At 43.6% G+C, this 56,070-nt stretch carries 57 protein-coding genes, 1 tRNA gene and 6 pseudogenes (1 of these 64 only partly in view); 17 read left to right on the top strand and 47 right to left on the bottom strand.

Annotation, left to right across the window (positions count from 1 at the left end):
* The 12 genes from I1A59_RS01535 to dhaK all read right to left on the bottom strand — a co-directional run.
* Window positions 1-1,065 carry the 5' portion of a PTS sugar transporter subunit IIC gene (locus tag I1A59_RS01535; RefSeq protein ID WP_196091065.1) on the bottom strand. It extends 312 nt beyond the left edge of the window, so 1,065 of the gene's 1,377 nt are visible here — the first part of the coding sequence; it begins with the start codon at window positions 1,063-1,065; its stop codon lies off the left edge, out of view.
* Window positions 1,066-1,077: 12 nt separating this feature from the next.
* The gene (locus I1A59_RS01530; RefSeq protein ID WP_196091064.1) at window positions 1,078-1,515 is read right to left on the bottom strand and encodes a DUF3284 domain-containing protein; all 438 of its coding nucleotides are present in this window, start codon (window positions 1,513-1,515) and stop codon (window positions 1,078-1,080) included.
* A gap of 316 nt (window positions 1,516-1,831) precedes the next feature.
* Window positions 1,832-2,155 (bottom strand): PTS lactose/cellobiose transporter subunit IIA, encoded by a 324-nt coding sequence (locus tag I1A59_RS01525; protein WP_196091063.1) that lies wholly within the window; start codon window positions 2,153-2,155, stop codon window positions 1,832-1,834.
* A gap of 1 nt (window position 2,156) precedes the next feature.
* On the bottom strand, window positions 2,157-2,468 hold the full coding sequence (locus I1A59_RS01520; RefSeq protein ID WP_196091062.1) for a PTS sugar transporter subunit IIB: 312 nt from the start codon (window positions 2,466-2,468) through the stop codon (window positions 2,157-2,159).
* A gap of 12 nt (window positions 2,469-2,480) precedes the next feature.
* Window positions 2,481-4,472, bottom strand: a complete 1,992-nt coding sequence (locus I1A59_RS01515) for a PRD domain-containing protein (RefSeq protein WP_196091061.1) — start codon at window positions 4,470-4,472, stop codon at window positions 2,481-2,483.
* Between the two features lie 411 nt (window positions 4,473-4,883).
* Complete coding sequence (locus I1A59_RS01510) at window positions 4,884-5,993, bottom strand: MupG family TIM beta-alpha barrel fold protein (protein WP_196091060.1); 1,110 nt, start codon at window positions 5,991-5,993, stop codon at window positions 4,884-4,886.
* A gap of 1 nt (window position 5,994) precedes the next feature.
* Window positions 5,995-7,392, bottom strand: a complete 1,398-nt coding sequence (locus I1A59_RS01505) for a glycoside hydrolase family 1 protein (RefSeq protein ID WP_196091059.1) — start codon at window positions 7,390-7,392, stop codon at window positions 5,995-5,997.
* Window positions 7,385-8,746: a 6-phospho-beta-glucosidase gene (locus I1A59_RS01500; RefSeq protein ID WP_196091058.1), complete on the bottom strand. Its 1,362-nt coding sequence runs from the start codon at window positions 8,744-8,746 to the stop codon at window positions 7,385-7,387. Before I1A59_RS01500 ends, I1A59_RS01505 begins: the two co-directional genes overlap by 8 nt.
* 272 nt (window positions 8,747-9,018) lie before the next feature.
* The gene (locus I1A59_RS01495) at window positions 9,019-10,062 is read right to left on the bottom strand and encodes a glycerate kinase (RefSeq protein ID WP_196091057.1); all 1,044 of its coding nucleotides are present in this window, start codon (window positions 10,060-10,062) and stop codon (window positions 9,019-9,021) included.
* Between the two features lie 288 nt (window positions 10,063-10,350).
* On the bottom strand, window positions 10,351-10,725 hold the full coding sequence (dhaM, locus tag I1A59_RS01490; RefSeq protein WP_196091056.1) for a dihydroxyacetone kinase phosphoryl donor subunit DhaM: 375 nt from the start codon (window positions 10,723-10,725) through the stop codon (window positions 10,351-10,353).
* The gene (gene dhaL, locus I1A59_RS01485) at window positions 10,725-11,300 is read right to left on the bottom strand and encodes a dihydroxyacetone kinase subunit DhaL (RefSeq protein WP_196091055.1); all 576 of its coding nucleotides are present in this window, start codon (window positions 11,298-11,300) and stop codon (window positions 10,725-10,727) included. The genes dhaM and dhaL overlap by 1 nt, the downstream gene beginning before the upstream one ends.
* Window positions 11,301-11,310: 10 nt before the next feature.
* Window positions 11,311-12,300, bottom strand: a complete 990-nt coding sequence (gene dhaK, locus I1A59_RS01480; RefSeq protein WP_196091054.1) for a dihydroxyacetone kinase subunit DhaK — start codon at window positions 12,298-12,300, stop codon at window positions 11,311-11,313.
* Window positions 12,301-12,435: 135 nt separating this feature from the next.
* On the opposite strand from dhaK, the gene dhaS reads away from it, so the two are divergent.
* Together dhaS and dhaQ are read left to right on the top strand one after the other, a co-directional pair.
* Window positions 12,436-12,966, top strand: a complete 531-nt coding sequence (gene dhaS / locus I1A59_RS01475) for a dihydroxyacetone kinase transcriptional activator DhaS (protein WP_196091053.1) — start codon at window positions 12,436-12,438, stop codon at window positions 12,964-12,966.
* A gap of 9 nt (window positions 12,967-12,975) precedes the next feature.
* Window positions 12,976-13,959 (top strand): DhaKLM operon coactivator DhaQ, encoded by a 984-nt coding sequence (dhaQ, locus tag I1A59_RS01470; protein ID WP_196091052.1) that lies wholly within the window; start codon window positions 12,976-12,978, stop codon window positions 13,957-13,959.
* Window positions 13,960-14,016: 57 nt separating this feature from the next.
* Here the strand turns inward: dhaQ and I1A59_RS01465 are convergent, their stop codons facing one another.
* Window positions 14,017-14,232 carry a hypothetical protein gene (locus I1A59_RS01465; protein WP_196091051.1) on the bottom strand — a complete coding sequence of 72 codons (216 nt, stop codon included), beginning with the start codon at window positions 14,230-14,232 and terminating at the stop codon, window positions 14,017-14,019.
* 15 nt (window positions 14,233-14,247) lie between these two features.
* On the bottom strand, window positions 14,248-15,240 hold the full coding sequence (gene asnA / locus I1A59_RS01460; protein ID WP_196091050.1) for an aspartate--ammonia ligase: 993 nt from the start codon (window positions 15,238-15,240) through the stop codon (window positions 14,248-14,250).
* 87 nt (window positions 15,241-15,327) lie between these two features.
* On the opposite strand from asnA, the gene I1A59_RS01455 reads away from it, so the two are divergent.
* Both I1A59_RS01455 and I1A59_RS01450 read left to right on the top strand, forming a co-directional pair.
* Window positions 15,328-16,299 (top strand): aromatic acid exporter family protein, encoded by a 972-nt coding sequence (locus I1A59_RS01455; protein WP_196091049.1) that lies wholly within the window; start codon window positions 15,328-15,330, stop codon window positions 16,297-16,299.
* A gap of 614 nt (window positions 16,300-16,913) precedes the next feature.
* Window positions 16,914-17,942: an AAA family ATPase gene (locus I1A59_RS01450; protein WP_196091048.1), complete on the top strand. Its 1,029-nt coding sequence runs from the start codon at window positions 16,914-16,916 to the stop codon at window positions 17,940-17,942.
* An 87-nt stretch (window positions 17,943-18,029) separates the two neighbouring features.
* Here I1A59_RS01450 and I1A59_RS01445 read toward each other — a convergent pair whose 3' ends face one another.
* Together I1A59_RS01445 and I1A59_RS01440 are read right to left on the bottom strand one after the other, a co-directional pair.
* Complete coding sequence (locus I1A59_RS01445) at window positions 18,030-18,515, bottom strand: YkgJ family cysteine cluster protein (RefSeq protein WP_196091047.1); 486 nt, start codon at window positions 18,513-18,515, stop codon at window positions 18,030-18,032.
* Window positions 18,516-18,539: 24 nt separating this feature from the next.
* Window positions 18,540-19,748 carry an ATP-binding protein gene (locus I1A59_RS01440; protein ID WP_196091046.1) on the bottom strand — a complete coding sequence of 403 codons (1,209 nt, stop codon included), beginning with the start codon at window positions 19,746-19,748 and terminating at the stop codon, window positions 18,540-18,542.
* A gap of 246 nt (window positions 19,749-19,994) precedes the next feature.
* On the opposite strand from I1A59_RS01440, the gene I1A59_RS01435 reads away from it, so the two are divergent.
* Entirely contained in the window at window positions 19,995-20,261 is a 267-nt protein-coding gene (locus tag I1A59_RS01435) for a type II toxin-antitoxin system Phd/YefM family antitoxin (RefSeq protein WP_196091045.1), read from the top strand.
* Window positions 20,254-20,493: pseudogene (locus tag I1A59_RS09580) on the top strand (Txe/YoeB family addiction module toxin); the annotation flags it as partial. The gene I1A59_RS01435 and the pseudogene I1A59_RS09580, both read left to right, overlap by 8 nt.
* Before the next feature lie 141 nt (window positions 20,494-20,634).
* On the opposite strand, the gene I1A59_RS01425 reads toward I1A59_RS09580, so the two are convergent.
* The 5 genes from I1A59_RS01425 to I1A59_RS01405 all read right to left on the bottom strand — a co-directional run bounded on the left by I1A59_RS01425 (window position 20,635) and on the right by I1A59_RS01405 (window position 25,267).
* Window positions 20,635-22,155 (bottom strand): ABC transporter permease/substrate-binding protein, encoded by a 1,521-nt coding sequence (locus tag I1A59_RS01425; protein ID WP_196091044.1) that lies wholly within the window; start codon window positions 22,153-22,155, stop codon window positions 20,635-20,637.
* The gene (locus I1A59_RS01420; RefSeq protein ID WP_196091043.1) at window positions 22,148-22,876 is read right to left on the bottom strand and encodes an ABC transporter ATP-binding protein; all 729 of its coding nucleotides are present in this window, start codon (window positions 22,874-22,876) and stop codon (window positions 22,148-22,150) included. The genes I1A59_RS01425 and I1A59_RS01420 overlap by 8 nt, the downstream gene beginning before the upstream one ends.
* The gene (locus tag I1A59_RS01415) at window positions 22,869-23,708 is read right to left on the bottom strand and encodes an SDR family oxidoreductase (protein WP_196091077.1); all 840 of its coding nucleotides are present in this window, start codon (window positions 23,706-23,708) and stop codon (window positions 22,869-22,871) included. The genes I1A59_RS01420 and I1A59_RS01415 overlap by 8 nt, the downstream gene beginning before the upstream one ends.
* Window positions 23,709-23,710: 2 nt before the next feature.
* Window positions 23,711-24,178, bottom strand: coding sequence for a MarR family transcriptional regulator (locus tag I1A59_RS01410; protein ID WP_196091042.1), 468 nt, complete (start codon window positions 24,176-24,178; stop codon window positions 23,711-23,713).
* Between the two features lie 543 nt (window positions 24,179-24,721).
* Window positions 24,722-25,267 (bottom strand): GNAT family protein, encoded by a 546-nt coding sequence (locus tag I1A59_RS01405; RefSeq protein ID WP_196091041.1) that lies wholly within the window; start codon window positions 25,265-25,267, stop codon window positions 24,722-24,724.
* Window positions 25,268-25,466: 199 nt separating this feature from the next.
* Between I1A59_RS01405 and I1A59_RS01400 the strand changes: the two genes are divergently transcribed.
* From I1A59_RS01400 to I1A59_RS09575, 3 genes and pseudogenes are all read left to right on the top strand, one after another.
* Window positions 25,467-25,688 (top strand): AbrB/MazE/SpoVT family DNA-binding domain-containing protein, encoded by a 222-nt coding sequence (locus I1A59_RS01400; protein ID WP_196091040.1) that lies wholly within the window; start codon window positions 25,467-25,469, stop codon window positions 25,686-25,688.
* The gene (locus I1A59_RS01395; protein ID WP_196091039.1) at window positions 25,685-26,092 is read left to right on the top strand and encodes a type II toxin-antitoxin system death-on-curing family toxin; all 408 of its coding nucleotides are present in this window, start codon (window positions 25,685-25,687) and stop codon (window positions 26,090-26,092) included. The genes I1A59_RS01400 and I1A59_RS01395 overlap by 4 nt, the downstream gene beginning before the upstream one ends.
* Window positions 26,093-26,225: 133 nt before the next feature.
* Window positions 26,226-26,993 (top strand): annotated as a pseudogene (locus I1A59_RS09575) (nucleotidyltransferase domain-containing protein); the annotation flags it as partial.
* A 711-nt stretch (window positions 26,994-27,704) separates the two neighbouring features.
* On the opposite strand, the pseudogene I1A59_RS01385 reads toward I1A59_RS09575, so the two are convergent.
* A pseudogene (locus tag I1A59_RS01385) lies at window positions 27,705-28,055 on the bottom strand (ATP-dependent DNA helicase); the annotation flags it as partial.
* A 174-nt stretch (window positions 28,056-28,229) separates the two neighbouring features.
* Here I1A59_RS01385 and I1A59_RS01380 point away from each other — a divergent pair.
* Window positions 28,230-28,367: pseudogene (locus I1A59_RS01380) on the top strand (site-specific integrase); the annotation flags it as partial.
* A gap of 102 nt (window positions 28,368-28,469) precedes the next feature.
* On the opposite strand, the gene rpsI reads toward I1A59_RS01380, so the two are convergent.
* The 10 genes and pseudogenes from rpsI to lacA all read right to left on the bottom strand — a co-directional run bounded on the left by rpsI (window position 28,470) and on the right by lacA (window position 36,104).
* Window positions 28,470-28,862 carry a 30S ribosomal protein S9 gene (gene rpsI / locus I1A59_RS01375; protein ID WP_135038120.1) on the bottom strand — a complete coding sequence of 131 codons (393 nt, stop codon included), beginning with the start codon at window positions 28,860-28,862 and terminating at the stop codon, window positions 28,470-28,472.
* Between the two features lie 20 nt (window positions 28,863-28,882).
* Complete coding sequence (gene rplM / locus I1A59_RS01370; protein WP_196091036.1) at window positions 28,883-29,329, bottom strand: 50S ribosomal protein L13; 447 nt, start codon at window positions 29,327-29,329, stop codon at window positions 28,883-28,885.
* Window positions 29,330-29,504: 175 nt separating this feature from the next.
* Entirely contained in the window at window positions 29,505-30,398 is an 894-nt protein-coding gene (locus tag I1A59_RS01365) for a haloacid dehalogenase-like hydrolase (RefSeq protein WP_196091035.1), read from the bottom strand.
* Between the two features lie 1,316 nt (window positions 30,399-31,714).
* Window positions 31,715-33,127: a PTS transporter subunit IIC gene (locus I1A59_RS01360; protein WP_196091034.1), complete on the bottom strand. Its 1,413-nt coding sequence runs from the start codon at window positions 33,125-33,127 to the stop codon at window positions 31,715-31,717.
* A gap of 11 nt (window positions 33,128-33,138) precedes the next feature.
* Entirely contained in the window at window positions 33,139-33,441 is a 303-nt protein-coding gene (locus I1A59_RS01355; RefSeq protein WP_196091033.1) for a PTS fructose transporter subunit IIB, read from the bottom strand.
* 12 nt (window positions 33,442-33,453) lie between these two features.
* Entirely contained in the window at window positions 33,454-33,927 is a 474-nt protein-coding gene (locus I1A59_RS01350; protein WP_196091032.1) for a PTS sugar transporter subunit IIA, read from the bottom strand.
* Window positions 33,920-34,258: pseudogene (locus I1A59_RS01345) on the bottom strand (hypothetical protein); the annotation flags it as partial. The pseudogene I1A59_RS01345 and the gene I1A59_RS01350, both read right to left, overlap by 8 nt.
* A 308-nt stretch (window positions 34,259-34,566) precedes the next feature.
* A pseudogene (locus tag I1A59_RS09570) lies at window positions 34,567-34,831 on the bottom strand (hypothetical protein); the annotation flags it as partial.
* Between the two features lie 324 nt (window positions 34,832-35,155).
* Window positions 35,156-35,671 (bottom strand): galactose-6-phosphate isomerase subunit LacB, encoded by a 516-nt coding sequence (gene lacB / locus I1A59_RS01340; protein WP_196091031.1) that lies wholly within the window; start codon window positions 35,669-35,671, stop codon window positions 35,156-35,158.
* A gap of 10 nt (window positions 35,672-35,681) precedes the next feature.
* Window positions 35,682-36,104 (bottom strand): galactose-6-phosphate isomerase subunit LacA, encoded by a 423-nt coding sequence (gene lacA / locus I1A59_RS01335; RefSeq protein ID WP_196091030.1) that lies wholly within the window; start codon window positions 36,102-36,104, stop codon window positions 35,682-35,684.
* A 237-nt stretch (window positions 36,105-36,341) separates the two neighbouring features.
* Between lacA and I1A59_RS01330 the strand changes: the two genes are divergently transcribed.
* Complete coding sequence (locus I1A59_RS01330; protein WP_196091029.1) at window positions 36,342-37,115, top strand: DeoR/GlpR family DNA-binding transcription regulator; 774 nt, start codon at window positions 36,342-36,344, stop codon at window positions 37,113-37,115.
* 458 nt (window positions 37,116-37,573) lie between these two features.
* Here the strand turns inward: I1A59_RS01330 and I1A59_RS01325 are convergent, their stop codons facing one another.
* From I1A59_RS01325 to pnp, 6 genes are all read right to left on the bottom strand, one after another.
* Window positions 37,574-38,092 (bottom strand): NYN domain-containing protein, encoded by a 519-nt coding sequence (locus tag I1A59_RS01325; RefSeq protein WP_196091028.1) that lies wholly within the window; start codon window positions 38,090-38,092, stop codon window positions 37,574-37,576.
* 5 nt (window positions 38,093-38,097) lie between these two features.
* A complete protein-coding gene (gene rlmB / locus I1A59_RS01320) occupies window positions 38,098-38,826 on the bottom strand; it encodes a 23S rRNA (guanosine(2251)-2'-O)-methyltransferase RlmB (protein WP_196091027.1) in 729 nt (242 codons plus the stop codon).
* A 272-nt stretch (window positions 38,827-39,098) separates the two neighbouring features.
* Window positions 39,099-39,440: a DUF6287 domain-containing protein gene (locus I1A59_RS01315; protein WP_196091026.1), complete on the bottom strand. Its 342-nt coding sequence runs from the start codon at window positions 39,438-39,440 to the stop codon at window positions 39,099-39,101.
* A gap of 13 nt (window positions 39,441-39,453) precedes the next feature.
* Window positions 39,454-39,846: a Mini-ribonuclease 3 gene (locus tag I1A59_RS01310; protein WP_196091025.1), complete on the bottom strand. Its 393-nt coding sequence runs from the start codon at window positions 39,844-39,846 to the stop codon at window positions 39,454-39,456.
* Complete coding sequence (gene cysS / locus I1A59_RS01305) at window positions 39,839-41,182, bottom strand: cysteine--tRNA ligase (protein WP_196091024.1); 1,344 nt, start codon at window positions 41,180-41,182, stop codon at window positions 39,839-39,841. The genes I1A59_RS01310 and cysS overlap by 8 nt, the downstream gene beginning before the upstream one ends.
* 11 nt (window positions 41,183-41,193) lie before the next feature.
* Entirely contained in the window at window positions 41,194-43,308 is a 2,115-nt protein-coding gene (gene pnp / locus I1A59_RS01300; protein WP_196091023.1) for a polyribonucleotide nucleotidyltransferase, read from the bottom strand.
* Between the two features lie 153 nt (window positions 43,309-43,461).
* Here pnp and pepF point away from each other — a divergent pair, with 153 nt between their 5' ends.
* Window positions 43,462-45,258, top strand: a complete 1,797-nt coding sequence (gene pepF / locus I1A59_RS01295; protein ID WP_196091022.1) for an oligoendopeptidase F — start codon at window positions 43,462-43,464, stop codon at window positions 45,256-45,258.
* 71 nt (window positions 45,259-45,329) lie between these two features.
* On the opposite strand, the gene rpsO is transcribed toward pepF, so the two are convergent.
* Together rpsO and I1A59_RS01285 are read right to left on the bottom strand one after the other, a co-directional pair.
* Window positions 45,330-45,599: a 30S ribosomal protein S15 gene (rpsO, locus tag I1A59_RS01290; RefSeq protein WP_135038137.1), complete on the bottom strand. Its 270-nt coding sequence runs from the start codon at window positions 45,597-45,599 to the stop codon at window positions 45,330-45,332.
* Between the two features lie 134 nt (window positions 45,600-45,733).
* Window positions 45,734-46,456 (bottom strand): pseudouridine synthase, encoded by a 723-nt coding sequence (locus I1A59_RS01285; protein ID WP_196091021.1) that lies wholly within the window; start codon window positions 46,454-46,456, stop codon window positions 45,734-45,736.
* Window positions 46,457-46,698: 242 nt separating this feature from the next.
* On the opposite strand from I1A59_RS01285, the gene I1A59_RS01280 reads away from it, so the two are divergent.
* Window positions 46,699-46,842: a hypothetical protein gene (locus tag I1A59_RS01280; protein WP_196091020.1), complete on the top strand. Its 144-nt coding sequence runs from the start codon at window positions 46,699-46,701 to the stop codon at window positions 46,840-46,842.
* Here I1A59_RS01280 and I1A59_RS01275 read toward each other — a convergent pair.
* From I1A59_RS01275 to I1A59_RS01260, 4 genes are read right to left on the bottom strand one after another with little or no spacing between them, the layout of a single operon-like run.
* Window positions 46,834-47,739 carry a hypothetical protein gene (locus tag I1A59_RS01275; RefSeq protein ID WP_196091019.1) on the bottom strand — a complete coding sequence of 302 codons (906 nt, stop codon included), beginning with the start codon at window positions 47,737-47,739 and terminating at the stop codon, window positions 46,834-46,836. The genes I1A59_RS01280 and I1A59_RS01275 overlap by 9 nt on opposite strands.
* A gap of 2 nt (window positions 47,740-47,741) precedes the next feature.
* Entirely contained in the window at window positions 47,742-49,130 is a 1,389-nt protein-coding gene (gene pelF, locus I1A59_RS01270; RefSeq protein WP_196091018.1) for a GT4 family glycosyltransferase PelF, read from the bottom strand.
* Complete coding sequence (locus tag I1A59_RS01265; RefSeq protein WP_196091017.1) at window positions 49,118-50,917, bottom strand: DUF2194 domain-containing protein; 1,800 nt, start codon at window positions 50,915-50,917, stop codon at window positions 49,118-49,120. The genes pelF and I1A59_RS01265 overlap by 13 nt, the downstream gene beginning before the upstream one ends.
* Window positions 50,904-51,215 (bottom strand): hypothetical protein, encoded by a 312-nt coding sequence (locus tag I1A59_RS01260; RefSeq protein ID WP_196091016.1) that lies wholly within the window; start codon window positions 51,213-51,215, stop codon window positions 50,904-50,906. The genes I1A59_RS01265 and I1A59_RS01260 overlap by 14 nt, the downstream gene beginning before the upstream one ends.
* Before the next feature lie 113 nt (window positions 51,216-51,328).
* On the opposite strand from I1A59_RS01260, the gene I1A59_RS01255 reads away from it, so the two are divergent.
* From I1A59_RS01255 to def, 3 genes are all read left to right on the top strand, one after another.
* Window positions 51,329-51,985 carry a CPBP family intramembrane glutamic endopeptidase gene (locus tag I1A59_RS01255; RefSeq protein ID WP_196091015.1) on the top strand — a complete coding sequence of 219 codons (657 nt, stop codon included), beginning with the start codon at window positions 51,329-51,331 and terminating at the stop codon, window positions 51,983-51,985.
* Between the two features lie 68 nt (window positions 51,986-52,053).
* On the top strand, window positions 52,054-52,254 hold the full coding sequence (locus I1A59_RS01250) for a hypothetical protein (protein ID WP_196091014.1): 201 nt from the start codon (window positions 52,054-52,056) through the stop codon (window positions 52,252-52,254).
* A 61-nt stretch (window positions 52,255-52,315) separates the two neighbouring features.
* A complete protein-coding gene (def, locus tag I1A59_RS01245; protein ID WP_196091013.1) occupies window positions 52,316-52,930 on the top strand; it encodes a peptide deformylase in 615 nt (204 codons plus the stop codon).
* A gap of 195 nt (window positions 52,931-53,125) precedes the next feature.
* Here def and I1A59_RS01240 read toward each other — a convergent pair whose 3' ends face one another.
* The 3 genes from I1A59_RS01240 to I1A59_RS01230 all read right to left on the bottom strand — a co-directional run bounded on the left by I1A59_RS01240 (window position 53,126) and on the right by I1A59_RS01230 (window position 55,537).
* Window positions 53,126-53,770 carry a hypothetical protein gene (locus I1A59_RS01240; protein WP_196091012.1) on the bottom strand — a complete coding sequence of 215 codons (645 nt, stop codon included), beginning with the start codon at window positions 53,768-53,770 and terminating at the stop codon, window positions 53,126-53,128.
* A gap of 669 nt (window positions 53,771-54,439) precedes the next feature.
* Window positions 54,440-55,321 (bottom strand): class II fructose-bisphosphate aldolase, encoded by an 882-nt coding sequence (locus I1A59_RS01235; RefSeq protein ID WP_196091011.1) that lies wholly within the window; start codon window positions 55,319-55,321, stop codon window positions 54,440-54,442.
* A gap of 130 nt (window positions 55,322-55,451) precedes the next feature.
* Window positions 55,452-55,537: transfer RNA gene (locus I1A59_RS01230), tRNA-Leu, on the bottom strand.
* A gap of 159 nt (window positions 55,538-55,696) precedes the next feature.
* On the opposite strand from I1A59_RS01230, the gene I1A59_RS01225 reads away from it, so the two are divergent.
* Window positions 55,697-56,070: helix-turn-helix domain-containing protein (locus I1A59_RS01225; protein WP_196091010.1), on the top strand; the 374-nt coding region annotated here is incomplete at its 3' end.

Genomic DNA, 56,070 nt, shown 5'->3' with positions numbered 1-56,070 from the left:
TGGAGCAGAAAGTTTCGCCACAACCTTGTATTCTTCCCGTTTAGAGAATAGGAAGATGGCAATGATCAAGGCTAGGGTAACCCCAGATCCACCCATTTGAGCATAGGCATCAAAGGAGCCCCGTGTCCAAAGCCATGGGAGGTCGGCTGTACTTTGGGTCGCATTGTAAACAGCTGTGTTTTCATTCAGAGCAACGCTGTAGATACCTTCCATAACAGGAGCCAAGACATTGTGCCCGTGTAGCCCAAAGAACCAGAAGAGTTGCACCAAGAAGGTGACCAAAATAACGGATCCAAGTCCTTGAGAAAGGCCAAGTAATGGAATTTGAATATAGGTAGATACCACATCGCTCAAGGATTGACCAGTAAGGGCGAAGACTCCGTAAGCTAGGATAGAAGATACATAAATCGCAACTGTTCCAGGGATAATTGCCGCAAAAGCTTTATTAACAGCTGGTGGAACAGTGTCTGGCAATTTAATCACAACATTGTGTTTCACCAAGATCGCATAGACCCAAGTAGCCAAGAAGCCGATTACAAGTGCGGAGAAGAGACCTGTAGCACCACCGTATTTGAGGGCGATGGCTCCCCATTGGCTGGTTTCAAGGCTCGTTAGCCCATCCACTGTTGTCAGAGTAAGGCCGATTTTTTCCAGCCCAGCAAGAGCAGCCTTATCAATCCCTTCCAAGGGGGTGGAGATGATTAGGCTCTGTGGAATGGTTGCGACAAAGGACGCAAAGGAAATCAAACCACCGGCCAGAGGATTTACCTTATACATTTGGGAAAGATGATAACCAAAACTAAAGGCAAAAATCAAGGCCATGATCCCAATGGTTCCGAAGTAAACATAACCATTGATATCAATGATGGGCTGGACAGCCTCAACAAAACCGGTCCAGCCAAGGTTGGTTGGCAGGTCGCGTAGGAACACGTTTAAAAGAACGGCTACGGCTCCCGCCATCGTAATGGGCATGGTGGAGATAAAGGAATCCCGGATGGCAATCAGATGGCGCTGAGAACCAATTTTACCGGCTATTTCCATGAACTTTTCTGTAAAGTTGGACATGAAGTCAACCTCCTATTCTTGTTTTTCTTGTGCATGTCGAATGAGGGCCTGGAGTTGGGCGTCAAACTGTCGCTCCAGGCTTTTGGTCAGCAGTTTGGACATCAGGAAATGATTGGCCTTGCCAAACCAGTCTCTAGCTACGAAGTCATAAGCGTAGCTCAGCTGGGTTTCTTCCTCACTAAGGGCTTGAAATTCATAGGTAATGAATTCATCTCCCCGATTGGATTGGAAATGGACCTTATACAGATTGGGTTGCTCCAAGTTCAAGATCTTGACCCCGACGGTATGTTGGTTCTTATCTCCGAAACGTTTGACGTAACTTAAACCCGCAGTTCGTTCATGGGGTTCCAGCACTTTTCCTGTATTTTCTTGATAATCATCCTCTAAGGATTGGAGGACTACCTCAAATACCTGATCTATTGGTACTTTCCCAACTGTTGTGACCTTCATTTACGTCTCCTTCTATACTTATTAAATTTCAAGATCTGACGTTATACTCTTTTAGTTTATCTTTTATTACTGTGTTAGCTCGTCTTGCCGTACTTCAGTACTGTCTGCGACTCGCTGCCTTGTACTAAAAGCAAACTAAAAGACTATATCAAACTTCAGCGATCATATACAACAGGTCCCCCAGACCTGTTGTACTACCTACAGCGGTTTTCCTAGTCATCTTTTTGAAATTTTATACTCTTTGAAAATCAAATTTTACCGTTGTCAGTTTAATTTTTGATTTTCATTGAGTATTACAAGTATTTTGATTTGACATTTAACTAGGTAAAGCCATGTGTTTATAGACATCTACAAATTCTTTGGCCAGATCAATAAAGGTTAGAGCGGTCATCAAGTGATCCTGTCCATGGACCATGAGGAGAGTTAGCTCCATGTTTTGACCACCTGCTTCTTTGGCCAAGAGATCCGTTTGTGAATTATGGGCAACATTGAGGGATTTAGTTGCCTCTTCTAAGAGGCGGTCCGCTTCCTCAAATTCTTTCTTTTTGGCTGCCTGTATAGCTTGCACAGCGTAACCTTTGGCCTCGCCACCATACATGATTAGCCCCATGATTGCTTCTAAGTGTTGACCTGTATCCATCCTAGTCCTCCATTAGAGCCAGTGCAGCATCCAAGACTTTCTCACCGTTCATCACTCCGTAGTCCATCATATTGATGGCATCAACTTTAATGTTAGGTTCAAATTTATCCTTGAAGTCATTGAGGAGGAATTTAACTTGTGGTCCCAATAAGATGACATCGATGGCTTTATCTTGTACTTCATTATCCGCTTCTGAAACAGGAACTGCCCAGATGCTTGCTTCTATGCCCTTGTCTTCAGCAGCTTTCTGCATTTTGGTTACCAACATGCTGGTTGACATTCCTGCGTTGCAAGCTAACATAATGTTTTTCATAGTTGTCTCCTTCTACCCCTGTGCTTGTATCAAGGGAATCATAATTTCTAATAATTGTTCATATGTTGGATCCGCCAAGAGTTTTTCCTGGAGAGTCGGATCTTGGACAAAGCCCACCAAGGATGGGGATACATATTTAAAGTTAGGATTCGGACCGGTCGAAGGTGACAGCAAGAAGACAAAGGACACGCCTTTACCAGCTTCCCACTCCACCTTGTCCCGCACCACGGCAACTGCGACTTGCTCTGTATAGCTCAAAGGTTTGGCCGGATGAGGAAAAGCTAAAGCTTCCCCAAAAACCACCGAACTGTAACTCTCCCTCAAGTCCACCTGCTCTTTGAATTCCTTCAATTCTTTTTTCTTAAAGCCCTCGTCCAAGCTGGCAATTAATTCTTCTAGGATAAAATCACGATCAGCTGTGTCGAAAACCAGGAAGCGATCCGGTGAAAAAAGACTCGTAGCAATCAAGCGGGCTTGGGACAAGGTCAACCAGCGATGCTTCCCTGACTCTCGACTTGGCAGACTGACCCGCTGGAGCTGACTCCGAATTTTTTTAATGTCTTGATCGGATAAAAATACAGAGACCGTTACAACTGGTGTTAGAAAAACCAGGTTTGACAGGCTGACAGAAGAAACAATCAAGTCGATTCCTTCCAATCGATCCTCGGTTATTTCATAATAAGAGAGAACATCGACAATCTCTAAATCCCTCGCAAATTCCTTTTCCAGACGATTCTTGAGCATCAGAGCTGAACCGACACCGGTTGAACAGACCACCAGTACCCGGGTTTTATCTTCACTTTGGTACCGTTCAATAGCAGCCAGGACGTGAAGCGTTAAATAGGCCCATTCATCATCGGATACCTGAAACCCTTGTAACTCTGGTAAGTTGGAAAAGGCCTTCTTGGTCAATCCCAAAACCTCTTGGTAGTCTGCTTGAATGGTTTCAAGCAGCGGATTCCCCATGGTCATCCCATTTTCCAAACGTGTTAATAAGGGCTGCAAGTGGGCTAGAATGCCCTTGACCAGTTGAGAATCTTGGACCAGGTTCAAACCCGATTCTTGGGATAAAATCTCCAGAACCTGGGTCAGGTGAGCTAGTAATTTTTCTTGTCCAGAATGGAACTGATTGCGGTCATCTGGCAATTTTACCTTTAAATGAAGGGCGATATAGTTGGCTTCTTCAGGAGCAAGCACCACCCCAAACTGGTCTTCCACTCGACTTAGAATCCTTTGGGCTACTTCCAATTCACGCGAAGATGCCAACTGCGGGGCCAAGGGAAAATCCTTGAGACTAGCTCCCTGCTTGACCCGTTGCAAGAGTAAGGCGATATGGAGAACCAAATTCTTCATCACAAAATCTGAAATCCGAAGGCCTGCGGCCCGACACTGATCAATCACGATGGTCAGTAAACTCGAAAAAGAAATATCTTTTAAAAGCTCATTCTCCACCAGACCATAGGATAGGTGCTGGCTCTCCTGACCAAAGAAATAATCCATCATAAAATTCCGACTAGAAACCTCTGAGCCTTCAACCCGCACGCGCCCTTTTTGGACCACCAACTTGAGCTGGTAAGCCGCTAGCAGTTTCCGAATTTCCGCTACGATTGTCTGAAGGGTCGTCCGAGCAATAAACAGCTCCTGTTGCAGATCCTCCAAGGCTAGCTCCCCTTCCTCGAAGAATAGTTTATGAAGCAAGTAGCGCTCGCGATCCTCAGCCTCTTCCAGAGGGTTCAAATCCAAGCCCTGTTTCCTGCGACTCAACTCTTCCTGCCAAAAGACTTGAAACTCCAAGGGTCTTTCAATCAATAGTTGATAACCCTTCCCCTGTTTCGATTCCAGCTTGCCTCCTGAATTCTCCAAGGAAGTTGCCAAATTTTGTAAATACTTTCGGGCGGTTCGATCACTAACCCCGAGAAGCTCAGCAAGCTCCTTGCTGGAGTAATACTGACTCGGATTCTGGGTAAGATGGTCTAAGAGGCGTACTTCTTTTTTGGAAAGCATGATCCCTCCTTTTTGCATTCATAAATAACTATCTTATGAAAACATTATACCATTTGTCACCGCTTCCAAAATCCTTCCTTTTTCCGTTTCTTTAGTGAAATTCTTCGGCCTCTGATAAGGCTATAATCTTTGAAAATCAAATTTATACTCATTACATTTCAAAATCTGAATGTGTTAATCCTCTTCGCCGAACCCTCAGTTCTGTCTTCATCGGATTGCCTTTTCAGATTTCGAACTGTTTCGAGTATTAAACGTTGTCAGGTCAGACAGTCTGGGAGACTGTCTGAGATTCTAGTTGAAAAAACGAAGTTTTTGTCAACTTTGCCGTACTTATTTGAAACTTTCTTCGAAAGTATTATCAGCAAGCTCAAAACCTCTCCCAGAGATTTCGAGCTGTCTGCGGCTCACTTCCTAGTTTAATTTTTGATTTTCATTGAGTATTAGGCGAAATTCCTGCCAAGGTTTTATAAATTCTAGAATTGGCAAGTAAGCATCTGACACACGACCTACCCGGTTCACTTTGGGCGAAACTTCAAAGTCTCGAAGAGCAATCTGTAATTCCCCTTTATAGCGACCATAGAGGTCATTATCCATTAAAACGTCCCCTCGTTCTACCTTATAAGAAATTTGGCTTCGAGGAGGGAGACTCTCCTTGGCATAGACAATACGGGGCTGAGTCGATCGTAATAGGTAGTCTGAAATATCCCCACGATAGATATGATCAAAAGCGATAATTTCCTTTTCCAGTTCGGTCAAATCGGGTTTCCCGAGCACTTCCAGCGTGACAACTTTCGAATGAAGAACAGGGCGAATTTCTTCCAATTCTTCCTGCCTCACAAACTGATTGGAAATCAAGACATCATCTATGAGACCTGTTGCCTTAATCCATTCGATTTGAGCTGCCAAAGGACGGAAACGGTGCTCTTCCAGCGTTGGCAAGCCTTCCTGTAAAGGCCAAGGTCCTTCTGAAGCTGTTTGGGCAGAAACAAAGGCAGCTGTACGAATGCCATACTCTTTAAAGAAGGCTGACATTTCTAAGAAGTGTTTTTGGGACAAACCTGTATAGGCATGTGGGTAGAAATTATGACAGGCTATCACAGATTCCATGTTGGCTCCCTCTGTCAACAGCTGAGTTACCAATTTTTTATCCGTAGAGAGATTCAGTTCCACCTTGATTCCAAAGGGATTATGAGTCATCGCCACAATTTCTTCAATGGGCAGGGCTTCATCCAGACGAATCCCTGCCAAACCTAAATCTGCCGCTCTTTCCATTAGCTGGCCTTGCCAGCCATTGCTCTCAAGAAAGCCAGGACTGACATCCGCGATCACTTCTATGCCTAAATTTGATGCAACCGCAATCAACTGCCGGTAATGCTCCAGCGGTTCTGCACCCACTCCCTCTAATTGAAGGAGACTCATAAACAAACGCTTAGCTCCGTAAGCTTTTAAGAGCTCCATATAAGCTTGGCACTCTTCCAAGCTATAGTTTTCCGGATATAGGGAAAAACCAAATCCGATCATGTTACTCCTCCTCTAGAAATCCATTGGCCTGGCTAACTTCTTTAAACCACAGACCCGATTTCTTGATTGTTCGTTCTTGACTCTCATAATCCAACTCGACAAACCCATAGCGATTTTTGTAGGCATTCAACCATGACCAGCAATCAATAAAGGTCCACATCATGTAGCCCTTGCAATTGGACCCTTCCTCAATTCCACGATGCAATTCTTTTAAATGCCCTTTGACAAAGTCGATACGGTAGGCATCTTGGATACGACCATGATCCTTGAAGACCTCTTCCCCCTCGACCCCCATGCCGTTCTCCGTTACCAACCATTCCAGATTTCCATAGTTGTCCCGCAGGTTAAGGGCAATATCATATAGCCCCTGTTCGTAAATCTCCCAACCACGATGTGGATTGATTTTTTTACCTGGCATATCGTATGGGGCAAAGAAATGATCCGGCACAAGGAGATCCCCATCTTGATACTCTAGTAGAGGAGCCTGAACCCGCAAGGGTTGGTAGTAGTTGACACCTAAGAAATCAACTGTATGATTCGCGATTATTTGCAACTCCTCTTTGGTGACCTCTGGAGTCAAACCATACTCCTCCATCAAGTCCACCAACTCCTCTGGATAATGCCCCTTCACAGATGGATCTAAGAAAGACTTGGTTTGAAACAGCTCAGCAATACGAGCAGCTTTTAAATCTTCTGGGTCTTGACTCTTGGCATAGGCCGGAGTCAAATTCAAAACAATAGCAATCTTCTTTTCTGGATTGTTTTCATGGCAAGCCCGGACTGCCAGAGCTGAAGCCAATTGCGTATGGTAGGCTACGGCTACTGCAGCCTTGGCGTCCACTTTGGCGGGGTAATGATAGTCCCCTAGATAACCGCATTCTACCGGGACAATGGGCTCATTAAAGGTAATCCAACGATCGACCAAGTCATCAAACAACTGGAAACAAGCCTTTGCATAAGCCTCATAAGCCCAAACAATCTCTTTCGATTCCCATCCCCCTTCTTCCTGAAGAGCATAAGGTAAATCAAAATGATAAAGATTCACATAAAGCTGAATCCCCCTATCACGAACACCTTGAAAAACTTGGCGATAAAATTCAACCGCCTGTGGATTGACCTCCCCACGACCTTGGGGAATCAAGCGGGACCACTGGATCGAAGTACGAAAAACGGTATGCCCTGTTTCCACAAGCAAATCCAAATCCTGGGCAAAATTCTTGTAGAAAGTTGATGTTTTTTCTGGTCCAATTTGCCCGTGGAAGCGTTCAGGCTCCACAGAATACCAGTAGTCCCAGTTACTCATCCCCTTCCCATCACCAGGTTCAATCCCTTCACTTTGGGGACCGGATGTTGAAGACCCCCATAGAAAACGGTCTGGAAACATATATTCTTTAGTCATATTGTTGCCTCTTTTCTTTTATATCTGCAATTACTGGCGCAAACTGAGGTAAGTAAGCCTCATGTGCCACTAATAAATCTTGCAACAAGCGCTCAGCAGCTTGGCCATTTGGAATCAGGGGATTCAAGGCAAAGGCCTCCAAAGCTCGCTCGTAATCGCCCGACATAGCCGCCTCTACTGTTGCGAGCTCCATTTCTTTCATCAATTTTAAATAGCCCTTCACCAATCCCTTGGTCGGTGGGCAGGCTAAGGGAATAGCCCCTTGAGCAGTAATCAGGCAAGAAACTTCAACCACACAATGTTCCGGTAAATAAGGAATCACCCCTCGATTAACAGTCGACACCGTTAATTCTTCCCGACTATCCTGATAAATGGCTTGGATAATCTGGCAGGCCACATCACTATAGTAGGCCCCACCTCTCTGCTCCAACTGTTTGGGTTTAACGGCTAATTCCGGATCCTGGTAGAGTTCAAAGAGCTGCTCTTCCACCTCTTGCACCACCTGAGCCCGTACCTGCCCTTTTTGATACTGGTCTAAGGCATCTGCCAGCATTTCTTGTTCCAAGAAATAATAACGGTGGTAATCACAAGGCAGTTGTCCAATGGTTCGCAAGAGTTCAATTGGAAACTCTAGATTGGTAATATTTTTAACGGCTTCCGCCAGCTGAGGCTTAGCATCCCCGTAAAGCTTTTCTAGAACTTCGGCCGTTCGATTCTGCCCCTCTTGATCCCAAACTTCATGGAAATGAAAGTGGTTCAGACCAACATGCCGGGTCATCAGTTTCCTTTCCTCGAGCCCCAAGACCTCGGCAGCCTTTTTCTTCTGACCAACGGGAATATTACAGAGGCCAATCACCCTTTCCCACCCCAAATAATTCCGAATGGCTTCGGTTACCATCCCAGCTGGATTGGTGAAATTAATGAGCCAGGCATCGGGGCAGATTTCCTTCATATCTGCAACAATTCCCTTGTAGGCCTCAATGGTGCGGAAGGCCTTGAAGATCCCACCAGCACCATTGGTCTCCTGCCCAATCATGCCATAAGAAAGCGGCAAGGTCTCATCCAGGTAACGAGCTGCAAGCTGCCCCACCCGAAACTGGGAGGTCACGAAATCTGCCCCTTCGAGCGCCTGCCGCCGATCCAAGGTCGCATGAATTTTCCAATCCAAACCAGCCTTAACGACCATCCGACGTGCTAAATTGACCACAATCTCCTGCTTCCAAGCACCCTCTTCCACATCTACAAACCACCACTCACGAATGGGAATTTCCGCTGCTCGCAGAATCATCCCTTCCACCAATTCAGGGGTATAGGAAGACCCACCCCCAAGCGTCACCAATTTCAAAGACTTCATAACAGACTCCTGTCTCTATACTCTACCTCGATTATAGACCTTTCCAATAACTCTGTAAACGGATACACAAACCTGGTTTTTCCGTAATGAAGCGGAAAAGATTGAAAGTTTTGTACAACCCTTCTTTATTCCAGCTCTCAGCTTGTTCTCAAAAGAAACGTTACTTTTTCTAGACATAATAAAAATCCTACTTTCATAAACAGTACGTTACGTATTTGTACTGTCTATGAAAGTAGGACTACATCAGATTTGTTGGCTTTTTGTCTCTGTTTTTAAAAGAGATAGCGGGTGGCGATGATATTTTTAACGAGGGATTGAACATTTGCTAAGGTGCGTTCAGTTTCCATAGCCTGATTTAAAGAAAGGACTTCCCTCTGGATGGAAAAAGTTGCCAGGAAAATCTCCTCAAATTCTTTTACTTCTTCCACACTACCGCCTAATACGATAACGGGAACACCTGCCTCTCTTGCTGTTTGTGCGACACCGATTGGCAGTTTCCCATTCAAACTCTGCCCATCCAAGCGACCTTCTCCCGTGATGACCAAGTTTGCTCCTTGAACAGCTTTTGTTAAGCCTAATTTTTCAGCAATAAAAGGATAACCAGCTTCTAGTTCTCCACCTAGCAGCACCAAGGCACCACCAAGACCACCTGCTGCTCCAGTCCCCGGAATCTTTTGAAGGTCAATCCCTGTTTCCTGTTTCATCTGATTGACAAACTCTTGAGCAGCCAAATCCATAGCCATTACTTGCTTGGGACTGGCACCTTTTTGTGGTCCAAAAACCACGGCATATCCTTGAGAGCCAGCATAGGGATTGGTAACATCGGTTAAGCCACGCAAGCGGATCTGAGCAAGAGCTCTACGTTCTTCATCCGTCAAGGCATTTAGTAACCCACGCCCTCCATCCGAGCTACCACTGCCACCAAGAGTCAAGACCAACTCCTGACACCTCCGTGACAGAGCATCTCGAAACAGTGCCGCTAAGCCTCTACTTGTCGCACGCTCCACCGTTTCTGAAGACGGAATAATCTTATCGATTCCGACAACACGCGCCGACTCTAGATAGGCTGTTTGCCCACTCATAAAGTAAGAAGCCACAATTGGCCGCTCCAATAAATCAACTGTTTCAACCTCAACCCAAAAGCCTTCTAACCCTTGTGCCAAAGCGTCCAAGGTTCCCTCTCCTCCATCCGCTATGGGAACTGTTACCACTTCCGCATCTGGTAAAACCTCTAAAATCCCAGCCTTTGCGGCCTGATTCAATTGCATCGACGTTGCAGATCCTTTAAAAGAATCAATCGCTACTAGAAATTTCATAGGCAGACCTCCTCTCAAATATGATTATACGCTTTTAATTGGAGAAGCATCTAGCTAATACCCAAGAAACTCATTTTACCCTCACTTTCTCTTTACCCCCCTTTACTAAATACAGTTACAGATGAGGAGGAGGCTTATTGTCGATATAAACGTTATCTTGGATATAGAGTCCAAACAGGTAGCGAAACCCAAACCACACTGACTTTTGCGACTCGTTTTAATGAACACTTCAAAAAACAGAAGCTAGGCAGAACATCATCACGGATATTTTACCTAGCTTCTTTTAAGTTATTTTCGAATGTTCAAATCCGCTAATTGTGCTAGAATTTCTTCCTCACTAGCACCTGCTTGTAAAAGAGCGGCTGCGGTGTATGTGCCTTCAACAACTGGTACTGACTGAATCTGTACATCTTTGCTGGTCATTTCAGCTGCTAGTTCTAAATTCATTCGAGCTGATCCCAAGTCATAGAAGGCTAAGAGTCTTTGAGCTGAATTTTGCTCAACTGCTTCCAGAACAGTTTCAAAACTAGTTCCAATTTCTCCTTCAGAAGTCCCACCAACATAGGTAAAAGGGATATCCGAAGTGACTTGAGAAATCAGTTCAGCCAAACCGTTAACAAGTTTATTCGAATGCGACACTAATAGAATTCCTAGAGCTGTCATTAGCCTACCTCCGCCTCAAGCATAGCTTCAAATAAAAGGCCTGAAGAATAGGAGCCTGGATCAACATGACCTACGGAACGCTCACCAACATAAGAAGCCCGTCCTTTTTTAGCTTGTAAATCCTTAGTTGCTGCTACATAGTCTGCAATTTTTTGAACGGTCAAGGCATTCTCTTGTAGATCTGCCAAGACTGGAATCCAAACATCAACCATGGTTTTATCCCCCAGCTGAGCCTGACCTCTTTTTTGAATATTCGCCAAAGCAGCTTCTAGTGCTACTCTGAGATCTTCGCTATCAATTTTCTGACTTAATCCTAGAAAGGCAGAGCCATAGAGAGGACCTGAAGCTCCTCCAACTTTAGACAATAATTGCATGGCTACCATTTTAAAGAGAGAGCCTGCTGTCTCGAAATCTTGACTTTCCAATTCGGCAACCACTGCCTCCATTCCCCTGGACATATTACCTCCGTGATCTCCATCACCAATGGGTGTATCCAGTTCACTTAGAAAAGCTTGCTTATCCTGTATCTTTTCGTTGAATAAAAGCATCCATTTTTTTGCATCTGCTACTTGCATCCTATTCTCCTTACCAAGCAATGGTTTCAACCGGACTCACCAAAGCCTCTAAATCTTGTGCATTTTCAAGACGCATCAAGGTCAACGAAAGACCCGCCATGTCCAAGGAAGTCATATAATCTCCTAGTTTACGGAAGGGAACACGCACCCCTTTGGCTTCCAAAAGCTTCATCACATCATTGGCAAAAATATACTGCTCCATCAAGGGGGTTGACCCTAGACCATTGATCAATAAGGCAAATTCTTGCCCTGCTTCCGCTTGAAAATCTTCCAATAACTTTTCAACCAATTCTTGAGCCAAGTCCGCTGATGGTTTCAACTTCTCCTTACGATAACCGGGTTCTCCATGAATGCCGACTCCGTATTCAAACTCATCATCCTCTAAAACAAATCCTGGTTTCCCTACTTCTGGCAGCGTTGCTCCCGATAAAGCTAAACCAATGGTTTTGATCTGGGGCACAATTCGATCTGCTAGTTCTTTGATTTCTTCCAAACTCTGACCTTGACGAGCTGCATGGCCCAAAATTTTATGAACCAGAATTGTACCAGCTACTCCCCGACGCCCCTGCGTATATAGACTATTTTCGACAGCGATATCATCATCCACTACCACACTAGCAACCTGGATTCCCTCCATTTCTGCTAGCTCTTGAGCCATTTCGAAATTCATAATATCACCAGAGTAGTTTTTAATGACCATAAAGACGCCGGCACCTTCATCCGCAGCTTTGATAGCTTCTAAAATTTGATCTGGAGTTGGGGATGTGAAGACAGCCCCACAAACCGCAGCGGACAACATCCCTTGACCAACAAAACCAGCATGCGAAGGTTCATGACCAGAGCCTCCTCCTGAAATCAATCCAACACGCCCTGATTTTTCCGCACTCCTTACTAACACTTGAAAGTCTTCATGCCGGTGTAGAATCTCCGGATGAACTGCTACCAAGCCTTGAATCATCTCTTCTACTACTGCCCGTGGATCATTGATAATTTTTTTCATCAGCTAAGCCTCCTTTATTTTCTCCCCTTTATTATAATTTTAAAATGCAAAAAAGATAAGGGACAAAACAAGAAAACTGTCCCTGTACGAAAAGGATCTTTGCTAGAATAATAGTAGGAAGAAGCGAGGTATCCTATGGCATCATCTCTGATTACGAAAAAACGCATCGCAAAAGCCTTTAAGGAGCTATTAGCAGAAAATGATTTTGATAAACTATCCATTGTAACCATCATGGATCGAGCTGGTATTCGTCGGCAAACTTTTTATAACCATTTTCTGGATAAGTACCAACTCCTCGATTGGATTTTCCAAAATGACTTGAAAGAACAAATCGCAGACAATTTGGATTTCATTTCTGGGAGACATCTCATCCAAGAAGTGTTTCACTATCTTGAAGAGGAGGCAATCTTTTACCAAAAAGCCTTTGAAATTCAAGGTCAAAATAATTTTTATGCCTACTTCATAAACTATTGCCAACTAATGGTAGGAAAAATTCTCAATGAGTACCCTACTCATCCTAGTCTAGTTGGGGACCCATCCTTTCTTGATTTTCACAAAAACTATCAAGCCCGGGCCTTGGCCGAAACCATCAAACAAGTGGTCCAGCACCAAATCCCCAAGCCCCATCCAGACCACATCTTAGCAGAAATCACTGGACTGAAATAGGAGAAGATTATGACCTCTATCCAAAATCAAACAGACCAATCCATTCCAGCCTATGTCGAGGCAAACCTCGCCTTGCACCCTCACTTAACCAAGCACCCTCACTTACCCCTCGTCTATCTGAAGGAGAGGAACCCTCACGTCATCCCGATTCTATCCGGTGGTGGTTCCGGGCATGAACCTGCGCACATGGGATATGTCGGAGACGGGATGTTGACAGGAGCTCTTTATGGACAACTCTTCACACCTCCCAAAAAGGCAGAAATTCTCGAAGCCATCCGTTTCTTGGACCAGGGACAGGGTGTTTTTATCATTATCAAAAATTTCCCTGCTGACCTTCTTGAATTCCGAAATGCCATCCAAGAAGCTCGGCAAGATGGACACCAAGTTTCCTACATCCTCTCCCACGATGACATCTCCATTGAAAGCAAACAAAAATACCAAATTAGAGGTAGGGGACTTGCGGGAACCATCCTTCTTCATAAAATTCTGGGACATGCGGCACAAGCTGGGGCAAACTTACAAAAACTTGAAAACCTAGGCTTGACTCTATCCAGTCAAATTGCAACCATTGGTTTTGCCTCCAAAACAAGCACTCTTTTTGAAAAAACACGGAATACTTTCACAATACCAGAAAATCATATTTCCTATGGAATTGGTATCCATGGGGAAGAAGGCTACCGTCTGGAACCATTTGAGAGTTCAGAACAACTAGCCAACGAGATTCTCAACAAACTCCGACTTCACTTTCATTGGAGAACAGGAGATTCCTATGTTCTGCTCATCAATAATTTAGGAACTACCAGTGAATTAGAGATGGGGGTCTTTACGCATGATCTCCTCCAACTGCTAGACATCCAAGGACTCCGTCCAACTCTCGTTAAAAGTGGTCGATTCATGAGCAGCCTCGATATGGCCGGTATCTCCGTCACCCTTTGCCCAGCCAGCGATTACCTAGAAGCCTTGCTGGCACCAACCAATGCTTTCGCCTGGTAATTCTCTTTTTCCAAACCTGACCTCTTAAAAAAGGCCGAGTGTGAAAACTCGACCTTTTTACGCTTCTTTTTCCTCCACCCGAGTAAAGCGATGACTTTTACCAATCAGGCGGACTTTTTTATCACTATTTCCAGTACCCGCTCGAATGAATTGGTCCTCCGTGACATCATGGTACTGATGAATCAGACCGCTGACATATTCAACTTCCATGATGCCATTTTCCCAACCCATGGACTTAACCATGCGAGTGCCTTTAGCAGGATGTCGTTCCATAAATACACCATCCTTCTAGAGGATATTGTCAAAGCTATCATACACATCTTGCGGCCAGACACTGGATTGAACTTCTCCAATATGTTTTTTCCGCAAGAGGAACATGGCTAAACGAGATTGACCAATCCCTCCACCAATTGATAGTGGGAAGAAACCACGAAGCAGGGTTTTATGCCAATCGAATTCTAAGCGCTCTTCATCACCCGTAATGGCCACTTGGCGCTTGAGCGCATCTTCATCCACCCGGATTCCCATGGAAGAGAGTTCAAAGGCAGAACCCAATTGATCATTCCAGACCAGAATATCCCCATTCAAGCCCTTATAGCCATTCTCAGTCTCCGTTGTCCAGTCGTCATAGTCCGGTGCGCGGCCGTCATGCGGCTGTCCATCCGCTAGCACGCCTCCAATCCCAATCAGAAAGACCGCCCCATACTCCTTAGCAATCGCATTTTCTCTTTCTTTTGGACTTAAGTCGGGATAAAGGTTGACCAGCTCCTCTGTATGCACAAAGGTAATCTGTTTGGGCAAAATGGCTTCGATATCGTACCGGGCCTCTACGGCCAATTCTGTTAGACGGATTGCCTTGTAGATTTTTTCAACTGTATCCTTCAGATAAGCTAAATTCCGATGACCATCTGGAATCACCTTTTCCCAGTCCCACTGGTCGACATAGACAGAATGAGTTGGGTCCAAGGAATCCTCATCCGGACGCAGAGCCTTCATATGAACAAAGAGACCTTCTCCCTCATTAAAACCAAAACGAGCCAAGGTGTGTCGTTTCCACTTAGCCAAAGAATGAACCACTTCATAAGTTGCTTCTGGAATCAACTTCACATGCACTTCTACTGGATGCTCAATGCCAGACAAGTTGTCCTGCATTCCGTCCCCAACACGAGACAAGATCGGACCTTGCACCTCAACGATTTCTAATTTGTCTTGCAGGTATTGGGTAAAGGTGTTTTTGACAAAGGAAATTTCTTCTTGCTGATGGATAAAGTCTTTTTTCATAGTTTCTCCTTCATTCTCAAGCCCTCAGGACCTCTACTAAAGTTAGGTATATGATACACTAAAATTAGAAAAAATCAAGGAGGCCCCATGTCCATTTTTCAAAAAAGTGTTAAAGTTGTCTTGGTCATCTGGTTAGCCGTCCAACTGGCCACCTTTTTCGGGCTTAACTATCCGTCATCTGCGGGGATTATTGGTTTGCTCAGTTTATTAGATACGCGACGCTCAACACTCCTTACCGCTAAACGGCGTGTTTTAAGTATGACCTCAGCCATGCTTGCGGCTATTGTCTGTTTCAATCTATTCGGACTTAACATTTGGGCCTTTGGACTAACCATGGCTATCTACATTCCCATGGCCTATAAATACGAATGGGACATCGGCTTATCCGTCTCCACAGTTGGAGTCTTTCACCTCCTCGATACCGGAAGCTTGGCCCTACCCGTCATCCTAAATGAAATCGGCCTTTTTGCAATCGGGGTTAGCCTGGCTCTCTTGGCCAATGTCTATATGCCTTCCCACCAAAAAGAAATCATCGCCTCAAAGGACCGGGTCGAACTCCTCTTCAAAGGCATACTCCTGCGCTTCCACCATATCCTCTCGACCGGAGAGGCAAGTGAGGAGACTTTCCGTACCCAACAATTGGAAAGGGAGATCCAAGCAGCCCTTGAGCTGGTTTACCGTGACCAATCCAACCAACTTTTCCAGCGAACTGACTACGAAGTGCATTACTTTGAAATGCGCTTGGAACAATGTTACTACCTCCAACAAATGGTCGAGGACATCAACCACTGCCACTTTTCTGCGGAGGAGAGCCTGATTCTGGCCCAACTCTTCAAAGATACTGCCCAACAGTTGGAAGACAAATCCACCCCAGTTCATCTGATTGATCGGATTGACCAATACTTAGAAGCCTTTCGCCAACGGCCACTCCCAAAGAGTCGCGAAGAATTCGAATCCCGCTCTATGCTCCTGCAAATCTTCCGTGATCTGGAACGCCTCATCCTCCTAAAAGTCCACTTCTACGAACGCTATCCCCACGACCAACTCACAGACGAATAATTTTTTCGAAACTATAAGTTTCGTTTAAGGAAAGAACGGTATACTTATTCCATAGTTGAGGAAGACCTCAACGACTCCTAAAACTTTTCTTTTTCATAATAATCTCCTATAAAGGCTCCGGAATTACTGGAGCCTTTTACTTGTTTAGGAACGGATATTGGTTGACTTGCCGGGGAGATTATTGAGCAGCGGTAAAGCGCAGAGCGCTTTTTTACCTCGCTTTGCTCGGTATCCGCTGCTCTAGCTCACTCCGTATCACAGAGCGAGCGGACATCATAATCTCCTATAAGGGCCTCAGATTTACTGGGGCCTTTTACTTGTTTAGGAACGGATATTGTTTGACTTGCCGGGGAGATTATTGGGGAGCGGTAAAGCGCAGAGCGTTTTTTACCTCGCTTTGCTCGGTATCCGTCGCTCTAGCTCACTCCGTGTCACAGAGCGAACGGACATCATAATCTCCTATAAGGGCCTCAGATTTACTGGGGCCTTTTACATTTGTGGAATAGTTTAAGAAAATTTTGACAAAAAGTATATACGAGTGTATAATGAAAATAAAAAGTATATACGAGTATATAAGGAAATATAAAAGTATATACCAATATATAGGAGATGCTATGACACCATTCACGACTATATTTGGTAAATCACCTAAAGTTTTTTTGAACAGAAACCAGGAATTTGAGAATCTGTTAAAAAATCTCGACAATCCTTACTCCGATGCACAATCTACTATCATTACAGGAGTTCGAGGTTCAGGAAAAACCACCTTTATCACGAAGTTAGAACATGAACTACCTGAACACTGGATTCCCATCACACTGATTAACACCCCTTCCATTGTGTCCGAGTTGATTGCAGAATTAAGCAATAAGGTTAATAGAGAAATTACACTGAGCAATTCTATACAAGTTAAAAACTTTAGTGTATTGGGACTAACCATTGAGAATGTCCAGTCTCAAAATACTACAAATCAACAACAATTAATTGACCTATTGACTATTTGTCAAAACGCTAATCGGAAAGTTGTCGTTTTAATCGATGAAATTTCTAGTTCTAATGGTATTAGAGAGTTGTACTCACTTTTTCAGCTCCTTATCCGTAAAGACCTTCCTATTAGCATTGTTTCAACAGGTCTTCCGGAAGATATTAATGAAGTTATTACCGATAAAATTTTAACTTTCCTACTACGCTCAAATATAATTGAACTCTCTCCTCTCACCATTGATGATATCGAAGAGGCTTATATCAAACATCTATCACTCGACCGTTCTGTTGCTGGTTATGCTGCAGAGAAAACCAAAGGATATGCCTATGCTTTTCAATTACTAGGTCAATTAATGTATGAGAAAGAATCTACAACCATCAACGATATCGATGAAATTATTCCAGATTTTCGATATTTGCTTGGAAAAAATGCCTATCGACTAATCAAACAACGACTTTCAGAGAAGGATGAAATCTTCTTAAAAGCAATCAAATCAGAAACAAAGATAGCAGATCTGATTAAAGAAACGAAATGGGATAAAAACCTTATTAATACATATAAGTATAGACTTATAGATAAAGGACTTGTCTTTCAGCCACAACGTGGATATGTTGACTTAGTTTTACCTGAATTTGATATTTTCCTTGAAAATTTCTGAAACCGCACCAATAAAATAGATACAAAACCTCCCCTCAGCTTTTACGGGATAGCTGAGAGGAGGTCTGATTTTAAAATAGAATGGATATTATTTCAGCCGTTCTTGTAATTTTTCTACAAAGAGATAGGCTGCTGGGCAGATGAGGGTGTTTTGGATGGTAAGATGGTTGATTTGATAAATCTTTTTACGGTCTGTATGCGGAAATTCACGGCAGGCTTTAGGACGAACATCGTAGATAGAGCAGAGATTGTCCTCGCCGATAAACGGACAGGGCATGGATTGAAAGACCTTATCACCATCTTCATCCACGCGCAGAAAAGCCTCCTCAAAGGCAGATAATTTCATTCGAAACGTTTTGGAAATGCGCGTGATGTCTGCCTCTGTCAAAAGAGGACCTAAATGACGACAGCAGTTGGCACACTGGATACAATCAATCTCCTCAAACACTTCTGCATGAATTTCCTGGCTAAGTTTATCTAACTGTTTAGGAGGTTTTTTCTTAAGCCCCGCGAGGAACTTTCGATGCTCTTTTTGCTTCTGCAAAGCCAACTGATGATAGCGTTCTAAATCCATTTTTGATTTCCTTTCTACAAATCTCTAGGACTCTTCTAATAACCAATTCAGGAGCGCCTTCTTTTGAATCCCATCATAATTAGCTTCTGACTGGATTTGATCCAATGTTAGAAGATATTTAGGATACTGGTCCTTGATGGCTTGCAATGGACGAAGTTCACGCTCAAGTGTCGCAGGATCTAGAGTCGACAGACTCACCTGAAAGTACTGATAAGTTCCTGTGTCGGTCACAACAATAAAATCCACTTCGTATTTACCTATATTTCCGACATATACTTTAGAAAAACGCCGTCTTAATTCCAAATAAACAATCGTTTCAATCATATGCCCTAAATCTTCTTGGTGATCTGGTAGGAGCAATTGGCGAAAACCAAGGTCAACGCAGTAAAATTTCTCTAGTCTTTGCAAAAGGGTTCGCCCTTTGACATCAAACCGAGGGACAGCGTAGAACAATAAGGAATCCAACAAAGCATCCAGGTAGCCTTCTAAGGTGGTATTGGATACTTTGACTCCTTGACTAACCAAGGTATTCCGAATTTTATTCGTAGAAATTGGACTCCCCATGCTACTGAGAAGCGTCCGTACTAAACGTTCTAATAAATCTGGGCTAGCTGCACCGGCCCTAGGCAACACATCATTCAACAAGATCGTGGAATAGAGACCTTGTAAGTACTCGATACGCTCGCGGTAACTCTCTGTTTGCAACAAATAAGGAAAAGCACTAAACAAATAGTCATTGAACAGCTGACTTTGCGACAAACCTTCCTCCCTCCGCCCAGCTACATATTCTGAAAAGGATAGGGGGAGAACTTCTAACTGAACATATCGACCCGTTAAGTTCGTTGCCAAATCACTGCTCATGAAACGAGCATTAGAACCTGTCAAATATAAATCAACATTCGGCTTGATAAATAAGCTATCCGCAACCAACTCAAACTGATCCACATGCTCGATTTCATCTAAAAAAATATAGTAGGTTTCTGGAGTTTGAAGCTGCTCCTCTAAATACCGATTCAGAGCCTGAAAATTTCTCAATTCATAATAGCGAAGATCTTCAAAATTAATCACTAGAATTTGACTTTCCGCCACACCTGACTGAATCAGCTCTTGCCGAAAAAGCTGAAAAAGAACCGACTTACCAGCCCGTCTTACGCCACTGATTACCTTAATGACCTGTCGATCCCGATGCCGATTTAAAAAAGCGACATATTCTGGTCTATCTATCCATTTCATTGAACCACCTCTCTAAGAGTATACCAAAAACAACCATTATTTCCAATCAATTGGAAATAATGGTTGTTTTAAAATTTAATTTCTAATTAACTAGAAATAATTTCCATATATGACGTCAATCCACTACCAATTGTGATATCCTAAATCTTAAATCCATTCTACACTTTGTTCTCTATTTTTGCTTAAAACAACCAAGGATTTTTGGTACAATATATCGTACAATATTAACGAGGAGGTGAGAACGTCATGGAAGCTGTTACTTATTCAAACTTTCGTCAAAATTTGAAACAATATATGCGTCAAGTGAACGAGGATGCCGAACCACTCATTGTCACTTCAAAAAATGTTGAGGATACCGTTGTCGTTCTATCGAAGCGCGACTATGATAGTATGCAGGAAACCTTACGTATCCAGTCCAACAATTATCTCATGAATAAAATTCGAAAAGGTGACCACCAATTTCAAATAGGGGACTTTCAAACTCATGAATTATTGAAGGTGGCCGATGAATAAAGCGTGATCTGATGAAGCTTGGGATGACTATTTTTACTGGTATGAACAAGGAAATAAAGCGACCATTAAAAAAATCAATCGATTGATAAAAAATATTGACCGACACCCATTTACAGGCATCGGCAAACCTGAACCGCTCCGACACGATTTAGCGGGAAAATGGTCTCGACGGATCTCAGAAGAACACCGCATTATCTATCAGGTTGATGACACCACCATCTATATTTATTCCTGCAAAACCACTACTAACTCAATCTGTAAAAAAATCCTCAATCCCTTCTATTTCATCAACGGGATTGAGGATTTTACTATGCTTTCTTCAAAAATAAATCGAATCCGTTTAAACAACCTCTACCGAATTCAATAAACCTAATCACTCCTTGAGTAAGCCTTCTTCTTTTAAGAATTCCTCAGCTACACTACGGGCATCGCGTCCTTCAACGCCTACTGCATAATTCATTCGACTCATCTGATCTGCTGTAACTTTCCCAGCTAATTGATTCAGAATCCCCTCTAATTCAGGATATTCTTTCAAAAGTGATTGACGCAAGAGGGGAGCCCCTTGATAAGGAGGGAAAAGCTGCCTATCATCTTCAAGAACAACCAGGTCATACTGAGCCAACTCTGCATCCGTCGAATAAGCATCTGTAATCTGAATATCCCCTGATTCAATCGCCTGGTAACGAAGAGCTGGCTCCATGGTCACAACATCCAAATTTAAGCCATATAAGGATTGCAGACCCTTATTTCCATCTTCCCGATCATTAAATTCTAAGGTAAATCCAGCCTTAAGACGCCCTTCTACCCTCTTCAAATCTGAAATTGTTTTCAGCTGATATTCCTCCGCAATGGCCCGGGGAACTGCTATAGCATAAGTGTTCTGATAGGCCATGGGTTTTAGAAGGGCCAAGCCATCCTGTTTGGCAATCCCATCACGCGCCGCCTCATAAACCTGCTCCGGATCATGACTCAACTCTGGTGCTGGTCGCAAGAGACTCCCCGTGATCGTCCCCGTAAATTCAGGGTAGATATCAATATCCCCTTTCTTTAAGGCCTGGTAGAGAAAATCCGTCTTTCCAAAATTGGGTTTGACCTCAACTTGTAGCTCTGAATTTTCTTCAATTAAAAGTTTATAGGCATTCATCAGAATCTCAGGCTCAGGCCCGAGTTTACCCGCAATGACTAGGGTCTTCTCCTCCTGTTTGGGAAGAAGTGTGGTTCCCAAAGATACTCCAACTCCCAATAAAAGGGCTGCAAAGGCTGCCGCAATCGTCCTTAACTTAGCCTTCTCCATCCACTTCAACAATAGATTGAAAAGAATAGCCAACAAAGCTGCTGATAGAGCCCCAATTAAGATGAGACTGGTATTTCGACGATCAATCCCCAATAAAATAAAGGATCCCAGACCTCCAGCACCAACCAGAGCCGCTAGCGTTGCTGTCCCGATAATCATCACACCTGAAGTCCGAATTCCCGACATGATAACCGGCATGGCTAAAGGCAACTGATACGTCTTCAGACGCTCCCACTTAGTCATTCCAAAAGCTAGCCCAGCTTCTTCTAAACTTGGATCAACACCATTTAAGCCTGTTATTGTATTTTCTAAAATCGGAAACAGAGCATAGATGACCAAGGCGGTTAAAGCTGGAAGAGTTCCAATTCCCATGAGTGGGATAAAGAGCCCCAGCAAGGCCATGGAAGGAATGGTCTGAAAAATCCCAGCAAGCTGCAAAACAAGAGCCGATAAACGCTTGTTTTCTTTCAAACCAAAAGCTAGTGGAAGGGAGAGCAAAATCGCTAGAAGCAAGGCTAGAAGGGAGAGCTGTAAGTGTTCCCCTAAGGCTTGCACCCACTCAGCAGACCGCTCTTGAAAGGTAGTGACCAAATCAAGCATAGGCAGCACCTCCAAACAAATCCGCTACAAAATCCGTAGCAGGCTCCTCTAAGATCATCTTTGGAGTCGCAAACTGGCGAATGTACCCAGCCTCTAGTACTGCAATGCGATCCCCCAGAAGTAAGGCTTCATCGGTATCATGGGTTACAAAAATGGTTGTCATCCCGAACTCCTGATGCAGCTCCTTAATCAAAATCTGGAGTTGTTTCCTGGATATGGCATCTAAAGCCGAGAAGGGTTCATCCATCAGTAAAACTTCCGGTTCGCCAATCATGGCCCGGACAATTCCCACACGTTGCTGCTCCCCACCAGATAATTCACTTGGCATCCGAGTCGCATAGACTTCAGCCGGCAATCCCACTCTAGCTAATAATTCTTCTGTCCGAAGACGAATTGCCTCTGCAGTCCAACCTTTCATTTTGGGAATGAGAGCAATATTTTCCGCAACGGTAAGATTGGGAAAGAGGGCAATTTGCTGCAGGACATACCCTGTAGATAAGCGCAAAGCTCGCTCATCAAAATCTTTGATCCGTTTGCCTTCCCGATAGATATTCCCGTCACTAGGTTCTAGCAAACGATTCAGCATCTTCAATAAGGTTGTTTTCCCTGAACCTGACGGTCCTACCAGAACGATAAATTCCCCCGACTGGATTTCCAAATCAACACCTTTTAAGACATTCTTATCCTGGTAAGAGAGGGCCACCCCTTCATATTTAATCATAAAGCTCCTTCAACCAAACTTCTTTCAAAGACTTAGGCGGACGACCTAAGACACGCACTACATCTGAAGAAAGACCCGCTTGCTCTCCCGCTGCGATGGCAGTATAGGTCGAAACCCAGGAATCATATTCCCACTGTTGCGCCGGCCATTGCTTACGAGATTCGTAGGCTTCCGCAAGGGTTTCATCAATATACTGGTAGTTCTCTCCAGTGACTTCTGCCCCAATACGCAAGACATCTTCCATGGACAAGTCTTCAGGTCCCGTTAGATTCAAGGTTTGATTGGCCCAAGAATCGGCATTCAATAAGATTGTAGCTGCAACCTCTGCCGTATCTTGACGTGCCACCGCAGATACTCGACCTTGACCCGCAGGACCACGAATTTCCCCATATTCCTCCAATAAACCTCGGAAAAATTCTAAATAAAAATTGTCCCGCAAGAAGGTGTAGGTGAAACCTAAATCTTTGATAAACCGCTCGGTCTGGGCATGATCCCGCGCCAAGGTAAAGGTAGCATCCTCAGCAGCCCCGTAAAAGGAGGTATAAACAATGTGCCGAACACCCGCAGCCTTAGCCGCATCTAAAAAAGCCTTATGCTCCGCAACCCGATCCTCACTCTCACGTGCCGATACAAACAAGAGTGTATCAATCCCGGTTAAGGCTGCTACAACCTCCGGTCTATTGGCATATTGAACCTTTCGAATCTCTGCCCCTGGGAGATGAGAAGCTTTTTCTGGACTCCTGGCTAGATGAATCGCCTTGTGTCCTGCAGCAGCTACTAGCTTCGCCGCAATAGCCCCTAAATGACCTGTCACTCCCGTAATTCCAATCATTGTCATTGCTCCGTTCCTTTCATGTCCTGTACTTCTGTTGACATTAAATTCGCCAGGATACGCTCTTGGTAAGCCTCAAAATCTCGGATTTCCTGTTGAGAGAAGCCTTGGTAAAAGATGTTTCCCAACTCACGACTGACCCGGTCACCAATCTCCTTTTGTGACCATCCTAGTTCCGTTAAGATCACATACTTTTTCCGTTTATCATTCGCACAAGGCCGAACTTCCACCAAGCCCTGCTCCACTAACTTTTTAATCATCGAAGTTAGGGTATTATTGGCCAAACCCGTTTGGAGCGCAATATCCGTAGCCGTTGCCCTCCCATCCTCGCACTGCCAGAGCACTGATAAAATTTTTCCTTGCTCACTTCGATAACGAACTTCTTTCTCTTTCCTTAATAATTTTTGAAAAAGACGCCCGTTTAACAAACGAATGTGCAAGTTTTGATAACCACCTTTCCACTCTTCCATCTGCTCACCTCTTTATTTCGATATAGAAATACTTTAACACAAGAGACCAGCCATGTCAAGAAATTTCTATATAGAATTAGTTGTACAAAATAATAACCCCTGAAAGCACTCTAAGTTGCATGATTTCAGGAGTTAAGCTGTGCAAAGGGATTCAAAAAGGCGCGTGAGGATAAATACACTCCTCACAATGATGTTAAGAAATAACTTTGACGCAGTGGTTGATTCGGTCAAACAGCTAAAAGGCTGTTTGAGGTATCAGATAGGATTTGCGAAGCAAATAACAATTGTTCGCTTTTATTGACTCAAAGAGGCAATTCCTGACTCTTTGACCTCCGAGAACAACCTAATCAACATTGACATGAACTGCGTTCATTTCATCTGTAAACTCTAAAGGCATTCAACATGCCTTTAGACCGGAGGTGGCTACAAACAGTCTGGGAATAGACTGTTTGAGCCCGAGCACGAAAATAAAAGAGCAGGTCGATTTGGGGATAAATCGTTTCAGCTTACAACTTGAAATAAAGACTTGTAACGAACTCTGTTTCAACTTAATGAGTTCTTTCTCACTCCCCATTCTTCTCGCAGAACACCATATTTAACACTATCATAATACACACCTTGCCAGTATCGGACTTTGCGAATCCGGGCTTCTTGTTTCAGACCTAACTTCTTACTAGATTTCATCATTCGTTCATTGCCAGACCAAGTGGTTAAACCGATATGTTCAATCATGTCAAAGGTATCAAAAGTATCGGAGATCCATTCCCTTAAAGCTTGCGTGCCAAACCCTTTCCCCCAATAGTTCTCGTCGTAAATCACAATCCCAATCTCTAACCAGCGGGTTTTCTCATCCTCCCAATAACGAAACAGCATCCCCACTAAAACATCATCCACATAGATTCCCTGTTTATATTTCCCTTCATTATAGAAAAAGAAGGTATTGCAGAATTCCTCAAATGTGTAAGCCTTATAGTCGTCATAATAAGGACCATTCCACTTTGACCATTCGGGATTTTCGACCGCAAATCCAATCTGCCATAATTGACGCATGTCCTCTTTTTCAATCGGTTTGATTTTTAGAGACCCCATCACCCTACTCCTTTCACACATATGTTAATTTAAGACTAGTATAGCATAATACAGACTATTCCAATTTTGAAGTTAATTCAGTATTCTATTGTATTTAAGCAGAATTGCTTTTACTACAAATTTTTACAAAGTATTTACTTTTAAAAATCGTATATATAAGGTATAATGTACGTACAAAACTAGGAGGTGAATACATTTAATGAATGTGTTATTACGCAAAACAGGGAATAGTACTGTGATAACGATTCCAAATGCTATTAAAGAGGCACTTGGAGCAGAAATCGGTGAAGAGATCGAATTTGTCACTTCTGGAAAAAATATCATCATCCGAAAAGCTGAACCCAAATTTGACTTTGATAAAGAGTTGGAAAAAGCCATGGACCAATATGATGAATTATTGAAAGAACTGGTGAATAAATGAAATACTTGTCTACCAAGGATATCATAAAAATTAACGTGATGGTTATCGGGAAGTATTCTCCTAAAGAACCAGTAGGCATTGCTGATATCAATAGCCTTCAAATGATTGTTGAACAACCAAAGCAAGAAATCTTTGGAAAGGTCCTTTATCCAGATATTTATAGCAAAGCTGCTATTATCTGGATAAATCTAATCAAAAAACATCCATTCTATAATGCCAATAAACGAACGGCTATGATGGCATTACACATGTTTCTTGCACTGAATAACTTTCAGTCAAACCTCTCGTTTAACGATGGACTTGAAAAAACGATTGAAATCGCTACTTTTCAAGGAGATTTTGAAGAATTAAAGGACAGCATCACCCAGTTCTTGAAAGAAGAAAATAGAGTGTTTAAAAAGTAGAAAAGTGATCAACGTCCCCAATTGGCGATAAGCACTTTTCTACTTTTTACTATATCTTAGAGATGATATCCCATAACGCCCCTCCATCCAAATCTGCTACAATAAAGACAGACAAGCCTCAAGGAGAAAATCTATGAAAACACAAGCAGAAATGATGATTTTGGTTCCTCAAAAAATCAAAGAAATCGAACAAACCTATGGAGTCGAAATCCTGTGGGCTGTAGAATCCGGCAGCCGTGCCTGGGGTTTTGAATCACCTGACAGCGACTTCGACATCCGCTTTATTTACAAACGCAAGCCCCAGGACTATCTGCAACTCACCCAAAGCAGAGATGTCATCGAATTACCCATCGACGATACCTGGGACATGAATGGCTGGGACCTCGATAAAGCCCTGAAGCTCTTAGCCAAATCCAACCCCACCTTATTCGAATGGCTCCAATCCCCTATTATTTATTTTTCATCCAAATTTCAAGAAGAGATAACACCGCTATTAGAAAGACACTTCTCCGAAAAACGGATGATGTACCACTACTTATCCACCGCGAAACTTCAGCTCTCCAAATATCTCAGCGGCGATACAGTTAGACCAAAAAAATACTTCTATGCCCTTAGACCTGTCTTGGCATGTCGGTGGATCCAAAAGTATCACACCATTCCACCCGTCCCCTTTAATGACTTGGTCACAGACTGCTTGCCAGCCGAACTGTATGATTCCGTCAACCAACTCCTAGACATCAAAAAAGCCCATTCAGAATCCGCCCCAATCCCACCGATCCCCGATATCCACGCCTTCCTCGAACAATCCATCCAGGAAATTGAGACCTACCTCCAGAACCTAGAAACTACTCAAAAACCTGACTGGCAAGTACTAAACCATTTCTTCCTAGAAGAAATCGGGGTGGGGGATGACATTCCTTTCGAATATTTTTCAAAAATTGAATTTGACATTAAAGCACCCGGTAATGAACCAATTGCAAAGTTTACATGTGACCTCTCAACATCCGAATTGACCTATCAAGAAGCTGGCAACACAGGCGCCATTGCCTTTGAACACCAACTGACCCTAACAAAATGGGAGAAAAGTGGCTTACTCCCCTACATCCGCTTATCCGACTTCGAAGTGCACCTAAAGGATTTCCCAACAATTCAATCTCAGGAACACTTGATTTTTCCAATTATCTTTAAAGGCTATGGAAACTCCGGTCAAGTACTCTTAAAACGAGAAATTAAGAAAATCTCTCTATTCGGAGATCAAGAACCAATCGAGATACTCTACAACTACATCAGCGAAACTTTCTTTTCAGAATTTAAAAAGAAACGCTGCTACATGGCCCATCCACTTAACTTCCTCCACCCATTTAAATAGTGATTCATAAACACAAAACAAAACACATCAAATCCACGGTTCCTATCAACACGATACGTTCCTCTTTGGATTTGATGCGTTTGGCATTTTTGGATTTGAATTTGAATTCAGTGCATTTTTCTTAGTTTTTCTTCGTTTTTCTGTGTTCTACTGTTTCCTACTGTTTCCTACTTACTAATGGTAGCTCGCTTTCCATCATTTATCAACTAAAAGATAATATTGATTGCGGTCATTTTTACTTGATCAAAACCATTCAAAAATACCCAACTCGTGTAAATTTTTCAAAGTTTTGACAATAAATTTACGACTTCTTCCTGTCAGTTCAATTGCCTTTGCTGTCGTCATCTTCTCTCCTGAATTGTACATGTAATGGACTAGTAATTGCTCATCAGCATTAAAGTTTTCAAAATCTATGAAGTGTCTTTCTAAAGTATCTCGAGTTCGAAGATGTCGACTGACAATATTATTTTTCAAGGTCAAAACCACTTTATTCCCAGGCTCTGAATATATAGGCTTATGAAGAAAAGCAGATTCCATCTCAGAGTAAATACGCTTAACCCCTTCATTCATTTCACGAACCCAACCAAATTCTGTTCGAAAACGACATCCCGAGTTAGCCCATGCCACACCTCATAAACTGCGACACACTGGAGCCACACTTGCTATAGTCTTTTAGTTTGCTTTTAGTACAAGGCAGCGAGTCGCAGGCAGTACTAAAGTACGGCAAGACGAGCTAACACAGTAATAAAAGATAAACTAAAAGAGTATAAACAAGCAGGAATGAGTTTAGAAGCTATTTCAGAAGCACTAACTCACAGTGATATTGGAACAACTCAAATTTATGTCAATACTTCCAATGTTATCCCTATGGCAGTTGGTGAGTTTACCCTTAAATCAATAAGGTAAAAATAAGGTAAATTTTGAGGTGAATTTTTCAAAAAAAACACCAAAAAAGCACCCATGAGGTAAACTCTTGAGTGCTTCGAAACGTTGATATATCGCGGATAATTAACGTTTTGAGAATTGTGAAGCTTTACGTGCTTTCTTAAGACCTGGTTTCTTACGTTCAACCATACGAGCGTCACGTGTAAGAAGTCCAGCACGTTTCAAGCTTTGACGGAAGTCTGGGTCTACTTCAAGAAGCGCACGAGCGATACCGTGACGGATAGCTCCGGCTTGACCTGCGTAACCACCACCGTTAACGTTTACGAATACGTCGTAAGAACCAGCAGTTGCAGTGACTGCAAATGGTTGGTTGATGACCAAACGTAGGTCAGCGTGTGGGATGTACTCTTCAACGTCTTTTTTGTTAACTGTGATTTTACCAGTACCTGGAACCAAACGTACACGCGCTACAGCGTTTTTACGACGACCAGTACCTGCATATTGTGCTTGTGCCATAGTTTCATCTGCTCCTTTCCTTAGATAAGTCCTGAAATGTCAAGAACTTCTGGTTGTTGAGCAGCATGAGAGTGTTCGCTACCAACAAATACTTTCAATTTCATACCTTGAGCACGTCCAAGTGTGTTGTGTGGAAGCATGCCTTTAACGGATTTTTCAATCAAGCGAACAGCATTCTTAGAACGCAACTCACCAGCAGAGATCGATTTCAATCCACCTGGGTACAATGAGTGAGTGTAGTAGATTTTGTCTGTTGCTTTTTTACCAGTCAATTTCACTTTCTCAGCATTGATAACGATAACGAAGTCACCAGTATCAGTATGAGGTGTGAAAGTTGGTTTGTTCTTACCACGAAGAACAGAAGCAACAACTGCAGAAAGACGTCCAAGTGGGACATCAGTTGCGTCAACAACGTACCATTTGCGTTCAACTTCACCTGGCTTAGCCATGTATGTAGTTTTGTTCATGATTTCTCCTATAGTCAATCTCGTTTTTGTTTACAGTGTGGATGTTCCGGTCCACGAGTTATTTGGAAGGTTCCGGGGCCTTTCAAATGGGGTAAACAATACCGTATTCCATACTATCAAATATGGCGAAAGTCGTCAAGATATTTTCCTTACTTTTTTTAAATTCAAAGTGGCTTTATCTTCTAACAGACTGCCCCATTTTGAAATAGGTGTGCCGTTTCCCCCGAACCGCTAGGGAAAGGGCCAGAATGTTCTCTGGGTCTGGCATGCGGCCATAGGAGCCATCCCCAATATGGTGGATGTCGGAGCCCACACGTTTGTTGCTGAGGGCAAAGTCGCGGACTGTTTGGCTGTCTGCACTTTCCTGGCTGGTTCCAATAGTCGAAATGACCAAGGCTCCTTGGGCTTTGACCTGATCCACGATCGGTGCTAGCTGGTCTTCACGGACGCCCGGAACTGTGCCAACTGCCGGTACTAAGATCCCATCAGCTCCCAGGCGGACAAAGTCGAGGAGTGCCGAAGCATCAACAACCGCTTCCCCCAGTCCAGCGCCGTGCATCTTCCCAGCGAACACCAAGCCTGAGAAGTGCTGTTTGGTCAGGGCAATCGCCTCTGAAATAGCGGCCAGAGAAACCCCCGTTGCGGGGTTGCCCGTCAGCATAATAAAGTCTACGCCCAATTCTTGAGCTTGTTGCAGACTCTGGGAGCTAACCAGACGACCGGCTGGCAGGTCCACTTGGTTTTCCAAGAGCTCCTGTGAGCCATCCACAGGCTCCAAGTTAATTCCAATTGGCCGCCCGGTTAAGCGTTTGAGTTCCGCAATCGGATTGGGACAATCATAGAAACCGACAATCTCTGGCTTAAAAACATCCAGTTCATTCAGAACAAGCAGGTCGCAGCTAAAAGCAGCCATCATCTCGGCATTGCTGACACCTGCAATCAAAGGAGCAGCTGTGACCACCGTCTCTCCCATCACAATTCGACCTTCACTAGCCCTGATAGACCGTTTCAAATCCTGCGGGCTCATTGCTGCAATATCACTAGCATAGGTTGACAATAAGCGTTTCATCTTTAATCCTCCACTTGACAAGTAAGATTTGTTTCTCCATAAGCTTTACAACTTCATGCATTAAAAGGGCGGTGCAATACTCGCAATGAGTTTTTTCAACTCGGATGCCCTTGGGGAAAGTAGTCCTATTTCTTAACCCAGGAAAAAATCCCCTTACCTTTTATACCCCACAGACAATCTATTTTCCAAAAGTTTGGAATCACACAGCAGCCCTTCTTCATTTAGGACCATATAACAGGTCCAAAAACTGATTGAATACAACTAATCTAACACAAATATTTAAAATAACAAAGAATCTACTGATTTAACATCAACTACTCAAGGAAGGCAGCAAGGAGCCCTCTATGCTTGATGACTTTAGGATCTCCATAAAGATTCCTATTCCAATCCTTTTCTCAAATCACATCAGGGTTACTACCCTGTCCCTTTCTTCTTTTCGACTTAACAACTCCATGTATCCTAACTAAGGAAAGGTTATTAGAAACAGACATCCACGCTTAGGGCAAAGTCGTGCCTTGCTCTAAAAGCCAGCAAGAGGCTACTTGCATTGGAGGACAAGGATATCTATCGCTAATCTGATGCGACACCTCCTTGCCCACATTCGTTCCAGAGCAAGCTACATCACCTTCCTGAGCCGCCAGCCTTGTCTTTAGATCCGACTTATTCGATGGATACAGCATTGGACCTGGAGTTGAATCGTTCTGTGGTAGCAGCTTATACTCGAAACAGTTCGAAATCTGAAAAGGCAATCTGATGAAGACAGAACTTAGGTTTTGGAGAAGAGGATTCACACATTCAGATTTTGAAATGTAATGAGTATTACTTCCATCAAAAGAGGAAGCTCATCTACTACCAAACCTGGACCAGTTTCCTTCAGTGGGCAAACCTAATTGTTTCCACTACTGCGTTTGATGGTGATTCCTGGTGACCTCCTTCGATTTAGGTTAGTACTTGCATTTTTGAGAGTGCTAATTTGGAAATTATATAAAAATCAATAGACCTCCTTCAGAACTAAAGTATTTGACCCAATTTCACAGCAGGAAATATCGCATAACCACACTGAAATATCCTATGATTCTGTCTTTTTTCAAATGATATACTCTTTTAGTTTATCTTTTATTACTGTGTTAGCTCGCCTTGCCGTACTTCAGTACTGTCTACGACTTGCTGCCTTGTACTAAAAGTAAACTAAAAGACTATAACTCCGATGAATCTCAAGTTCCGTCACTGTTTTGCAGAAAGTCTAATTTCTGTTTCCTTGCACAAACTATGTAAAAACTCCCATAAGAGAGCCCTTACGTGGAGTTTTTACATATTCATCTATTTGTTGTTTCTGCTTCAAGGTAGACCTGGTTCCGTTTTTTCATTTCACCACGGTACCAGAAGAAGAGCAAGGTGTATACTACTAGACTACCGATAGCTAAAATCATAAAGGTACCTTCTCCAGCAGCAGCTTTACCAAGAAAGAATGCCAAGAATTTTTCAATTGGTCCTTCCATAGTAGTGTGAGAAATCATTGCTGAAGCTTCAATTCCTTCTGGGAAGGCTCCAACTTTCATTGCTGTCTCAGTAATAAATGGTGCCATGATCGTACCTGACCACAAGAAGAGTGGCAATTCAATAGCTCCGATAACAATCATTCGAATCAACTTACCACGTGTCACGACAAGCAGAGCTGGAGTAACTCCCATGGCAATAATTCCTGCAAGTGGCAAGAGTTTATTTCCTGGTAAGATAATGGATTCAAGTAACATAATTGGGGCAAGAACATTGGCAGCAGCCCAGATTTCCGCACGACCAGCAAGGAAAGGCCAATCCAAACCGATATTTAGAGTACGACCAGCAAGACGTGAAGAAGCGAAATCGGTGATTCCCTGTGACAAAGGCTCTACAGCTGCAATAAACCAAGAACCAATTAAAGAGAACAATTCCAAGCAGACCGCTGCAACAAAGGCCAAAGAAACAATTTCAGATGGAGTTTGACCAGCAAGAAGCCCTACAAAGATTCCCAAATAAATACCAATCGCAAATTTTGAACCCCAGAAACCTATTTTTGCATTCAACCTAGCTGCATCGAAGTCGTATTTATCCAACCAAGGGAATAGGAGATCAAAAATTTTATCGAAAACCATGATGATAGGATTCATCATAAAGTTCATATGAGTTGTGGTCATTGGATTTTCTGGACCAGCTCCCAACAAATCATTAAAGGTTGGTTTCATCAAATCAGAGTTGAGAATTTTCAAAACACCAATAAAAACCACCAATACAGTCGCAATGAATAGATTGGCTCCACTCCAAATTGCAAAGAGACCTACAATTGAAAGGTGCCAGATATCGAAGATATCAACGTCAAGTGTATTCGTTTTTTTCATAGCCAACATAATTAGGTTGATGATGACCATCACCAATAGGAAGTAGAGGGTAAATGGGGAACCCCAAGTAATTGTTGCCAGAGGAGCCCATCCCACGTCCGTAATGGTTAACTCTAAACCAGTCCGCGCTACGAAATCTGTCATAGCACCTGAGAAGGCAGTAGACAAGATATTGATAATCGCTCCAATACCTGTTAGGGCAATCCCCAGTTTCAAACCTCCCTCTAAGGCTTTAGAGAATTTCACCTTAAAACAAAGTGCCAAAATGGTCAAAATGATGCTCATCAAAGAGGCCGCACCCAGATTAATAATTGGCTGGAATATCTGATTGGCTAAGTCTACAATTGCATTCATATGTTATCTCCCTATTTCGCAACGGAAGCAATCGCTTCCTCCATTTTTTTGTATACTGGTTCTGCCATGGCTGGAATACGATATAAGATCGCCCCTGCATCTACCACTGGAATTTCAACATTGAATCCCAAGTCAGTTTTGGAAATTTGAGCGAAGATATCATAACGAGACATCATTTCTTCATTAATATCTTTAATCATGACTGCATCACAGGTCACTTGATACCCACGTTTTGCCATTTCAGATTCTAAAGCACTTTTAATTTGGTGGCTAGAATTTACACCTGCTCCACAAGCTGCTAATATTTTAATCATTTTCCGTACTCCTTAAAAATTCTTTTCTAAATAGTGATAAACTTCTTCTACTGATTCAAAGCTAAAGAATTCCACCAAATCCTCAACATTTTGGCGATTCACAAAATCCATAATCTGGGCTAATAGCCCAGATTGCTCCGATTCATCATGATTCAAGATCATAAACAAAAAGGAAACCTGTAATTCTTCGTCAGGAACAATCATATTATGGAAGATGAGGGGATGTTTCAGCTTTACAGGAACAATCCGCGTTTGATTTACAAAGCTACTTTCTGTGTGCGGAATCGCAACATTCGGTAGCCGCTCATCAATCGGTGCGAGTGGAAGTCCAGTTGGATACTGTTTTTCTCGCTCTACCAGGTTGGACAGAAACTCTTCTGTCACAAGTCCGTGCTCTAATAAGGCTTGAGCAACTTCCACAAATACATCATTTTGTGTCAATGCCTCAGATATAAAGACCGTTTCTTTGGCAAATAAATTAGTCATAGGTCACCTGAACTTTCTGAAAAATAGAAATCACTGAGGAAGTCAGACTCTCATTTAAGGCTTCAAGATTGGCTCTCCCTTCTGTCCGAAGCCATACACGAGCTGCTTCCTCTCCTTTTTCAACACAAACCGAAACAACACCAGCCCATGTTGATCGTCCACATAGGACACGATTGAACTTAGCACCCGCCTGATGAGCAAACACCAGTGTTTCTTGGAAGAGTTGCGCTGAAACCCCAGCACTAAGGTAAAGATACTCTTTTAGTGAATCTATTAACCGTGTTGGTTCGTCTTGCCCTACTCGATTAAAACTTTCTTCGAAAGTTTTAATCGAGTAGGGACTAATAAATAGTCCCTCTCACACCACCGTGCGTGCCGTTCGGCACACGGCGGTTCAGTTAACTTTTAAGGCATGTCGTTTTAAGTAGTAATCGAGACAGCTGATTAGTCCTAGTTTGGCGAGGACTGGTTTTGATATTGCTTTCTTTAATACTATACTTCCTGCAAAACAGTGACGGAACTTGAGATTCATCGGAGTTATACTCTTTTAGTTTATCTTTTATTACTGTGTTAGCTCGTCTTGCCGTACTTTAGTACTGCCTGCGACTCGCTGCCTTGTACTAAAAGCAAACTAAAAGACTATATCATTTGAAAAAAGACTGAGTCACAAGATATTTCAGTGTGGTTATGCGCTATTTCCTGCTGTGAAATTGGCTCAAATACATTAGTTCGCAGGATATCTACTGACTTTTGTGCTACTAGTTGATAATGGTCACCCCAACCTGACACCCTATCCGCTATCCACCTTGGAACTCCGAGTTTCAGTAAGCCCTAAAGACGACATGACTTCTTCGTTGTTCTCTGGTGGGCTCAGCCACACCATTATGCCTAGCATTTCCCGCAAAGCTCCACGTGGATTAAAAACCAAAGTTGAAATGATTCCGCGATGGTCCGTTAGTGCATCCAATGTGACTTTATTTGCTATACTGCACCTTTTCAACTAAGATTTGTAGCTGCAATGCTCCACCCTGTGAAAGGAATACTCCCCGTTTCTTACCACATTCCCCATCAGTTCAATTTGTGGCAGAACACGGAGACATCCTCTCCTTTTCCTGCTGCTATTTTAAAGGAGGAGTTCACCCAGGTAGCTTGGGCTAACTTGAAACTCTCTCATTTATGGATATTCCAATCGAAAGATTCGAGGCACTACTAGCATTCTTTTGTCCACCTAATCGTGGTACTCTCCGCGATTCCATTTTTCAATAAATTCTTCGAAAAAGCTTGAACTATTTTGTTCCTGGTTTTCAGATTCTATACTAGAAATTTTGTGTACCAAGGCTTGGTTTTCAGGGCTTGCTTCATATTCCGTTTCAAGGAAGGCATCAATGATGTCACACATGAGGAACTCACCACTAATTTTTCCACCAAACCCAATCACATTGGCATTCAAGACCTTTTTCGCATAAATTGTAGAGGTCATATCCCGAACAAGCGCACCACGGACACCTGGAACCTTATTGACCGCATTGTTAATTCCAATACCTGTTCCACAAATACAAATTCCGACATCCACCTGTCCACTCGCAACTGCTTCACCAACTTTTTTGCCATAGATTGGATAATGAGTTCGAACGTGGTCATAGGCTCCAACATCTAGAACCTCATGTCCCTTCTCCTTCAAATAATCCACTACTGCAATTTTTTCATCCGTAACAATATGGTCACAACCGATTGCAATTTTCATTCACTTCACCTCAGCACATTTTATTCAACATATCCACACGAATCTGGTGACGCCCTCCATCATAAGATCCTTCAACAAATCCTCTAACAATGTTCTTAGCCAAACCAACCCCCACAATCTCTGCACCAATCGTCAGCAATCGTGAATTGTTATGCCCCCTAGTCATATAAGCTGAACGTTCATCCGAAACAACCGCTGCAATAATTCCCTTGCATTTCGTAGCCACCATGAAAGGACCAACACCATATGCATCAATAACCAGCCCTAAGGCTTCCTGATCTTTCTTTAACTCTGCAACAACAGCTAGTGTCTCATCTACGAAATCTCCCCCTTGACTCACCGTCACCAACTCGTATCCCAGTGTTTTGAGATACTCGTCAATGGCGATTTTGAGAGGTTCCCCATAGGAATCTGCGGCTACATATAACTTCATACACCTAACCCTCACATTCTTTATATTTGCTCACTTACATTGTAACCGTTTTCGAACAATAAGTCAACAATCTTTGTTTGTTTTTGTGTTTGTTTAAACAAAAAATATATTGTGTTTGGCCAAAATAAAAAGAACCTAACATCAGAATGAGGTTCCTACCTATTATTCATTCAATCATTAGCAGAATTTTTGGTTGTTTTTTGTTACAATAAATAAAAAAAAAAAGGGGGGGGAGAAATGAAAAAACAAAAAAGATTGGAAAAAATAACTCGTTTAGTCCACCAAAAAGGAACAATTCGAACATCTCAAATTGTCGAAATGTTGAATGTAACAGATATGACTGTCCGACGGGATTTGGGAGAATTGGAAGAACTAGGAATTTTAACCAGAATTCATGGAGGAGCTCGTTCCAATACCGCCTTCCAGTACCGCGAATACTCCCACTCAGAAAAGCACATCCAGCATCAGGCAGCAAAGCAGGCCATTGCCCTGCGAGCAGCCTCTCTCATCGAGGATGGCGACCGAATTTTTCTAGGTCCTGGGACGACAACCACCTATTTAGCAGAAGCCATTCAAAACAAACAGTTAACCATCATCACCAACTGTTTACCTGTCTTTCGAGTGCTCTCCCAAAAGAAATCCGAAGACTTCAAAGTCTTTCTGCTAGGAAGAGAATTGCGTCAGGTAACCGAATCCTTCATAGGAGAAATTACCAATATGAGTCTTGAAAATCTCCATTTTTCAAAAATGTTTTTTTCTGCTAATGGTGTCAAAGCGAATCAGGTTATGACCTCGACGATTACTGAAGCCTATACCCAACACTTAGCCCTAGAACACTCCCTCGAACGCTATTTACTTTTAGACAAGTCAAAATTTGGCAAAGATGACTTCACTTCCTTCTGTGAACTCGACAATCTGACAGCTGTTGTCACAAACTTAGCAACACACGAAGAAACTTACCCACTAGTCTCCCCACATATTGATATCATCAACGATTTGCAAATGCTATAGTCTTTTAGTTTATACTTAACGAATCTTAGTATATTTGAAAATCCAATGAGTATTACTTTTAGTACAAGGCAGCGAGTCGCAGGCAGTACTAAAGTACGGCAAGACGAGCTAACACAGTAATAAAAGATAAACTAAAAGAGTATAAAAGATAAACGAATACTCATTACATTTCAAAATCTAAATGTGTGAATCCTCTTCGCCGAACCCCTTTGATTGCGTGCCTTGCACGCTTTAGCGATAATATTCAACAGGTCTCCCAGACCTGTTGAACTATCTTCATCGGATTGATTGCAAGCGATGCTTGCTTCATTACCTATAAATTTTAATCCAATTCCTGGATTAAAATTCATTTCAGATTTCGAACTGTTTCGAGTATAAAAGAGTATACCGTAAGACATTCATAAAAAATTCCCTCATTCAAAGCATGAATGAGGGAATTTTTTTATAGTAATCAGGGATTAATCCTCCACTTGACCAAGAAGCTCCTGCAAAGTCTGCATATTTTGGTCTGACCACGGTGTTAACCGTGGGGTTTGAATATCCACCTGGTCAACGAATTTGTCCAGGTCCTTCTTGACCACCGCTGTTCGTTTTTCCAATTCACGAGCGGAAACCCGCAAGGCTCCCTGGGCAAAGACCGTCCACTGTTCATTCAAGTCACTAGTCGCAACCGATACTTGGTTACGCCCGGTGTTCAGCTGGGCTGCTAGTCTTTCAATATAGGAGTCCGCTGTCTCATCTTCCTCCGTGAAAATCACCGCCACCTGAAATTCATCGTAACGCTGGCGGATACCGGGCACATGTTGGGCGTCGAAGACACAGGTAATCTCCAGTCCTTCAAAACTCGCATAATTGCTGAGGCGGTTGAGTAAGAGGTTTCGGGCAGCGTCTAGCTGATTGCGTTTGAAATAGCTCTTTGTGCTTTCCCAAGAGGCAATCATATTGTATCCATCAACGAGTAAGATCTGTTTCTTCATAGGCTTTACACTTTATTCCGATAGACTTCGTACATCAAAACGGCTGCGGCAACACTGGCATTCAGGCTTTGAACATGGCCTCCCATTGGGATGGTAATCATCTCATCCACCTGCTTCTTAATGTTGGGAGAGATCCCCTTACCTTCATTCCCGATAATCAAAGCCAATTTTCCTGAAGTATTCCATTTGTTAGAAGGGGTACCATTCATATCGGTTCCAAAAACCCAGAAACCGGCTTCTTTGAGCTTGTCCAAGGTCTGGCTCAGATTGGTCACCCGAGCCACCGGGACATGCTCCAGCGCCCCTGTCGCAATCTTGGCTACCACTGGCGTAATGCCAACCGACCGGTGCTTGGGAATAATAACCCCAGTAACCTCCATGGCATCCGCCGTCCGCAAAATAGAACCCAAATTATGAGGATCTGTGAGGCTATCCAAAATCAGAATCAGAGGATTTTCCTGACCTTCAGCCTTGGCCATCACATCTTCAAGACTCTGGTAAGCATAGGCGGATACCCGCAAGACCAAGCCCTGATGAACCCCCTTCTGGCTCATTTCATCTAACTTTTTCTTACTGGTCCAAGAAATCGGCACCTTGTGCTCACTGGCCAACTCCTTGACCCGCTCCAGCTTCTTGCCCCGTAAATCTTCCTGGATGTAGAGCTTGTTCCCCGTCCCCATTTCCAAGGCCTCCACCACAGCGTGGTGACCGTAAATTCTGTCTGTTGTATCCATTCTTTTTTCCTTTGATTGATAGAGGAAGGAGGGGCTATGCCCCTCCTTATACTCTGTTGTTTCTACATCTGATACTCAATAAAAATCAAAAATGAACCTTGGAAGTGAACCGAGGACAGCTCGAAATCTCTGGGAGAGGTTTCGAGCTTGTAGATAAAACTTTCGAAGAAAGTTTTATCTAAGTACGGCAAAGTTGACAAAAACTTCGTTTTTTCAACTAGAATCTCAGACTGTCTGACCTGACAACGGTTCAATTTGATTTTTGAGGAGCCTTAATCCACTTTATAATAAAACTCACGCGCAAAAGCCAAATCGCCATTGCTTTGGCTGAGCCAGATGCGGTCTTTAAAATGCTTCGAGCGGTCTTGGGTATCTGGGTTCGATGCGTCTACACCGCTGGGGATAAAACGAATTAAGGCACCGCCAACCAGTGCACGGATTGGCTCATACTGGGTGCTGAGGAAGCCCCCTTCTACTAAAGCATTGGTAAAGGTAACATGATAGGTGTCTGATACTAGACCCTTTTCATCAAAAACCAAGCGGTCTTCGTAGTCATTTTCCCAAGTTCCTGCGATGCTTGAGAAATCGCCGGCAAGAATTTCTTCGATATTCATAAGGGTTCTCCTTTTACTGCTCTTGTTCGACGGTTTGAATACACCATTGAATCAATTCTTCCAGCCGGTCGATTTGGCCAGTCAGGTGAAGATAACCCAGGAGGGCTTCAAAGCCCGTCGACATTCTGTAGGTGACGACATCTGTATTTTTAGCCTTGGTATGGCTATTGGCGTTGCGTCCTCGTTTATAGATTGCAACTTCTTCTTCCGTCAGCATTTCCTGATCCAAGAGAACTTGGACCAACTGAGCCTGAGCCTTAGCAGATACATAGTGGGTGGCCACATGGTGGAGGCGGTTGGGCTTGGTCATTCCTTGCAAGATCAAGTGTTGGCGCACATAGACCGAGTAGATTGCATCCCCATCAAAGGCCAGAGCAAGACCGTTAATCAGGCGGACATCAGTCACGCTGCCACCTCACTCCCTCTTTGGTGTCCAACAAGCGAATGCCTTGCTGGGCAAGCATGTCCCGAATCCGATCGGCTTCTTGGAAGTTTTTCGCTGCACGCGCCTCTTGGCGTTGGGCAATCCATTTTTCGATTTCTTCCTCTAAAATATCTTCTTGAAAAATCAACCCAAAAATAGCAAGGAACTGCCCAAAGACGGTTTGAACCTCCTCCGTATAATGACCGGAATTGATCCACTTGGCAAAGTCAAAGAGTACGGTCAAGGCATTGGCTGTATTGAAGTCATCGTCCATCGCAGCCTCAAAATCCCGGACAAAGTCTGGTAAACGACTAATGTCAGCCGCCTCCTTGAGAGGGCTGAGGTAAGTGTTTTTCAGATACTTCAGATTGACTTGGGCATCGTAGAGTGCCTTGTCACTGAAATTAATGGGACGACGGTAGTGTTGACTGTTGAGGAAGAGCCGTAGAACCTGACCATCAACCGTCTGCAAGAGCTCATGGACAGTTCGGAAGTTCCCTAGAGATTTGGACATTTTCTCGTCATCAATGGTAATAAAGGCATTGTGCATCCAATAATGGACGAAGGTCTGACCGGTCTTAGCTTCAGACTGGGCAATTTCATTGGTATGGTGGGGAAACTCTAAGTCACTTCCACCACCATGGATATCCAAAGTTGGCCCCAAAAGCTCCGTTGACATGACCGAACATTCAATATGCCAACCAGGACGTCCTGCTCCCCAAGGGCTGTCCCAAGAGATTTCTCCATCCTTAGCAGCCTTCCACAAGGCAAAATCCAAAGGATCTTCCTTACGATCCGCTTCTGAACCTAGGCGTCCACTGGCTCCCTGAGCCAAATCCTCCAAGGACTTATTGGCCAACCGACCATAACCTTCGGATTTACGAACCCGGAAATAAACGTCCCCCTGGCTTTCATAAGCCATTTCTTTGGCAATCAAATCCTGGATAAATGCGATGATTTCCGGAATATAGTCCATCACCCGTGGATTTTGAGTAGCAGGAAGAATTCCCAAAGCCTGGGTGTCCTCCAAATAAGCCGCAATATACTTATCAGCTACTTCTTCCGGACTGATACCTTCCTCAAGAGCCCGGTTGATGATCTTATCATCCACATCCGTAAAATTGGAAATGTAGGTCACCTCATAACCACGATAGGTGAGGTAGCGACGAATAGTATCAAAAGCCACAACTGGCCGAGCATTTCCAATGTGAATGTAATTATAGACCGTTGGCCCACAAACGTACATGGAAACCTTGCCCTCCACTTGAGGACGAAACTCTTCCAGTTGCCGACTGAGGGTATTATAGATTTTGATCATAGAGATCCTTCCTACTCAACTCCTTGGGGTTTCGGGAACAAAGCCTTCATAGAGGCATTCACCCGACCTTTATCATCAATCTTGATAACCTTGACATCTACTTCATCCCCAACTTCGAGAATATCTTCGACCTTGTTAACGCGAGTCCAAGCCATTTCTGAAATATGCACCAAGGCATCTGTCTTATCAAAGAGGTTGACAAAAGCTCCAAATTTCTCAATGCGGGTTACTTTTACGCCAGTAAAGACTTCATCCACCTTAGCTTCACGAACCAAATCAGCAATGATTTCCTTGGTTCGGTTAATAGCAGCTTGGTCTGGTGAGAAGATAGAAACCAAACCGTCTTCGTCAATATCAATCTTAACGCCCGTTTCCGCAATAATCTTGTCGATGGTTTCCCCACCTTTACCGATAACCACTTTGATTTTGTCCACATCAATTTGGATGGTATCGATTTTCGGAGCAGTTGGTGCCAACTCTGGACGAACTTCCGGAATAGCTTCATGAATGACGTCCAAAATCTCAAAGCGAGCCTTCTTAGCCTGGGCCAAAGCTTCTTCAAGAATTTCCGGGGTGATTCCAGAAATCTTGATATCCATCTGCAAGGCGGTAATTCCTTCACGGGTTCCAGCTACCTTAAAGTCCATGTCTCCAAAGTGGTCTTCCAGACCTTGGATATCTGTCAAGACCGTGTAGTTGGTCCCATCTGAAATCAAGCCCATGGCAATACCAGCTACTGGCGCTTTAATTGGGACACCACCAGCCATCAAGGCCAAGGTTCCCGCTGTAATCGAAGCCTGGGAGCTCGAACCATTGGATTCCAGAACTTCCGCTACCAAACGAATGGCATAAGGGAATTCCTCAAGACTTGGCAAGACTTGCTCCAAGGCCCGTTCACCCAAGGCTCCGTGCCCGATTTCACGACGACCTGGTGCACCATAACGCCCCGTTTCCCCCACAGAATATTGTGGGAAATTGTAGTGGTGCATAAACCGTTTTTTGTATTCAGGATCTAGGCCATCCACAATCTGGGTTTCACCCATTGGAGCCAAGGTCAAGACAGACAAGGCTTGGGTTTGCCCACGTGTAAAGAGACCTGAACCATGCACCCGTGGAAGATAATCAACTTCCGCAGCCAGTGGGCGAATTTCATCGACTTTCCGACCATCTGGACGCACCTTATCTTCCGTAATCAGACGACGAACTTCCGCATGCTCCATCAATTCAAGGATTTCAGCCACGTCTCGCATGATACGGTCAAACTCTTCATGATCCGCATAACGCTCCTCGTAAACAGCCTTGACTTCTTCACGAACCGCATTGGTTGCCGCTTCACGCGCCAATTTCTCCTCAACCTGCACAGCCGCTTGCAATTGCGGATTGTAGGCCGCCTCAATTTCAGCCTGCAAGTCCGGATCAACTTGCAACAATTCCACCTCTGCCTTGTCCTTCCCAATCGCAGCAATGATTTCCTCTTGGAAAGCAATCAACTCTTGGATCGCCGCATGACCTTTGAGAAGCGCTTCAAGCATGATGTCTTCAGACAGTTCTTTGGCCCCTGATTCCACCATGTTAATCGCTTCTTTCGTTCCTGCTACGGTTAAATCAAGAGTGGATTGTTCCATCTCCTCTTGACTAGGGTTGATGACAAAAGCGCCATTCACATAACCCACTTGGACGCCGGCAATTGGACCATCAAAAGGAATATCTGAAATTCCAAGAGCTAGAGAAGAACCAAACATGGCTGCCATCGGAGCAGAGGCATTCTCATCGTAGGACAAAACCGTATTAATAACCTGGACCTCATTGCGGAATCCTTCCGCAAACATCGGCCGAATCGGACGGTCAATCAACCGAGCTGTCAAGGTAGCATCCGTAGATGGACGCCCTTCCCGCTTGTTAAAGCCACCCGGGAATTTTCCAGCCGCATACATTTTTTCTTCATAGTTGACTTGAAGAGGGAAGAAATCCCCTGTAGCCATTTTCTTGGACATCACTGCTGCTGTTAAAACAGTCGATTCCCCGTACCGAACCACAACAGCACCATTAGCCTGACGTGCCACCTGTCCTGCTTCAACAATCAATTCACGACCTGCAAAGGTCGTTTTAAATACCTGTTTCGTCATTGAATACTCCTAAATTTTATTGGGGATTTTCTACAAAAATCAACCCAGCAGACCCTGCTCGATTCATCTTTGCACAAAAGTCCCCGACCCCTTTATTCTACCACAATCATGCTTAAAATTGCTATACTAGGAGGGAGACGAAAGGAGACTTTTATGGAACAAAAACACCGCTCAGAATTCCCAGAATACCAACTCTGGGACCTTACCGCCCTCTACCAAGATCGGGAGGATTTCCTCCGGGCCATCGAGAAGGCTAGCCAAGATATAGAGGAATTCCAACGCAACTATCAAGACAACTTGAACACCTTCGAAGATTTTCAAGAAGCCTTTCAAGTCTTGGAACACATTCACATTCAAATTAGCCACATCTTGACCTATTCCTTCATGCCCCAAACCACCGATTTTGGCAATGATGATTTTGCCCAAATCGCCCAGGCTGGAACTGACTTCGGAACACAAGCACAAGTTGGGTTGGCTTTCTTTGACGCGGCCCTACTGGAAGCAGACTCTGCGATTTTAGATCAGCTGGAAAGCCAGCCGGGACTCAGCCAGCCCATTCGCTTGGCCAAAATAAAAAAAGCCCACTATCTAGGAAAAGAAGCTGAAAAAACATTGGCCAACCTCAGCGAAATCTTCCAAGCACCGCAGGATATCTACAGCAAGATGCGGGCTGGAGACTACGCCATGGAGGATTTTGTCGTCGATGGTAAAACCTACAAAAACTCCTTCATCAGCTACGAAAACTTCTATCAGAACCACGAGGACGCTGGCGTTCGAGAAGCTGCCTTCCGCTCCTTCTCTAAGGGACTGCGCCAACACCAAGAAACTGCAGCAGCTGCCTACCTAGCCCAAGTCCGTTCTGAAAAAATCTTAGCCGACATGAAGGGCTACCCATCTGTCTTTGACTACCTCTTGGCAGAGCAGGAAGTAGACCGCAGCCTCTTCGACCGGCAGATTGACTTAATTATGAATGAGTTTGCACCAATTGCTCAAACCTTCGTGAAACACGTGGCCCACATCAACGGTCTTGAAAAAATGACCTTTGCGGACTGGAAGCTAGACCTAGATCCGCAATTGAATCCAGAAGTATCGATCGAAGAAGCCTATGACTTGGTCATGCGCTCCGTTCAAGCTCTGGGACCAGAATATGTTGAACAAGTCAAACGCTACCAGGAAGAACGGTGGGTTGACTTTGCAGCTAACACTGGTAAAGAATCCGGCGGTTACGCTGCTGACCCTTATAAGGTCCACCCTTATGTTCTCATGAGCTGGACTGGACGCATGAGTGATGTCTACACCTTGATTCATGAAATTGGCCACTCTGGACAATTCATCTTCTCCGACAATCACCAAAGTATTTTCAACACCAGCATGTCTACCTATGCCGTTGAAGCTCCTTCAACCTTTAACGAACTCTTACTCAGCGATCTTCTGGAAAATGAGTTAGACGCTCCACGCCAAAAACGCTTTGCCTTGGCACACCGCCTCACAGACACCTACTTCCACAACTTTATTACCCACCTCTTGGAAGCAGCCTTCCAACGCCAGGTTTACACCTTGATTGAAGAAGGACAAGTCTTTGGTGCAGAGAAACTAAACGCCATCATGAAAGATGTCCTCACCCAGTTCTGGGGAGATGCCATCGAAATCGACGACGATGCCGCCCTTACCTGGATGCGCCAAAGCCATTACTACATGGGGCTTTACAGCTACACCTACTCCGCAGGACTCGTCCTCTCCACTGTTGGCTTCCTCAAACTCAGAGAAAGCCAGGATCCGAACTTCTGGCTGGACTACCTCAAACTCGGCGGTAGCCTAGCACCTCTCGAAGCAGCCAAGGTCTTGGGTGCAGACCTAACCACTGAAAAACCATTACGAGATACCATCCAATTCCTGAATGACACTGTCCAACAAATCATCCGCTACAGTCAAGAACTGGGGCAAGCTTAGCTATGAGCATCTGAACTCAGGTTCAGATGCTTTTTTCCATCAAAAAAACTGCCCGTGGGCAGTTTTTTTGATTAACGACGTAGTCCCAATGAATGGATCAATTCACGGTAACGGTTAACATCCGTGCGACGTAGGTAAGCCAAGAGGTTACGACGGCGACCGATTTTTTTCATCAAACCACGGTAAGTAGCGTGGTCTTTTTTGTGCACTTTGATGTGCTCATTCAAGTGGTTGATTTCCCAAGTCAATACTGCAACTTGAACTTCAACAGAACCTGTGTCACCTTCGTGACGAGCATATTGTGCAATGATTTCATTTTTCTTCTCTTTTGAGATTGCCATGTTTCTTCTCCTTTTTTCTTCCCCATCCGAGTGCGAGGGACTGGCAGGCCCACCACCAAGAAGGGGTATCTATCCTTACGGACATTCTCATTCTACCAAGCCCTTTTTCGTTTGTCAACTAAAATCAACCATTCTTATAAAGGCACGTCATAGTCTTGCAAAAGCGCTAGCTCTTCCTCCCGCAGGGCTCGGTAAGTTCCTCTTGCCAATTCCGGGTCCAGCTGCAAGGCCCCCATAGACAGACGTTCCAAATAGGTCACTTCCTTACCACAAGCTGCCACCATCCGTTTAACCTGATGGAATTTTCCTTCCTGAATACGAATCAGGACTTCCGAACAACCTTGACCTACCTGTAGTAGTTCCAACTCTGCTGGTTTACTAGTGAAATCCTTAAAGCGAATCCCTTCCGCAAAGCGCTTTTGATCCTCGACCGTCATTTCTCCTGCGACCAAGGCCCTATAAACCTTGGTCACATGCCGCTTTGGTGACAACATGGCATGTGCCAGAGGACCATTATTGGTTAAGAGCAGGAGTCCTTCGGTGTCCTTGTCCAAGCGCCCCACTGGAAACAAATCCTTTCGCCAATCATCCGGATCCAGCAGGTCTAGAACTGTTTTACTAGAACTATCTTGGGTGGCAGAGAGGACACCGGCTGGTTTATTGAGCATCCAGTAATAGAAGGTCTGATAAGTCAGTTCCTGATCTTGATAGTGAATCTGGTCTTCCCCTTCCCGGATATGGGTCTTAGCACTTTTTTCAACCTGACCATTGACCTTAATCAGTCCCTTCTTCACTATTTGTTTGACTTCCGAACGCGAACCCAACCCTACTTCTACTAAATAACGATCCAAGCGCATGCGTGCACCTCCTTGCTCAAATTATAACACGCCTAGTCGTAATAGGAAACAATCGCATAGAGCCACTGACCTCTGAGCCTCTCATAATGGTAATAAGCTACGGCCACTGTCAAGGACGAACTCAGGAAAAAACCTAGCCCAAAATAGAAAATGCCAGCCCAGATTGAAACCATGGCCAAAAGCACATTAACCCCAAAAAAGCAGCAAGCCAAGCGCCATACCAAACCAAATTGGAGGAGATCTTGAAAAAGAGATTGAAAGACTTGCAGCAATTGGAGCAAACAATAGGCTGGCAGCAGAAATCCGATATAATAATGGACCCAATTCAAAGGGTGGAAATAGGAATACAAAGCCAAGGCCGCAAGAAGCAAAATAAATTACAGTAACCACAAGAGCAGGATCTTGTCCATGCGTTGCTGGCAGAGCTCCTCGTAAGTTTCCAACTGTTGACCAGACATGGACCCATTCAAACCCTTTACAAATACTTGCCAAACTGGTGTCAGATAAGCCTCTTTGACACCTAACCACTGAGCAAAAAACAAAAGATAGAGGCACAAGGAAATCAAAACAGCCTGGTCATAGGCCGGCGCTAGCCGCAAGCCCGCACCAAAATTCTTGCCCAAGGGGGAAGAATAAACGACGACCAAGGGAAACAATATAGCACTGTAAAAAACAAGACCTAGCCAAGCCTGACGAGAAGGTACAGGAGAGGTTCCCTCCTCTAACTTCTCCAGCTGACCCCACAAGAGCAGGGCGTCTAACAAAAAGAGCAGGGTAAGACCTAAAATCAATGAGGAAGCTAGTCCCATCTGACTCATCAAAAGAGAAAAAAGGAGAATCAATCCAAAAATCCCTGTCAAATTCAGACAATATCGTTCCATATTCAGCCTAACTCCTAACCGCTCTCGTAAAAGCTGAGCAGACAAAGATGCCCCCAGCAAAAGAACGACAAGGCCTGTCCCTGTATTGAAGGTGCCAACATAAAGGAGATAAGTCACCAACCCCAAAGATTGCAGCCCAACAAGTCCCAAAAGACTCCGACCATACCAGGTCTCACTGGCGCAAGCAAACCAAGGGCGCATCAGACTCTGGACCAAAAAGACGCCTAAAAAACCATAACTTAAGAGGGGCAAGAGATGGACTATTTCCCCCACCTGTCCCAAATGTAACCAAACTTTTATCTGGCTGAAAAACATCAAAAACAGGGGGAAGAAAAGAAAACTACCATAAAGCGCTAGTAAAAGCTGTAAGGCTCGAAGTCCTTGTCGACAGATTTTCCACATTCTTATTCCACCTCATAAATTCTTTGATAGGCTGCCAAAACCTGTTCCTGTTGATAAAGGTCTTGTACCCGTCGCCGACCAGCTTGCCCCATCCGAACTCCCATTTCCGGATCGTCCAAGAACTGTATTACTGCCTGCACAAAACCTTCTCGATCGCCAGGTCTAACACAAATCCCTGCAGCTCCTACTCCTTCTAAATCCTGACACAGGAGTTGACGACAGGACCCCACATCGCTAGCGATACAAGGAACCCCCGCAGCCATAGCCTCCAGCAGAGCCAGGGGCTGACCCTCAGATAAAGACGGTAAAAGTAAACAAGTCCAATTCACTAGATATTCCTGCACGCGGCAATGACCTAAAATTTCCACTCTCGGAATCCGCCAGCGTTCAATAGCAGCCTGACAAACATCCCAGTAGCGAGAATCTTCAACGGCTCCTAAAATGACCAAGGTAACCTCGTAGCCCCTTCGGCAGAGATTGGCATGAATAAACAGAAGTTCCAAGACATTCTTGAGCGGAGTCCAACGCAGAATAGCCCCAATTCGGAGTTTGGTCGCATCCTCTTTTCGTTGGACTTGCCGCCAGTCTTTCCAGTTCAAACCGTTGGGGATAACCTGACACTTGCTTGCGGAACACCCCAATTGAACTTGGTGGTTTTGCGCCTGCTTGAAGAGCGTTGTCACGGTTGTCGCCTGCTCATAACTGATTCGCGTCATCTCCCGAAAGAACCACCGGATACAGTCCTTTTGGTCTGAAAGCAGCTGGGGAGTACGACTAAGTACCTCCTCTTTTTCCAAAAGATACAAACCATGTTCCGACAAAACAAAGGGACATTTAGCTCTCCTTGTCATGTAAGCTGCCAGATAACCGGCATACCCCGTCGATAGGGCATGAATACACCGACAGTTATCTGGTAGATGAACTTGCGCCAACAAGCCCAAGAGATTCCCAAAAAGGCTCTGCAATTGCCGATAAAGCGGTAAAAAAGCCGCTTTGGGATAAGTGTGTTTAATCCATTGAAAAAGGGTACTAAATACAGAGGGCGTGTGCAGGGCACTTAAAGAACTTGCCAGAGAAGAGCTATCTAAGTCCATCATTTCTACCAACCACTGGCCTGAATCTGGACCTAAGCCCCAACAGGGTCGTGCCATCTCCAAGTCCGCTTCCTCCAAAACCAACTCTTGTATTCCAAGAACGTTTTTGGGCAGGTCATAGACCCAAGATCCACAGGTTTCCTGCCGATCCACAATAGTTATCAGATAGAAGGAGTAAGCCTCCATTCCCTGGATAAAATCCTGAATCCAATTAGACAAACCGCCTTTCCGATAGGGATAAGCTGCTTCCACCACCAACACAATAACAGAATTTTTATCCGTGCTTACTGGTCCCATTCAATCCTCACTTTCTCTTCATCCGTCTCTAGCAGATACAGCCGTTTAGCCAGTCGTTTGATTTTTCCACCCGTCACGCGCAGGTTCCTTCCTTTATTTTGACGAAAAAGAAAAGAAGAATTCCCTTGAACATGGTCCAACTTCAGTTCCAAAAAATCGCTTCCCTCCTCCACTTGGAGGGTCACGTTCAGGAATGCACCAACCTTGTCTGCAAAACGACCAGCTCCTACAAAATCCAAGTCTGGCACAGCTTTCTGCAAACCTTTCATGGAAGAGCGATAGGACTCCAGTAATTCCTCCCATGTTTTCCCGTGACTTCGACGATTATCCAAAACATCATCTGGATGGATAAATTGGCTATGAACCAAATGGGTATTAAGCTCTGAAAAGACTGCTAGACGATCAAAATCATCCCAGTCCATCCCTGAAACCAAACGCGGCAAATTCAGTAAACCATCCGATCCTAGATCAAACTCCTGGGCATAAGCCCCGTCACCCGGAAAATAAGTAGAGGCAATCCCTTTTAAATCAGGTAGAGCTGTCGCCAGAACACTACGGCCCTCTCGACTCAAAATATTGGAAGGAGGAACATAAACCACTGGCTTTTGAGCTCCATAGTAAGTGGTAACCAGCTTTTCTAAGGTTTGGAGGGAATCGCGGATAGCCCATTCTTGACTCCAGGGAAGATAGTCCTTGGATCCCGAATGAATCTGCAAAGGTTGATGATTATAGCCATGATAGGCCAACGCACCCCCTTGTTTCAATAACATTCGCCCCAGCTCCAAGGTTCCAAGTTCAGGCAGAACCAAGGGAAAAGGGGAAGTGACCTGTTCTCCATAACTAGCCACTATTGCTCCAGTATAAGTCAAATCTAAGTCTTTTCCTAAAACCTGGATAGCTGGCCACCAAGTCTGAGTCACAAATTGATCAAAGTTCTCTTGTCGATGTTTGGAGAGCTGAACCTTCTCCTGGTCACTGAAAGGAGCTGGAAAATCATCTAGGTAAACGACACCCGCATTTATGACAGGATAGAGGAAAATCGGGTCCATCAAGGACAAACCCAAACCATAAATTGCTCGATAAACTTTGTCATAAATCCCCAAATTCATGACGACTACTTGTCCTTTTCCCGCCTCCTTACTCCAAAGCAATGGTGTCTTCGTTTCAGTATCCCAGACAGGAACCCGACAAGAAGCATCTAAGCTGACATCCCAAGCAGAATCAAAGGGATGCGATATCGCAAAAGGGCCAGAACCTCCAATCATCAGATCTTTCTCTAAACTGATAGATGAAACCACCTGATTGCCACTTATTCCAGGCTCAACCCCCAACCATCTTTGAAAACTGGAATCCTCTTCACTAGCCTGAGGCATTCCAATATAGAGATGACCACCCGCCTCTACCCAAGCCTTTAAGGGTTGCTGAAGTTCTTCCTTTTGAAGCAGATCTTCTCCTACATAATAAATGGTTTGATAATCCTCCAAGCTTTCTGGTAAAAATTCATGAGCCAGGTCTACAGTCCGAGCTGATTTGCGAAAATCTTTGAGCAAGTGCTCCAGTTCCAACTGGGCCTCCAGGCTACTAGGATTCTTGGAATGATACAAAAGCAAGCCCTCCACCTTTCCCTGTTGCAACCCCCGTCGATCCTGAATCACTTCCGTTTTCACAAACGGATGCTGCCTGCTCCTTGGTAGAGCTTGATAGGACTGGGCACGATACATCAAAAAGAGGCACATACTGGCCAAAACCAAGAATAGCAGCTGCATTCCCCACCTAAGTTTCTTCATCTAACTCCTCCAATCCTGCTAAAAATCCCGATATTTTATAAAATTCAATTAATTCTTGGTAAACAGAAGCCCCTCCTTTCCCAGCTTCTTCCAGCTGTAGCAACTCGCATTCTAACTGGTAATGCATACTAGCCAAAAAAATGGCCAACTCTTGCCCCAAATCAGCTGGTAAATCTTCCCATTGCTCGCGTAAGTAACAGACGTAGACCCTCGCCAACTGTGTTGGAGTTTGCTTCAAAAGGAAACGACGCTCCTGCTCATTCGCTTGCTCCCAGGCCTGCCATTTCTTCTGTTCCATCTGCACCTCCTTCTATCTTTCCATTCGTGTTTTGTGTTCAAAAGTAGCTATAAGTTTTTCTTAAGCTGGAAGGAAGATAATGTTTTTAAAAAGGTTACAACAAGGAGGTCCCTATGTTTACAAATCTCAACTGGAAGAATTCCGCACGCCCTCTTGAAGCGACTTGCTGGCTGCTCATCTTTTATGGCAGCAACACCTTAGCCATGAACTACCTCCCCTTCTCGCCACTCTTAGCTTCCTGGTCCTGGCCCTATGCTACGGATATAGTATTGACCTTTGTGGACCTTGTCAGTTTAGGGGGGCTGCTCTGGATTCTCAAAATTCGAGGAATGGGGCTCTCAAATTCACAACCAGCCTCAGATCTAAAACAAAAAGTACTCTACAGCCTCCTCACCTTCCTGGTCATCTACGCCAGCGACAAACTCTATAGCCACTTCTTCCCCATTCCCCCTTTGGAAACCCAAGGCTGGGGAAGTTTTCTTGCTCAATTCAGCCTAGCGGTCATCTCCGGTCCCATCTTTGAAGAAGTGCTCTTTCGTGGTCTATTACTGCGTTATGTTTTCCCTAAACAACCAATTTTCGGACTAATCGTCTCCAGTTTTGTCTTTGTCCTCATCCACCCCATCTCTGATTTAAGCGCCTTTTGGTTCTACGGGCTTCCAGGACTGGCTTTAGGAATGCTTTATGGAAAAACAAAAGATATCCGTCTCCCTATTGCGGTTCACATGGCCCTAAACCTGCTTTCTCATGTCCAAATCCATTTCTTTTAAAGACTTCCCCCTTTTTGTTAGCATTTCTAGGATAAAAGGGATAGACTAGTCATAAGGAGTAACTGATCATGAGAAGATTTGGACGAACCTATTTTATGCTTTTAAGAATTCTAGTCTATAGCAGTCTTTTTTTCAGTCATTGGGGACTGGCCATAGACTTTCAGGCTGTGTTTTACCTGATTGCTAGCCTCTGCCTTCTATTCGATATCTGGGAAAGTTATCGGGCTTGGGAAAATCGTGGAAAACACCGCACGAAAAAACCTAACTAATTTTTTCAAAAAATAAAGGCCAATTGTGATATAGTAGAACGAGAAGAAAAAGGAGAATCGCATGTCTGCAATTAAACGATTAACTCGTGCATCACACTTGATTGATATGGATGACATCATTCGCGACGGTCATCCCACCCTCCGCCTAAAAGCGGAGGAAGTAACCTTCCCACTCAGCGATGAAGAGATTATCCTGGGCGAAAAAATGCTTGGTTTTCTGAAAAATTCCCAAGACCCTGTCATGGCTGAAAAAATGGGACTCCGCGGCGGCGTCGGATTAGCTGCACCTCAACTGGACATCAGCAAACGTATGATTGCTGTCCTAGTACCAAATCCCGAAACCGAAGATGGTGAACCCCCTAAAGAAGCCTATAGTATGCGTGAAGTACTCTACAATCCAAAAATTGTATCCCATTCCGTCCAACAAGCAGCCCTCAAAGAAGGCGAAGGATGCCTATCTGTAGACGAAGACAAACCTGGATATGTGGTCCGCAACTCCCGCATCACAGTTGAGTATTTTGATAAAAACGGAGAAAAACACCGCATCAAACTCAAAGGTTACAATTCCATTGTTGTCCAACATGAAATTGACCACATCAACGGAGTCATGTTCTACGACCACATCAACATCCAAGAACCCTTCCGCATCGAAGATGGGGTTATTCTATTAGACTGAGAAAACCTGCCAACCGGCAGGTTTTTTTCGATTGAAGATGGAAGCAAAAATCACAAATCTAGAACTATTTTAAAACTAGTTTAGATTTTACACTTAGATGCATGAAGAATAAAATTGCAATATCATCTTTGGGACTATTTTAGATTTCTAACCAAAAACTGAATCGTTAATACTATGTTCCAGTCAAACTAGTATTTAGGAAACTGTCTCTGCACCACAAGTCGCTAAAAATGCAACTAATGCAGCAACACCAACAATTCTTCCAGCAGTTGTAGCAGCTAGTTTAGCTGCTGCTGCTTCAAACTTACCAGCCTTGAATAAATTAACCACTCCTTTCAAACTACCTAGTGATATTGTTACCCCCCATGCTTCTTTAATACATCGTTGTATCCATGAAAAATCCGCTCTCTTACTTCTAACACTATTTGTAATCAATTCTGATTCATCACCACCATTAATGATAAAAGTCATTTCATCAATCTTTTGGTTTAATATGTCCTCCTTATCAAGTGATGGAGTGTTTATTAACTCATCATTTAAACTATCTTTTAAGAGATAAACTCCTTGAATGCTTACTGTATCATTTTGATAAAAATCAGCCACAATCAAATCATCGACAATAAATTTTTCTTGTAAGGAGTCATATTTTATCATGTTTTTGTAAATTGATTGTACCTCCCTCAATAGGTCTTCCTCAGTTTTAAGTTCACTTACATTTTCAACCTCAGCTCCAGTAGTAACTCCTATCGCCTCACCTGCTGCAACTGTTGAAGGGGTAATAGAACCAAGCAAAACCGACATTAATGATACTGAAACGAAAAAATTCCGAACTGTTTTCATTATCTATCCTCCTATCATCGCCAAACATCTCTAACTTCAAACCAAAGAATCGAGTTTTTAGACCTCCTTTCACAATCATTATCTTTGGTTACCTTTTCATTCGCTTTTTTTAGCGAAAAAAGTTATTCTAAAACAAAAAATATCGGAACGGAGAGGACTATGAAAAAATACCAGTACAAACTCTTTCTAGCCTTGCGCTTAATGATCTACTTCAGTTTCTTTCTAAGCCGCCTTACACACCTCTCTCCCCAAATCCTCCTCAACACCCTCGTCAGCTTCTGTCTTTTCTATGATATTTGGGATTCTTATCAAAACTGGCGAAAGCTGAAATAAACAGTAAAAACAAGCATGTTTCTTGATTGCATGCTGGTTTTTGTCAATAATCGAAATTATACTGGACAAACTTCAAAATCGGAATACTCGAAAAATTTCAAAAAAAAATGACGAGGAAAGTCGATGTAGATAATTCAAAAGGTCTGGGAGACCATTTAAATACTTTTATAAGGCGTACAGTGCATAGCACGCAATCAAAGAGGCATGATAAAGTCAGATTTTGAAATACAATGAGTGTCAATTGTCGAAATTAGTAAGTATTATGAATGTTATCCTTCTGTTTTTCGAATAAAAAGAAAAGACCTGCTCCTAAGAGCAAGTCCTTTAAGGATTCGATTAAGCTTTGTTAGCTGAACCAAATACGTCGATACGATCTTCAACTGCACCTTGAACAGCTTTAATACCGTCTGCCAAGAATTTACGTGGGTCGAAGAGTTTTTTCTTATCGTACTCAGCTTCGTTTGCATCATAGTTACGTGCAAATTCACGAGTAGCATTTGAGAAGGCGATTTGAGATTCAGTGTTCACGTTGATTTTTGCAACACCAAGTTTGATAGCTGCAACAACTTGATCATCAGGAATACCTGAACCACCGTGAAGAACGATTGGGAAACCTGGAACAGCTTCTGCCAATTTTTCTAGGTGATCCAATGCAAGACCTTCCCAGTTTTCTGGGTATGGACCGTGGATGTTACCGATACCAGCTGCCAAGAAGTCGATACCAGTTTCAACCATAGCTTTAGCATCTTCGATTGGTGCCAATTCACCTTTACCGATGATACCATCTTCCTCACCACCGATAGTTCCAACTTCTGCCTCTACAGAGATCCCTTTAGCGTGAGCCAATTTAACAACTTCACGAGCTTTTTCAAGGTTTTCTTCGATTGGAAGGTGTGAACCGTCGAACATTACAGAAGTGTAACCAACTTCGATACACTCAAGAACGTCTTCGTAGTGACCATGGTCAAGGTGGATTGCAACTGGAACAGTGATTCCCATTGACTCAACAAGATTTTCAATCATGTTTTTAGCCAATTTGTAACCACCCATGTATTTTGCTGCTCCCATTGATGTTTGGATCAACACTGGAGCTTGTTTTGCTTCCGCTGCACGCAAGATAGCTTGAGTCCACTCAAGGTTGTTTGTATTAAAACCACCAACTGCGTAACCATTATCGCGAGCTGCTTGAACAAATTTTTCTGCTGAAACGATTGCCATGTAAACGGCCTCCTCTAATTTTTTTGGGGAAATTCCCAATACATTGTTTATTTTATCACGTTTACTGCCAAAATTCTAGCCCTATTCGTATTTTGCAATGAAAAAAAGCTAACCTTTCGGTTAGCTACTTTGCGGAGAGAGGGACTTGAACCCTCACGACCTAAAGCGGTCACAGGATCCTTAGTCCTGCGCGTCTGCCAATTCCGCCATCCCCGCTTGAATACTTAATTAGTATACCAGTCTGGAGATAGCTTGTCAATTGTTTTTTGAAAAAAATTTAGGAAATATCATTCGAAAGTGATAATGTCTTAAGTAAATCGAATATGAAAATGTCCTCTGTGTTACATTAGAAAGATGAGGAAAATAGTTTTAACAATGTCTGAAGATAAAAAATATCAAGTGATCAAGCAAGTAGCTGATGGAAACAAGAATAAAAAACGAGCAGCCGTAAAATTAGGAATATCCGTACGCCATGTAAATAGACTTCTTAAAGTCTATCACGAAAAAGGAAAGGCTGGCTTCGTACATGGAAACCGTTCTAAAAAACCAAAACATACCATCCCCATTGAACATCGAACTATTATCGTAGAAAGATTCCTACAATTTTCTAACCTGAAGCCCAATATTGTCCATTTCTGTGAAATACTTGAAGAGGAATATGGCTTTTCGTACTCTGACACCACTGTTCGACACATTCTCTACAAAGCAGGACATCTCTCACCTAAAGCTCACCGAAAAACTCGAAGAAG

The sequence above is a fragment of the Streptococcus sp. NLN76 genome (assembly GCF_015686645.1).
GTDB lineage: Bacteria > Bacillota > Bacilli > Lactobacillales > Streptococcaceae > Streptococcus.
This window is presented reverse-complemented; position numbering and strand designations above follow the sequence as displayed.

What these genes read in the sequence shown, in the direction of transcription:
- I1A59_RS01435 (WP_196091045.1), top strand. Translation starts at nt 19,995, where the DNA reads ATGGAAGCTGTTACTTATTCAAACTTTCGTCAAAATTTGAAACAATAT.
- def (WP_196091013.1), top strand. Translation starts at nt 52,316, where the DNA reads ATGTCTGCAATTAAACGATTAACTCGTGCATCACACTTGATTGATATG.
- I1A59_RS01240 (WP_196091012.1), bottom strand. Translation starts at nt 53,770, where the DNA reads ATGAAAACAGTTCGGAATTTTTTCGTTTCAGTATCATTAATGTCGGTT.
- I1A59_RS01275 (WP_196091019.1), bottom strand. Translation starts at nt 47,739, where the DNA reads ATGTGGAAAATCTGTCGACAAGGACTTCGAGCCTTACAGCTTTTACTA.
- I1A59_RS01255 (WP_196091015.1), top strand. Translation starts at nt 51,329, where the DNA reads ATGTTTACAAATCTCAACTGGAAGAATTCCGCACGCCCTCTTGAAGCG.
- I1A59_RS01530 (WP_196091064.1), bottom strand. Translation starts at nt 1,515, where the DNA reads ATGAAGGTCACAACAGTTGGGAAAGTACCAATAGATCAGGTATTTGAG.
- I1A59_RS01265 (WP_196091017.1), bottom strand. Translation starts at nt 50,917, where the DNA reads ATGAAGAAACTTAGGTGGGGAATGCAGCTGCTATTCTTGGTTTTGGCC.
- I1A59_RS01315 (WP_196091026.1), bottom strand. Translation starts at nt 39,440, where the DNA reads ATGAATATCGAAGAAATTCTTGCCGGCGATTTCTCAAGCATCGCAGGA.
- I1A59_RS01445 (WP_196091047.1), bottom strand. Translation starts at nt 18,515, where the DNA reads ATGGATTTAGAACGCTATCATCAGTTGGCTTTGCAGAAGCAAAAAGAG.
- I1A59_RS01510 (WP_196091060.1), bottom strand. Translation starts at nt 5,993, where the DNA reads ATGATCGGATTTGGTTTTTCCCTATATCCGGAAAACTATAGCTTGGAA.
- rpsO (WP_135038137.1), bottom strand. Translation starts at nt 45,599, where the DNA reads ATGGCAATCTCAAAAGAGAAGAAAAATGAAATCATTGCACAATATGCT.
- I1A59_RS01440 (WP_196091046.1), bottom strand. Translation starts at nt 19,748, where the DNA reads ATGAAATGGATAGATAGACCAGAATATGTCGCTTTTTTAAATCGGCAT.
- dhaS (WP_196091053.1), top strand. Translation starts at nt 12,436, where the DNA reads ATGGCATCATCTCTGATTACGAAAAAACGCATCGCAAAAGCCTTTAAG.
- cysS (WP_196091024.1), bottom strand. Translation starts at nt 41,182, where the DNA reads ATGATCAAAATCTATAATACCCTCAGTCGGCAACTGGAAGAGTTTCGT.
- lacB (WP_196091031.1), bottom strand. Translation starts at nt 35,671, where the DNA reads ATGAAAATTGCAATCGGTTGTGACCATATTGTTACGGATGAAAAAATT.
- I1A59_RS01350 (WP_196091032.1), bottom strand. Translation starts at nt 33,927, where the DNA reads ATGACTAATTTATTTGCCAAAGAAACGGTCTTTATATCTGAGGCATTG.
- I1A59_RS01415 (WP_196091077.1), bottom strand. Translation starts at nt 23,708, where the DNA reads ATGATTGGAATTACGGGAGTGACAGGTCATTTAGGGGCTATTGCGGCG.
- I1A59_RS01325 (WP_196091028.1), bottom strand. Translation starts at nt 38,092, where the DNA reads ATGAAGAAACAGATCTTACTCGTTGATGGATACAATATGATTGCCTCT.
- rplM (WP_196091036.1), bottom strand. Translation starts at nt 29,329, where the DNA reads ATGAACAAAACTACATACATGGCTAAGCCAGGTGAAGTTGAACGCAAA.
- I1A59_RS01400 (WP_196091040.1), top strand. Translation starts at nt 25,467, where the DNA reads ATGAATGTGTTATTACGCAAAACAGGGAATAGTACTGTGATAACGATT.
- rlmB (WP_196091027.1), bottom strand. Translation starts at nt 38,826, where the DNA reads ATGGATACAACAGACAGAATTTACGGTCACCACGCTGTGGTGGAGGCC.
- I1A59_RS01420 (WP_196091043.1), bottom strand. Translation starts at nt 22,876, where the DNA reads ATGATTAAATATGAAGGGGTGGCCCTCTCTTACCAGGATAAGAATGTC.
- I1A59_RS01250 (WP_196091014.1), top strand. Translation starts at nt 52,054, where the DNA reads ATGAGAAGATTTGGACGAACCTATTTTATGCTTTTAAGAATTCTAGTC.
- pepF (WP_196091022.1), top strand. Translation starts at nt 43,462, where the DNA reads ATGGAACAAAAACACCGCTCAGAATTCCCAGAATACCAACTCTGGGAC.
- I1A59_RS01505 (WP_196091059.1), bottom strand. Translation starts at nt 7,392, where the DNA reads ATGACTAAAGAATATATGTTTCCAGACCGTTTTCTATGGGGGTCTTCA.
- I1A59_RS01520 (WP_196091062.1), bottom strand. Translation starts at nt 2,468, where the DNA reads ATGAAAAACATTATGTTAGCTTGCAACGCAGGAATGTCAACCAGCATG.
- asnA (WP_196091050.1), bottom strand. Translation starts at nt 15,240, where the DNA reads ATGAAAAAAGACTTTATCCATCAGCAAGAAGAAATTTCCTTTGTCAAA.
- I1A59_RS01410 (WP_196091042.1), bottom strand. Translation starts at nt 24,178, where the DNA reads ATGGAAGAGTGGAAAGGTGGTTATCAAAACTTGCACATTCGTTTGTTA.
- I1A59_RS01525 (WP_196091063.1), bottom strand. Translation starts at nt 2,155, where the DNA reads ATGGATACAGGTCAACACTTAGAAGCAATCATGGGGCTAATCATGTAT.
- I1A59_RS01395 (WP_196091039.1), top strand. Translation starts at nt 25,685, where the DNA reads ATGAAATACTTGTCTACCAAGGATATCATAAAAATTAACGTGATGGTT.
- dhaQ (WP_196091052.1), top strand. Translation starts at nt 12,976, where the DNA reads ATGACCTCTATCCAAAATCAAACAGACCAATCCATTCCAGCCTATGTC.
- dhaK (WP_196091054.1), bottom strand. Translation starts at nt 12,300, where the DNA reads ATGAAAAAAATTATCAATGATCCACGGGCAGTAGTAGAAGAGATGATT.
- I1A59_RS01465 (WP_196091051.1), bottom strand. Translation starts at nt 14,232, where the DNA reads ATGGAACGACATCCTGCTAAAGGCACTCGCATGGTTAAGTCCATGGGT.
- I1A59_RS01450 (WP_196091048.1), top strand. Translation starts at nt 16,914, where the DNA reads ATGACACCATTCACGACTATATTTGGTAAATCACCTAAAGTTTTTTTG.
- lacA (WP_196091030.1), bottom strand. Translation starts at nt 36,104, where the DNA reads ATGAAGTTATATGTAGCCGCAGATTCCTATGGGGAACCTCTCAAAATC.
- I1A59_RS01235 (WP_196091011.1), bottom strand. Translation starts at nt 55,321, where the DNA reads ATGGCAATCGTTTCAGCAGAAAAATTTGTTCAAGCAGCTCGCGATAAT.
- dhaM (WP_196091056.1), bottom strand. Translation starts at nt 10,725, where the DNA reads ATGACAGCTCTAGGAATTCTATTAGTGTCGCATTCGAATAAACTTGTT.
- I1A59_RS01455 (WP_196091049.1), top strand. Translation starts at nt 15,328, where the DNA reads ATGTCCATTTTTCAAAAAAGTGTTAAAGTTGTCTTGGTCATCTGGTTA.
- I1A59_RS01495 (WP_196091057.1), bottom strand. Translation starts at nt 10,062, where the DNA reads ATGAAATTTCTAGTAGCGATTGATTCTTTTAAAGGATCTGCAACGTCG.
- dhaL (WP_196091055.1), bottom strand. Translation starts at nt 11,300, where the DNA reads ATGCAAGTAGCAGATGCAAAAAAATGGATGCTTTTATTCAACGAAAAG.
- I1A59_RS01515 (WP_196091061.1), bottom strand. Translation starts at nt 4,472, where the DNA reads ATGCTTTCCAAAAAAGAAGTACGCCTCTTAGACCATCTTACCCAGAAT.
- I1A59_RS01365 (WP_196091035.1), bottom strand. Translation starts at nt 30,398, where the DNA reads ATGAAACGCTTATTGTCAACCTATGCTAGTGATATTGCAGCAATGAGC.
- pelF (WP_196091018.1), bottom strand. Translation starts at nt 49,130, where the DNA reads ATGGGACCAGTAAGCACGGATAAAAATTCTGTTATTGTGTTGGTGGTG.
- I1A59_RS01260 (WP_196091016.1), bottom strand. Translation starts at nt 51,215, where the DNA reads ATGGAACAGAAGAAATGGCAGGCCTGGGAGCAAGCGAATGAGCAGGAG.
- I1A59_RS01405 (WP_196091041.1), bottom strand. Translation starts at nt 25,267, where the DNA reads ATGGGGTCTCTAAAAATCAAACCGATTGAAAAAGAGGACATGCGTCAA.
- pnp (WP_196091023.1), bottom strand. Translation starts at nt 43,308, where the DNA reads ATGACGAAACAGGTATTTAAAACGACCTTTGCAGGTCGTGAATTGATT.
- I1A59_RS01330 (WP_196091029.1), top strand. Translation starts at nt 36,342, where the DNA reads ATGAAAAAACAAAAAAGATTGGAAAAAATAACTCGTTTAGTCCACCAA.
- I1A59_RS01355 (WP_196091033.1), bottom strand. Translation starts at nt 33,441, where the DNA reads ATGATTAAAATATTAGCAGCTTGTGGAGCAGGTGTAAATTCTAGCCAC.
- rpsI (WP_135038120.1), bottom strand. Translation starts at nt 28,862, where the DNA reads ATGGCACAAGCACAATATGCAGGTACTGGTCGTCGTAAAAACGCTGTA.
- I1A59_RS01285 (WP_196091021.1), bottom strand. Translation starts at nt 46,456, where the DNA reads ATGCGCTTGGATCGTTATTTAGTAGAAGTAGGGTTGGGTTCGCGTTCG.
- I1A59_RS01425 (WP_196091044.1), bottom strand. Translation starts at nt 22,155, where the DNA reads ATGCTTGATTTGGTCACTACCTTTCAAGAGCGGTCTGCTGAGTGGGTG.
- I1A59_RS01500 (WP_196091058.1), bottom strand. Translation starts at nt 8,746, where the DNA reads ATGAAGTCTTTGAAATTGGTGACGCTTGGGGGTGGGTCTTCCTATACC.
- I1A59_RS01360 (WP_196091034.1), bottom strand. Translation starts at nt 33,127, where the DNA reads ATGAATGCAATTGTAGACTTAGCCAATCAGATATTCCAGCCAATTATT.